Genomic DNA, 52,532 nt, shown 5'->3' on the forward strand with positions numbered 1-52,532 from the left:
ACATGAGCCGTATACGAGGCCCGTATGTACGGTTCTGTGAGAGGGATGAGGCGGTGACGCCTCACCCTACTCGATGTACCCAAATAATGGGGTCAGAGTACATTAGTACGGTTGTAGAGCCAGCGGTAAATAGCTAGAAAAGTACTCTGACCCCATTATTTTTATGCAGAGTTGTTGTTTGGTACTTATACTGAGTTATTAATCATTTAATAATACTTAGAAACCCTAATGCCAAAGCAGTACTCTACAAAGCCTGAATCATTTGGCGAAGTTACATCGGCCTTGCAAAAAGCTGGCTTCAAAATTCTGCTGGTTTTTTCTTTACTCATCTTAGCGGTAATCGTCATAGCACAACCCCAAAATGTGTATGTGGCAGTATTTTTCGGCCTGTCTTGGTGTGCAATTTCGGTAGCGGGAATTATCTTTTCTAACTACAAAGAACCTTTGGCGAAATTGTGGGCAATACTCACCATTCCCGTCGCGCCTTACCTTGTAATAAGCAATGGGCTCATGCCCGCAACCTTAGTTCCAATTGCTACTATTTTTCCCATTTTACTGCTTTCTAATGGTTGGCGAATAAGTGCAATGGTAGTACTCGCATGCTGTACTTTTCTTGTGCCGTTTTACGAAGGGGATTATGACAAGGGCCTTTGGCTAAGGCTTTGTGTGACCAACCTTGTTGTGTCCCTTCTTATCTATGCTCTAGCGAGCCAATTAGAGAAAGCCCTTGTAGAGAGTAAAAACAAAACTCTTGAGCTAAACAGGGCGCTTGCAAGCGAAAAGCAAGCGTCGGCTGCACAATCACGATTCCTCGCCACTATGTCACACGAGATTCGCACGCCATTAAACGGTATTTTGGGATTGACCGATGTAGTGCTTTCTCATGATATTTCGGAAAGTGCACGGCCTAACCTCGAGAAGATTCAGCGTTCAGGACTCTCGCTAAACCGTATTTTGAACGACATATTAGATCTCTCCAAACTGAATGCGGGAAAACTTGCGCTGGAGATCATTCCCTTTGACCTAAAAAGTACTGCCAAAGATTGCGTGGCGTTTTATGCACAATTGGCGCAGAACAAAGGTATCTCACTGAGAATAGAAGTAGATAAAACATTAAATACTTGTGTTGTAGGGGACGCAACGCGCCTTTCTCAAGTGTTAAACAACCTAGTGAGCAACGCGATAAAGTTTACGCATCAGGGCAGTGTCACTTTAGGGCTATCGAAAGGTGAAGCGTCAAAGACCCATCAATTTGTCAGATTTTCAGTTAAGGATACGGGGGACGGGATTGATGCTTCTGAACAAGAGCGCGTATTCGATGCATTTACACAAGCCAACAGCAGCATTAATCGAATGCACGGGGGAACGGGACTTGGTTTACAGATAGTAAAAAGCTTGGTTGAAGCTATGGGCGGCACGGTTTATCTAAAAAGCGCGGTAGGTCAGGGGAGTGAATTTTATTTCGAGCTACCGTTTGAAATTGCAGATAGTGTAATTGGCGCTAAAGAACAGGAAAGCACACCGTCGTTCCCAAACCTTACTGTTTTGGTTGCAGAAGATAACGACATTAACCAGGTCGTAGCAAAATCATTGTTAGAAGACACAGGATTGAAAGTTGCGCTTGCTAATAACGGTAACGAAGCAGTAGAGATTGCACTAAAGCAGCATTTCGACCTTATATTGATGGACTTACACATGCCTGAAATGAACGGCTCTGAAGCCGCTTTAGCGTTGCGAAAAGCTAACATCACTATTCCTATTATCGCGTTCACTGCTGCGGTGGTTGCCGAAGAAATAGATAAAGCGTTAGCATCCGGGATGAATGGATATCTCACAAAACCAGTCAATAAAACGGAACTACACGCTGTGCTAACTAAATACTTGGGCGGAGAAATGTCTACAGAAAGTTCCTGTATTGCTAAAGGGGAATATACAGAGTAATGTGGCTATGAAATTGTCATTAATCCGAATAAACCCCTGTTATACAATAGATAATAATAAAAGTTCGCTTGGCCCAATCAAGTAAATAGTATTACTGCGAAAAGCAAAGCGTCTTATAAAAGGATTTAAGTTTGAAGTCACAAATACATATTATAATTGCCCTGCTATTTCTTGCTTTCACAAGCCTTCCGGCTGACAGCGAAACAGGCAGCGACAGCCAGCGTTACGAATTGAAGGTAGAGAAACTCCAATCTAAAGTGCTAAACGAGCAACGAGAAGTGGTTGTTCAGCTTCCAAAAGGCTACGCCGAAAACCCCGACAAGAAATACCCCGTTATTTATCGTCTAGATGGTGCGGGAAATCTTACTATGATGAATGCAGTGCTAGAATCGCTGCAATCTCAGAATGCTGCACCGGAAGTCATTATAGTCGCCATTGAAAATACCGACCGACTTCGCGATCTATATCCCACAGCAAATGAAGATCCAAATGGGCCTGTAGGCTATGGCGGTGGCGGTGCAAACTTTCTTTCCTTTATAACCACTGAGCTTATGCCGATAGTAGAGAAGAAATATCGCGTGCATGACTTTCGAGTGATAGAGGGGGCATCAGCCGGAGGTGTATTCGCGTTGTACGCGCTTTCCCAGAAGCCTGAGCTTTTTAACGCCGCGCTGACTTACAGTGCTGCGGTGTGGTGGAACTATGGCGCATCTGCAAAAAGTACGGTTGCATTCTTAAAATCAGCCAATCATTTAGACCACTTCATTTACACGTCTATCGGCAATGAAGGCGCGCCCATGCGCCCGTATTATAACGATATGATTTCTGGAATGCGGGCAAATCAACCTGCCGGGTTAAGATGGGAGAACGAAGCCTACGAGGGGGTTACCCACAATTTGGTCTCAGCTGCGTCAACTTTCAGCGCTTACCATCATTTGTTCTTATCAGCTTATTTAAGGCCACAGCAGTTCAGTGGAGATATTAAAAGTATTAAAGACTATTACGCCCGTGTTTCAAAGCAGCGAGGCGAGAAACTCGACGCGCCGGAATGGGTTATTCGCGAGTTAGGTTATCACTATGTGGGTAAACAAAACTACGACAAAGCCATCGCCTTGTTTAAATACGATATTGCTGAGTATCCTCAAACGCCTGACGCATATAATGGCTTAGCTTATGGTTATGAGCAGATGGGCGAGTACAAAAAAGCGCTGGAAAGCGTGAACCAAGCTTTAGCACTTTCCACGTCTGAGCACGATGGCCATCAGGTTTATGTTAATAGACAAAAACGCTTGCAGTCTTTATTGAAGGATTAAGTTATCTTGAACCATAAAAGCACAGTTAAACACGTAAACTGGATCGCCACTGCGGTTTGTATGGTCGGAATCACCTTGGGAACGAGCGGGTGCAGTACCGTCACGACGGGACAAACCGATCGCTGTATTGAGCAAGCTAATAACGCGGATGTTCATGGGGTTTACACCGCCGACGAGCAGCTAAATGCTTGCTTGGAAACTTACAAACTGCGACGTGATAAAGAAAGAACGGCAGGTGAAGCGTTTGCTGAAGACGTGCTGATCTCAGTTATTGATATTATTACCGACTAGATCAGCTTCGATTAAGCGAAAAAACCTTCCTACGTACAGTTATAAAAGCAAAGAAGGCAGAGTAATTTACTCTGCCTTCTTTGTTTTTGCTTCTTTATTAAAAGCATAAAAGCAAGCAAAGGTTAACACGTTATAGGAAGAGCCGATGCGAAATTTTTTGACTGCTGTATATGTACTTTCAATCACCGCCATAGCTAACGTTAATGCTAATCACATGCTCGATACTGTCGAAGGGCTGCAGCTTGCTAAGCAATACGATCAAAGTCGCACTGATATTAACGTAGCTGACTATTGGGTTAGTGAGAAGCTAGACGGTATTCGCGCAAGATGGAACGGTACTGAACTACTTACCCGTAATGGGAACAAGATATTCGCGCCAACATGGTTCACCGCCAACTGGCCAGAAACCACTATTGACGGCGAACTTTGGATAGGAAGAGGGGAGTTTGAACGTACAGCTTCTATTGTGCTTTCAACGATGACAAACATCGAGCTGCATTCTGTCGCTAACGCTTCATCTAGCACAGTGTCTTCAGCAGACACTATAGCCGCAGCAAATTCTCTATCTGCAAAACGCTGGGCCAAAGTTAGATTTATGGCCTTTGACATGCCTATGATGGGTGAGCCATTTGGTCGGCGACTCAACAGGCTTAACAGCCTAAGTAAATCTACACCTAACCCAACGTTTGCAGTTATCCCTCAATTTAAGCTTACGTCTATTGCTTCACTTGATGAAAAGCTGAAGCAAGTAACCCAGGAAGGCGGAGAAGGGTTAATGCTTCATCATGAACAAGCGCTGTACACATCCGGGCGAAGTGACAAGTTACTCAAAGTAAAACGCTTTGAAGATGCAGAAGGGAAAGTACTGGCATTGCTTCCGGGAAAAGGACGATTTAAGGGAATGATGGGCTCGCTTCTTGTAGAAACGCGAGAAGGCATTCAATTTAAATTAGGAACGGGCTTTTCAGAAAATGAGCGCCAAGCTCCGCCCGCTATCGGTAGCTGGGTAACCTTTAAGTACTACGGCTTAACCAAAAATGGAAAGCCAAAGTTTGCAAGCTATCTTCGCACCAGACCTCAGACAGACTTGCCCAATTAACACTTACTTACTGCCAGTATAGTCACAATGAACTGCCTCTCACTTACTGTTGTTATACCAATCCGCATGGATAAGTGCCCACTCAGAAGGCGCTGGCAAGTTTCCTAGCAAAGCGTGGGAATGCAGGAATGGTTGTTCCCTTTCAAATTCCCAGAATGAAGCTAGGAAGCTTGCCAGACCTTCCCGAAGGGCGAGTTTTAAATGTCCGTACTCTTTATTGTGTCACCTTGATGTAGAACCACTATACCTGCGGTAACACGCCGCGATTACGAACATTTTAACTCTCGCTGAGTGGGTAATTATCTATGCGGACTGGTGTTAATCGTTTACGGTTTGCTTCAATTGAAGAAGCATCGTGTACAGCTAACCCCTTGTCTTTAAGTCATAAAGCCCTATAACTTTACTACATGTTAATTGCTAAAATGACTTTGCTTATTTCTTTTTAATCGCTTTTGTCGTTTAAAAGTAATGGTATGAATAGCGATTATAAGTGAATTAAAAGGGCGCTAAATTTAAAAAATGAGCCCGTGAAGTTATACTGTTGATGATTTATTAAACACACCTTGCGTCAAGTGCGTACAAGACCGTTTACTCCCATTGCGCAAGCTAACTTAGAGGAAGAGACTGTGTTACAAGACTATCGCAATCACGTTGAAGAACGTGCCGCTCAAAATATTCCACCTAAACCGCTTAACGCTGAACAGGTAGCTGGCCTGGTTGATTTATTAAAGAACCCGCCAGCAGGCGAAGGGGAGTTTCTTTTAGAACTGCTGTCAGAACGTGTACCGCCTGGGGTTGATGAGGCAGCTTACGTTAAAGCTGGGTTTTTAAGTGCAATCGCAAAAGGTGAAGACAGTTGTGAGCTTATCTCTAAAGAGAAAGCCGTTGAACTGCTAGGAAATATGCACGGTGGCTACAACATTGCCACTTTAGTGGAGCTACTTGATGATAAAGCGCTTGCGCCGTTGGCAGCGAAAGAGCTGAAACATACTCTTTTAATGTTTGACGCTTATCACGATGTGGAAGAAAAGCACAAAGCGGGTAACGAGCATGCCACTGACATCATTAAATCTTGGGCTGAAGGTGAGTGGTTCACGTCGCGCAAGTTAATGGACGATAAAATCACTTACACCGTGTTTAAAGTAACAGGTGAAACGAATACTGATGATTTGTCGCCAGCCCCTGACGCATGGTCTCGCCCAGATATTCCTCTGCACGCCCTGGCAGCTTACAAGATGCCCCGCGAAGGTTTAGAGCCAGAAGAACCTGGTGTTAAAGGCCCAATGGCGCAAATAGAAGAAGTCAAAAGTAAGGGGTATCCCGTAGCGTTTGTCGGTGATGTAGTTGGAACCGGCTCGTCACGCAAGTCGGCAACTAACTCTGTATTGTGGTTCTTTGGTGAAGACTTACCGGGTGTGCCTAATAAACGAGGCGGCGGTGTGTGCATTGGTTCAAAAGTCGCGCCTATCTTCTTTAACACCATGGAAGATGCCGGTGCATTGGTGTTTGAAGCCGATGTGGAAAAAATGAACATGGGTGATGTGATAGACATCTATCCGTTTGAAGGCAAAATCACCAACCATGAAACCGGTGAACTTCTTGCAGAATACAGCTATAAGTCGAAGGTGATTCTGGATGAAGTGCGCGCAGGTGGACGTATCAACCTGATTATTGGCCGTGGCCTTACCGAGAAGGCGCGTGAGACACTAGGTTTAGGCCCAACGGATTTATTCCGTACGCCTGAACAGCCAAAAGACAGCGGCGCGGGTTTCTCGTTAGCGCAGAAAATGGTGGGTAAGGCGTGCGGTGTCGACGGTATTCGCCCAGGCACCTACTGCGAACCTAAAATGACAACCGTGGGCTCGCAAGATACCACAGGGCCAATGACCCGCGATGAGCTTAAAGACCTAGCCTGTCTTGGCTTTACTGCCGATTTAACCATGCAGTCATTCTGTCACACCGCCGCTTACCCAAAGCCGGTGGATATAGAAACGCAGCACACGCTGCCTGATTTTATAATGAACCGCGGTGGCGTATCGCTTCGTCCTGGTGACGGCATTATACACAGCTGGTTAAACCGCATGCTGCTGCCTGACACAGTAGGCACGGGTGGTGACTCGCATACTCGTTTCCCATTGGGTATTTCATTTCCTGCGGGTTCAGGTCTGGTCGCGTTCGCTGCGGCTACTGGCGTTATGCCGCTAGATATGCCCGAGTCGGTACTAGTGCGATTTAAGGGAGAAATGCAGCCGGGCATTACGCTACGCGACCTAGTACACGCCATTCCGCTGTACGCCATCAAACAAGGCCTATTAACGGTCGAGAAAAAAGGCAAGATCAACGCCTTCTCTGGCCGTATTTTAGAAATCGAAGGACTAGAGAACTTAACCGTAGAACAGGCGTTCGAGCTTTCTGACGCATCGGCGGAGCGTTCAGCAGCCGGTTGTACTATCAACTTATCTGAAACGTCGATTGCTGAATACCTGCGTTCAAACATTACCATGCTACGCTGGATGATTAACGAAGGTTATGGCGACCCACGTACCTTAGAGCGTCGCGCGCAGAAAATGGAAGAATGGTTAGCTAACCCAGAGTTGATGCGCGCCGATGCAGATGCTGAGTACGCTGAGGTAATCGAAATTGACCTTAACGATATTAAAGAGCCAATTGTGTGCTGCCCTAATGATCCTGACGATGCGAAAACCTTATCTGACGTTGCAGGCGATAAGGTAGACGAGGTCTTCATTGGTTCATGTATGACAAACATTGGTCACTTCCGCGCAGCCGGTAAGCTACTTGAGCAATACAACAAAACACTGCCAACCCGTTTATGGATGTCACCACCGACTAAGATGGACAAAGCCCAGTTAATGGAAGAGGGCTATTACAATATTTATGGTCGCGTAGGCGTACGTACAGAAATGCCCGGTTGCTCACTATGTATGGGTAACCAAGCACGGGTGGATGCGGGAGCAACCGTACTTTCAACGTCTACTCGTAACTTCCCTAACCGCCTGGGCGATGGGGCGAATGTATATTTGACCTCAGCAGAGCTTGCTGCAGTGGGGGCCATTGTTGGGCGCATTCCAACTGCTGAAGAGTACATGGAATACGCTAGCAAAATTAACGCAATGTCGGGTGAAGTATTCCGCTACTTAAACTTCGACAAAATGCCTAGCTTTAAAAAGGCTGAGGAAGAAGCAAAAGCGCGCATTATTCCAACATTGAATGTTGCTTAAAATAGTGTATAAACTACAAAGCCGGTGACCGTTAAGGTGACCGGCTTTTTTTATGGCGAAAAGGAATGTCTAATGGGAAAATCTTTCTTTATTGTTGCTGCACTTGTATTAACCTTAGGGTGTGCAAAAGCGCAGGTTGACCCTGTATCGTCGCTGAATTCAGTGGACTTTGAATCCATTACACTTGAGATTGGCGGCAAGCACTATGAAGTTGAGTATGCCAAAACCTTTGAACAACGCGCGCAGGGTCTTATGTTTCGTAAAGCCTTGTGTGAAGACTGCGGTATGTTTTTTAAGTTTTCTAGCCCAAAGTTTGCGGGCATGTGGATGAAAAATACCTTTGTTCCTCTAGACGTAGCATTTATCGACAGAAAAGGCGTAATAACGGATATAAAATCTCTCACTCCGCATAGTTTGGAGTCGGTCGGATCATCGAAAGAGGTACTTTACGCGTTGGAAATGAACCAAGGGTGGTTTGCCGAGAATAATATAAAAGTAGGCGACCAAATAACGATTGATTAACCGCGCAAAAGGCGCGGTTGCTGCTAGCGAAATGCTAGTTTTATTCTGGAGTTAAATATAGTGACAAATGCCTTATCGATAGCTAAGTTCGGTGGAACTAGCGTTGCGAATTACGAGGTAATGCAAAACTGCGCCCGAATTGTTGCCGGTAATGACAAAACGCGCATTGTGGTAGTGAGCGCTGCGGCAGGTGTAACCAATCACCTGGTAAGCTTAGCGCACACACCTATGACGCAACAGCAAATTGAAGAGACCTGTCAGGCCATTATCAATATTGAGCTTGCCATTCTTAACAAGTTGAAAGATAAAGACGCGGTTGAGCCAAAACTCAACGACTTGTTAGATGAAATGCGAAGCTTAGCGTTTCATGAAGAAATCCTTCACCGTGATGATTTAAAAGATCAGCTGCTTTCAATGGGGGAGCGGATGTCATCGCTGATGTTCTCTTCAGTGCTTGCAGAGCAGGGCGTAAAAACCATGAACTTTGATGTACGTAAGGTGTTACGTACGGACAGTGAGTTTGGAGAAGGTGCGCCGCAAATCGAAGAAATCGAAAAGCTGTCTAAACAATTGCTGGCACCTGAAATTAAAGACGCGATAGTGGTTACTCAAGGCTTTGTCGGAGCCGATGAGGAAGGCCGTACTACAACGCTAGGTCGTGGTGGTTCAGATTTTACGGCGGCGCTACTTGCTGAAGCGCTTGATGCCGAATCGTGTGAGATTTGGACTGATGTAACAGGGGTGTACACAACTGATCCGCGCATTACGCCAGCCGCTCATCCGTTACCAGAACTCAGCTTTGAAGAAGCGGCGGAAATGGCCACCTTTGGTGCCAAGGTACTACATCCTGCCACTATGGAGCCTGCGCTTCGCAAGGACATAAAGGTGTTTGTAGGCTCTAGTAAGGAGCCAGAAAAGGGCGGTACTTGGATTGTGCGTGATTGTGAGCACGAACCACCGTATCGCGCTATTACTCGCCGTAAAGAGCAGGTAATGGTGACAGTGAAAACACCGAAGATGATGTATGCGCAAGGCTTCCTACAGCAGGTATTTGCCATCATCGCTAAGCACAAGCTAAGTGTTGATTTGGTTACCACGTCAGAAATCTCGGTATCTTTTACCCTTGATAACCCTGCAAACTCTGTGGCTCAGCGACTAAACAAAGAAACCATTGCTGAACTTGAAACTATCTGTGATGTGAAAGTAGAAAAAGGTTACGACCTTGTCACGGTTGTAGGTAACAACATGCAAACAGCTGTTGGTGTTTCTAGCAAGATTTTAGCTGCGGTTTCAGATTTCAACCTGCGTATGATTTGCTTTGGCGCCAACCCGCACAACCTATCGTTCCTGGTTAACGAGACCGACAGTGACGACGTGGTTCGCAAGCTTCACACGGCGTTATTTGAATAAGCACCTAATGTGCTGAATGACCCCAAAAAACGGTCGCCTTAAAGGCGGCCGTTTTTATTTCACATCAGTTTGTAGATGATTTCAAAATGTCGACCGGTACAATGATTTCGTGACGTTTATTCCACGGTAGGGTGAAAGGCGAGTCGTAGCCCATATAGCTAGGTTCACCATCAAGCTCAATATTATTGTCCCTAAGGGCTTTAAGCAGTTTATTCGTATACTGCTTCTTATCGCTGTCCTTGTTGAAACCTGAATAACGAATAGCGGCTACCGTTCTCGCTGGTACAGTAACCAGCGATACATCTTTGTGCGTAGGCACAGGAGCGCTTTTAATGTCATATTTGCTGGGCAAGAAAAACATCATTGTTTCTGAAGATGAGACTTCGACAGGAGAGGTCATTGCAATTTCTTGAGAGCGCTTTCCAACTTCTACGGGGGACGTCATTGACACATTGCTACTGGATGTATTCTCACCAGAGATATAATTAAAGAGTAGCTGAAATGCTCCATTATCTTCATTCCCACTAGACATTACGCCTAACGCTTCATTGTAATGCCTCACTTCAATATCTTCATCAAGGGTCTCGATAATGGAATAGGGAAGGGTTTCTGTATCTTTGTAATATGATGGCTCAGCCTGGATCATTGTTGACACCAATAAAGTAGTAATGAAAAGAGGCAAGCGAAAACGGGAAAATATCATTCTTTTTTAGTGGTTTGTTACGAATAGTCCTTATACGAATTAAAGCCGATTAATGCTCAGTTAAACGCTTCTAAAGTAACTATCTATGCATTCCTAAAGTGTGCCAGATTAATTGTTAGACACAAAAAAGGGGCTAAAAGCCCCTTCTTAAAACAGGTTCGTAAAAAGCGTTACACTTTAAACTGTCTGATAGACTGTTGTAACTCTTCAGCAAGTCGAGCCACTTCATGGCTAGACTCAGACGTTTGCTGTGCTCCAGCTGTCGTCTCTTCAGCGATACCCACAATAGTTTCAAGCTTTTCGCTGATCTCTTGTGACACCGTATTCTGTTCACGGGCAGACTGCTCAATTTGAGAGCTCACGTCATGGGCTTTGTGAACGGCGTCAGAGATGATATCCAATGCCTGTGTAGCCTTTTCAGTTTGTGCCACACACGCCGCAGTTTGCTCTTTACCTTGATTCATCACCGATACCGCTTTTTCAGCACCCGCTTGAAGCACTTCAATCATTGCGTTGATTTCTTGTGTCGATTCTTGAGTTCGGCTGGCGAGGGTTCTTACTTCATCAGCAACAACCGCAAAGCCTCGACCTTGTTCACCAGCACGCGCTGCCTCAATAGCAGCATTCAAGGCGAGCAGGTTGGTTTGATCTGCAACACCACGGATAACGTCTAAGATGCCACCAATGCTTGCGCTGTCTTGATGAAGCTTATTGATGACGTCTGCCGCTTCTTGAACGTCACGAGATAAGATCTCAATGGTGTTCTTATTCTCTAGTGAGATTTGGCGCACGTTCTCAGCCTCAGCATCCGCATGGCGAATTTGACTTAGTGTATCTTCAGCGTTTTGCACAACCAGCTGCGACGTAGAGTGCATTTCTGTGGTTGCTGTTGCTACTTGGCCAATTTGTGATTTCTGATCCTGAATTGAATGCGTCGTTTGCGCCGTCACTGCAGACGTTTGTTCTGAGGCGGCTGCCAGCTGTTCAGCACGAACGTTAATGGCTGTAATGAGCTCCTTCAGGTTTCCAATTAGCGTATTGCAGTTTCGGGCTAAAAGACCAAATTCGTCTTGCGCCGAATCGTCTAGACGGTGAGTAAGGTCACCCGATGAAGCCACCGTCAGAAGTTCATTTACACGATAAAGCGGACGTGTGATTGCGCGAACGGTCACGTAGCCAATAAATGCTGCTACTGCAATCGAGATAATAACAACCACAATAACGAACGTGTTGCCCGTCGCAATGGCGCCGTTAACCTGACTTTCTACATGTGACGCTTTCTTGTCTGCAAGATTGAGCAGGTTTTCTAGAGCGACAACCGCTTGCGCGATATTTGAGTCTGAAGCGTTAAGCGCTTTTTCAGCATCATTTCTGCGCTCTAGACGATCAACATGAAGCTGAACCACGCCATCGTTAGCATTAATCGCATTGATTGCGTTGTTAACCAAGTCGTTAATATCATCAAGAGTACCAGAATCATCGCGGCCGCCCGCAGTTTGCATCATGTCGCTTAATTGCGTGACCACTTTCTCGACAACCAAATCAACTTCGTTGCCTAGCGTCTGTGAACGAACCAGTGTCTCTGTTTTAATGTACTCGTATGAAACCGTTAGCAAAGAAAGCAGCGACGTCTCAAGTTGACTGCCGATTTCTGCCGCACGTCGTAGGTTAGGGTCGCGCTGAACAGCATCTAAGTCTGAGAAGTCTAGAAGGTAGGTAGATGCATCGTCTGCGTTGTCTTCAGCGTCACCCAGTCTGTCTTGAATTGTGTTGCGTATATCAAGATACATTTGGTGATTTTTGTACATCGCTTCAACATTGGTGATATATGCTTCATATGACTCACGTACAGTATTCAGCGTGCTCTTTAGTTCAGGCTCGTTATTAACGGCCTGCGCCAGTTTCTTATATTCACTCTCAAAGGTGTCTTTGGCAGAGTTAAAAGACGCTCGTTTGTCTTTTAAGCCATTTAGATCTTCTTCGATGTAGCTCTCGAAGGTAAGTCGGCCCATATTGAGAAAGCTGGCTTTAAGTGCATTGCTGCCTGCTACTGTGGGTAATGCAACGTCATTTACTTCTTCCGTTGCTGAGCCTATTGAGTTGAGGTTATAAAGTGAAACAACACTAATGACGATCAGAAGTGCGCTAATCGCTACAAATCCCCCGATTACGCGTGTGGCTACCGTTATTTTCATCGGAACTCCTGGATGAGTGTTTTTTATTTTTATCCCTAACGATATTACCCGTCTCAGCAAACAAAATATAGCGATTAAAGAAGCTAGTTTGCTTAATTACTGAGTAGATAATGAGACATTATCGTTACTATCGTAAGTAAGTGTATCGGCTACAATAACTTAATGTTTATTTTATTTAGCACTTAAGTGTAGAAAGTTTAACTGGTAATACCAGTTGGTGGGTAAAATTATACACGTAAATATGTGCGAATTGGATAATTGCGGAGCCAGTAAACTCTGGTTTTAGGCAGAAACACTCACAAGCGAAGCGGAGTTCAGGTTTAGCAAAGTCATGCTTTGCCCCCAAACATAGCCTGTATCTAAGCCGATAAATTGATGACTGTTTGTTTGGCCCGACAGAGCTGCCCAATGCCCAAATACCACTCGTTGATCGTCACCGAGCTTTTTATTCTCTACTTCAAACCATGGTTTTAACGTGCTACTAGTGCTGTGGGATACTGCGCTGGGATGAGATTTGTTATCAAAATCGAGTGTGCCATCTGTATGAACAAAACGCATGCGCGTACACGCATTCACAATAAAACGCAGTCGCTCATCACCCTTAAGTTTATCTGACCAGTTGTTGGGTTTATTACCATACATTTCTGAAAGAAATGCAGCGTAATTGTCGGATTTTAGGATGTTGCTAACTTCGTCACTAAGTGAAACGCACTCATCGATAGACCATTTAGGATAGAGTCCAGCATGCACCATTACTGATTGCTCATCTAACTTCATTGCCAACGGGAACTGACGCAACCAGTCAATAAGTTCGGCCAAGTCTGAAGCATTAAGTAGAGGCTCTAATTTGTCGGATTTTTTTGCTTTGCGGATGCCGTTTACAACGGCAAGTAAGTGAAGGTCGTGGTTTCCTAAAACACTGCTAAACTGGCTGCCGAGAGACTTTAAAAAGCGCAATGTGCTCAAAGAATCTTCTCCTCGAGCAACTAAATCACCTACTGCGAGTAGCGTATCGTTTTCTTCGTCGAATTTTACTTTATCTAACGCGCGACGAAGACCATCGTAACAGCCTTGTATATCACCAATGACGTACGTGTTACCTTGCGACATAGAAACCTTAATGAAGAATACTTGGAATGGCTAATCGGAAAACGTCGATAGGAACGCGAAAACGCTCGCCGCTCTCTAATTCCATTACATAGTAGCCTTCCATATTCCCAACCGGTGTGTCAATGACAGCGCCACTGGTATAGTCAAAATGCTCGCCCGCTTTCATGATAGGTTGCTTGCCTACAACCCCATCACCTTCAACTTCTGATGTCTTGCCATTTGCATCGGTAATTTTCCAGTAGCGACTGAGTAGTTGCACCGTATGGTCGCTATTGTTCTCAATCGTAATGTGGTACGCGAAGGCAAATTGCTTTGAATCTGACGGAAGATGGTCGGGAAGGTGACGGGTTTTCACCCGCACCTTAATATCAAGTACATCCATAGAGAACTTACTGCTCTTGTTGGTGCTCTTTTGCCGACACAGCGTTTGCTATTGTGGCAAAATCGTTAAGTGATAATACTTCTGCGCGAGAGGTAGGATCGATACCTAGCTCACGGATCTCCTCTTCACTTAAACTGTCTTTCAGCGAGTTGCGAATGGTTTTTCGGCGCTGGTTGAACGCTTGTGCACAGACGCGCTCAAGCGTATTTACAGACTCAACGTCTACTGGCGGAGCCTGATGCGGCACTAGCTTCACTACTGCAGAATCAACCTTCGGGGGTGGCTTAAAGGCACCTGGCGGAACATTGAGTACCGGAATGACGTGGCAGTAATACTGCGCCATAACGGAAAGCCTGCCGTAATTCTTAGAACCTGGTCCTGCTGCCAAGCGGTTTACCACTTCTTTTTGAAGCATAAAATGCATATCTTCTATGCAGTGAGCATGATCAAAAAGGTGAAACATTAATGGTGTCGAAATGTTGTAGGGCAAGTTACCAAATACGCGAAGCTTTTTGTCTTTGACTGGCATTTCTTTAGAAAGGGCGCCAAAGTCCATGGTCATTGCATCTTGTTCAATAACCGTAAGCTTATTGCCGTTAAATGGATGGTGTCTCAATCGCTTAGCAAGATCTCTGTCTAGCTCAATGACTGTGAGTGCATCTACTTCTTCACAAACAGGATCTGTTAATGCGCCTAAACCGGGTCCAATTTCTACCAGGTTTTGTTCATTTTTTGGCGCGATGGCCGCAACAATCTTGCCTATCACGTAATCATCGTGAAGGAAGTTTTGTCCGAATCGCTTTCTGGCCGTATGGCCTAAGTGTGTTTTACTCATTGTTGATGATGTGCAAGCTCGATGGCTTTTTCCAATGCTTTTCTGAAACTACCGGCGTCGGCTTCACCTGTTCCTGCTAAGTCTAATGCAGTACCGTGATCTACCGATGTACGAACGAAAGGTAACCCTAGCGTGATATTCACTGAAGCCCCAAAACCCTTATATTTTAGCACGGGTAAGCCTTGGTCGTGATACATAGCCAGCACTACGTCAGCATTTTCCAGATATTTGGGTTGAAATATGGTGTCTGCAGGTAGAGGGCCTGTGATCTTTAAGCCTTCTTCTCTTAGTTCGTTAAGCGCCGGAATGATGGTATGAATTTCTTCAGTGCCAATGTGACCATCTTCACCCGCGTGAGGGTTCAAGCCACACACATAAATGTGAGGTTCTTTAACGCCAAACTTCAATTTAAGGTCGGTGTTGATGATATGAATGACCTTATGAAGACGCTCTCGGGTGATAGCTTTCGCTACATACTCAAGGGGAATATGCGTGGTGGCAAGCGCTACATTAAGACCTTCAGTTGCCAGAAGCATAACCACATCAATGGTATTGGACTGATACGCAAAAAACTCAGTATGACCGCTGAATGATACCCCTGCTTTGTTGATAATGCCTTTGTGTACGGGGCCGGTAACGACGGCGTCGAAGTCGCCATCCATATTTGCCTGACACGCCTGGCGCAGAGTTTCTACTACGTATAACCCGTTTTCGCTATCAAGTTCGCCTGGCGTAACGTCAACGGATTTATCTATTTGCTTTATAAACAACGAACCCGCATCTTGAATTTGCGGGTTAGTGGCATCGTAATCGATTAGCGTTAATGGCAGCCCCAAGGCGCTTGCTCGTGCTTTGAGCATTTCGCCATCGGCAAACACGACAAGCTGCGCTTGCCATGCTTCCTGGGCCAGTTTTATGATCAAATCTGGCCCGATACCTGCCGGTTCTCCCGGCGTTATTGCTATTTTAATTGGTGTACTCATGAATAACTTATTGTTACGAGTCGACAACTTCTACGTAAGCGGCATCACGCATCTCACGTAACCAGTTCTCGGTTTCCTCTGAAAATTTACGGTTGAAGATAAGCTGGTAAGCTTTATCTTCTTTGCGCTTATCGGTAGCGTCATCAATACGACGTTCAATAAGCTGAATTAAATGCCAGCCGTGCACGGTACGAACAGGTTCACTAAATTCTCCAGGCTCAAGCTGTGCAAGTGCGTCTTTAAACTCAGGCACGTAATTATTTGGATCCGACCAGCCAAGCTCGCCACCGCGAAGGGCTGAACCAGGATCTTCTGAATGCTCTTTAGCTAGCTCTGCAAAATCAGCTTCACCATTTTTCACCTCTTCCTTGAAGCGGTTTAGCATGGCTTTAGCTTTGTCTTCGCTAAGAATGATTGACGGCTTAACAAGAATGTGGCGAGAGTTTACTTCTTCCACCGTGACTTTCTCAATACCGCGCGTATCTAATACTTTTAGGATATGAAAGCCTGCACCGCTTCGAATAGGACCAACAAGAGCATCTTTGTCTTTGTTTTGAATAGCTTCAGCAAAAAGCGTCGGCATGGCGTTAATGTTAAGCCAGCCCATGTCACCGCCTTCGAGCGCTTCGTTACCTGATGATGACGCAATGGCGATTTTAGCAAAATCAGATCCTGACTCTAATAGTGAAATGACTTTGTCTGCACGCTCACGTGCCGATTGAATATCTTCATCTGTAGGCTCTGGCGGGAAACCAATAAGAATGTGACCTAAGCGATATTCAGCTTGAGTAGCGCCTTGCTGTTCCATCAGGTCAATCAAGGTTTCAATTTCTTGAGGTGTAATATAAACACGGCGACGTACGTTAGCACGGCGAACTTCACCCATGATAACTTCTTCGCGAATGTCTTCGCGGTAATCATCGTATGCAATACCTTCTGCCGCTAATTGGGCACGAAGTTCTTCAATCGTTGCATTTTGATTCGCTGCAATGTTGCTAATGGTTTGCTCTAACTGTGGATCGCTAATGCGAATACCCATACGCTCTGCCATTTGAAGCTGAAGGCTCTTAGTGATTAAACGCTCAATGGCCTGTGTACGAAGCGCACGATCTGACGGTAGCTGTTGATTATTAGCTTCTGCTTTGCGTTTAACGTCTTGTACAAGGGCATCAATTTCGCTTTCAAGCACAACACCTTGGTCAACAATTACGGCCACGCGGTCAAGCATGACCTCTTGCGCAACACTGTTAAACGAGAGTAGGGCACCTAACATCAATGCACGGATAATGAACTTCATACACACTCTTTTATTATTGGTTGATTGCATTTAAGCGCTGTAAGCGCTCAACTGCGGGTTAATTTAAACTATAAGGCTGACGATAGCCAAACATACCGTCTTGAAGCATGCTTCTTTGGGTACCAGATGACCCGATGCCTTTGAAAATAAATTGTAGCGATATTCCAGAATCAAAATCGTCTGTTGTCTGTTCGCCGCTAGCATTGTAACGGTTGTTCAGACTGCGCTGCGCAACTAATCGCACCGCCCAACAGCATGACTCATACTGGATACCTGCATAGGTTTCTACACTTCTATTGCGTTCAAGATCTCGGTAAGTACGGCCAACCCACTGCCAATTTTCAGAAATAGGCCAGCTTGCCGAAATACCAATTTGATCTATGGTTTCACCACTGAGATCGCGAACATAGCGATGACTTAATTGAATAAAGCGCGAATCATCTTTGCGGTATTCAATACCCACACTGCTTAAGTCAACTTTGTCTGTGTCAGTGGTCACTTGCACATCAGAATGGAAGAACCAGTTTTTATTAAAGCGCCAATCCACTTCAGCGGCGAGCGCTGAACGATCTTGATTCTTGGTTGCCGCAATGACTTTGTTATCTTCAAGGTAGAATATCTGACCCACACTAAGAACAAATTGTTCCCGATTGTTTTTATCCAACATGCGTGTGGTCGCGCCAAGGGTGATTTGGTTGTTATCGCTTATTCTATCAAGGCCAGTAAATTCCTGACCTCTAAACAATCCTTCAACGTCGGTTAACAGCGGCGTTGAGTCATAGAATCCAATCGCAGTTTGGTCTTCATACGATGTATAAAGATATTGAATCTTTGGCTCTAAAGTCATCGACATATCGTCGCTGAACCACGATTTATCCCTTTCAAAGTATAATGCGCCATAAAGGCGAGCTTGTCCTAATGTGCGTTCAACATCTTCTTTTAAGTCAGTTCCTTCAACATTGTCTTGTTGATAAACCGTTTGAAAAAGCGTGGTTTCTGCGACAAGTTCACCCCATGCTGCGCGAAGCGGCACCGCTAAAGTAGGTGCAACGTGAAAACGAGTAGCCGTTGGAGCGGTATCGAGAGTATTGTCAAAGTGTGCGACTTCTGAGTCTAGGTTGAACTCTAGATATTCACCTAACGCTTTGTTGTAATTGATTTTGATCTCAGGTACGGCGCGATAGCTATCTGCAGTATTACCCAGTACTTCAAAATCTTTTATCTGCATATTTACGGATAGATTTTGCGAGTAGTAACTTAATCCAACGCTACGATATAGGTGGGTGTCAGCGCGACTATAATAATCTGAACCAAGGTCAACTAAATAGTTGTCGTCACTTAATCCGTTGAAATCAACGTTTAGTAACCAGTTGTCAGCTATAAGCCCTTGATGCTCCAAGCGATAAAAATATCGGTCAGGGTTCCCACTAATATCTGAGTCGCTCGGCAAGTACTCCACGTACGCTTTGCCTTGGCTACGCTCCGTTAGATAACGGAACTCAGTATTCAGCTGAAGACCGCGAAGGGTCATCAATCGCGGTGAGATGGTCATGTCATAGTTGGGGGCAATGTTCCAGTAAAAAGGCTGCGTATAGTCGACGCCCGTTCTGCTTGAACTGGTTAACTCTGGAAACAATAAGCCCGTTTGGCGCTCGTTGCTAACAGGGAACGCAAAATACGGTAAATAAAACACTGGAACATCGGCAATGTAGAAGCGTGTGTGTTTGGCTTGGCCCCATACGGTCCCTTTTTCCAAACTAATTTCACTGGCGCGTATTAGCCAGTCTTCATCGCCTTCAGGACACGTAGTGAAGCTAACTTCTTTGAGCACAATTCCCGTGTCTGTATCTAATACTATATCTTTTGCGGCTCCCTGACCCACAAAACCCGTCAGCTGATAGCGGGTATTTTGCATTTCTAAGCGCTCTTCTTCAGAGCGAAGGGTCACGGCATCACTTTCTACTTTTAACTGCGAGTCTTGATACGTTACGTCGCCTTTCGCAATAAGGTCTCTGCCACTTCCGTTAATTTGTGCTTGAGATGCACTAATTACCGCAGTATCTGACGTGATATCAACATTACCAGAAAACAGCGCTACGGTATCTTGGATAATTTCAGTACGGTTAGCTTCAACTTTAACGTGGCCTTTGGGCATTAATGCCTGGCTACTGAAAGTAACAGGTTCGACTGAGCAGAATGCAAGAGGGGCTGCATCTGACGTTGGTTTAGAATTTGAAGCTGTCGTTTCCTGTGCAAACGCGACTGTAGGCAAAAGAGTCGCGGAAACAAGCATGGCGCAGGTGTTTTTCATGCGTTAATGGGCGGCCTGTTTTGTTGTATGTTGCTTTTAAACCCAAGTAAGACGACGTCCGTCTCGGTTAGTTCGACATAACGTTTAAAAAAACAGTGATAATGCACATTACTTCTTGGCAAAGAGTTAATGTAGCTTTCACTCGCTATTACTATTCATATAAGCGCTCAATTCTAAGCACTTCTGTCGTAATTACCAACCATTCAGACAAAAAAATGCACTTTTATATGCACAACACATCAAAGACGGAGGCAATTAGTGGCAGTAAGCTTGATTTCAAGCTGCACAAGCCCTAGTTAATTAACTTATGTATTTGATATGATGATTGGTATAACGCGCTCTGCACGGCGTGATTTCACTACAGTAACATCAACTTTCTAAACAGTGCACCAACGGAGTATGACGCGATGTCAATTTGGGGAAAAATCCTCGGCGCCTTGTTCGGCTTTATGTTTCTTAAAATACCTGGGGCGATCTTAGGGCTGTTAGTCGGGCACTTTTTTGATAAAGCCTATCGCCAAGACTTCAATCAGCTAGGCGGCTTTGGGCGCTTTTTTACCGATCAGGACAATCTGAAGCAGCAAGCTATTTTCTTTCATAGTTTGTTTAGTGCGTTAGGCCATCTTGCTAAGTCTGACGGCAAAGTAACGGACAGAGAAATTCAAATCGCCACAGCATTAATGGACGAGATGCGTTTAACTGGGGATGCCCGTCGTGAAGCTCAGGATGCATTTAGAGAAGGCAAAGCGCGAGACTTTCCTTTAGTCGATACGTTGAAAGGTTTTTACGACGCCAGCCACGGTAGACGGGATATTCTTCAAGTATTCTTAGAGATTCTTATTCAAGCCGCTTTCGCCGACGGTCAGCTTTCACAGGAAGAATACAACGTACTTGAAAAAGTAGCGAAGCCACTAGGCTTTAGGCGTCGTGATTTAGATTATCTAATTTCAATGTATGAAGCTGAAATACGCTTTAGGCAGCGGTCTAACTCTGGCTCAGGACAACGCACTCATTCAGGTCAACGTCAGCACAGCCAATCAGCCTATTCAGAACAGCAAAGTTTAGATGATGCCTATCACATATTAGGTGTGGCGGCATCCGACGATGAAAAGACAATAAAGCGTGCCTACAGGAAGCGCATGTCTGAGCATCACCCAGATAAGCTGGTGTCTAAAGGGCTACCTGAACAGGCAATGGAAATTGCGAAAAAGAAAGCGCAAGATATTCAATCAGCCTACGAGCTGATTAAGCAAAAGCGTGGCTTTTAGATGGCAAAAACTCAACGTGAGTTAACTTATGTGCCTGCAGCGAGTCAGGCGCATATCGATGGTTTTATCGAGATGCTTTGGCTTGAGAAAGGACTGTCCGATCATACTCAGCAGAGCTATCGCACCGACCTTACTAAGCTTGCTATCTTCAGCAACAATCAAGGCGTAAAAGATATCGCTGTGCTGACCACTGAGCAGCTTCAGGACTATTTAGCCTATCGTCACGACAAGGGGCTGTCCACACGCAGCACCCAACGTGCGCTTAGCGCTATCCGGGCGTTTTTCGTATTCCTAATTAGTAAGCAGGTTCGCGTTGATAGCCCAGTTTCCGCGCTGTCTAATCCGAAAACACCCAAAGCTTTGCCTTCTTCACTCAGTGAGCAACAAGTTGAAGATTTGCTAAATGCCCCCCTTACCGACGACCCTATTGAATGTCGGGACAAGAGCATGCTTGAAGTGCTTTACGCAACCGGCCTTCGTGTAAGTGAACTTATTGGGTTAACAATGGATCAAATAAGCCTTCAGCAAGGCGTAGTTAGGGTTGTGGGTAAAGGGAATAAAGAGCGCTTAGTGCCCCTTGGTGAAGATGCAATAGAATGGCTGCTGACCTATATTAAAACAGCAAGACCGATACTCGCCAGTAAAGCTTCTGATGTGGTATTTCTGAGCAAGCGTGGACAGAAAATGACGCGCCAAACATTTTGGCATCGCATTAAATACTATGCGGTGAAAGCGGGAATTGAGCAGCACCTTTCTCCCCACACGTTGCGTCATGCCTTTGCGACACACCTTTTGAATCACGGTGCTGATTTACGTGTGGTACAAATGCTATTGGGGCACAGCGATTTGTCAACGACTCAAATATACACCCATGTTGCGACAGAGCGACTTCAAACTTTAATCCACAGTCATCACCCACGTGGCTAAATTGGCTAAATATACAAATAAAGAATGCTATAAATTGGGGGCTGTATACGACGAGGCTCAGTGACGACGTATATAAAATAAAAAGGTCTATGGTAGGATACGAGCCATGCAAAGCGTTTAGAAAATACATTTTCCGTTAGTGCTTTAACGCGGCTGAGTTTAAATGTTGACGTTAAATGTACTGAGGTTAAAAGAAAATTAGCGTTTAACGTGCAATTTTTTGCTAAGTTTAACGGTCTGAACGTTATGAATGTAAAAGTTTTTAGCAATTGCTTTAAATGGAAAGATACCGATTCAAGCAGTTGCATGTTAAGCCAGTAAGTACAAGCGAACTTAAATGGCAAAATGGAGAGTATTTAGTGAAAGCAGTAAAGAAAGTATTGTTAGCCAGTGTAGTTGCGGCAGGTTCTCTATTAGGGCTTAGTGCGCAAGCGGCTGATGAAGCGGCTATCCGTGATAAATTAACCTCAATGCTAGGGTTAGATGTAGAAACTATTGCTGACTCTCCAGTATCAGGGCTGGTTCAGGTATCAACAAACCGCGGTTTATTTTACGTAAGTGAAAACGGGCAGTATCTGCTTCAGGCTCGTGTTTTTAACATTGATGAAGAGATGCGTAACGAAACAGAGCTGGCACTTTCTGGGCTGCGCAAAGAAGGCGTAAAAGAGATGGAATCATCGTCTATTACGTTTAAGGCCAAAAACGAAAAGCATGAAATAAGCGTATTTACTGATATTACGTGTGGTTACTGCCGTAAATTTCACAAAGAGATTGATGAACTAAACGATGCGGGCATCACCGTACACTACCTTGCGTTTCCACGTTCTGGGTTAAACAGTGAAAACTACAACGATATGGTGTCGGTGTGGTGTGCGAAAGACCCGCAAAAAGCGTTAACTAAAGCTAAAGCGGGTAATGACGTAGCTAGCGCAAGCTGTAAAAATAAAGTGGCAGAGCAGTACATGTTAGGTCAAAAATTAGGCGTGAATGGCACGCCAAATATCGTACTGCCAGACGGTTCATTGATTCCTGGTTATCAGCCAGCTGCGTTGCTTGCTAAAGCATTGGAGGAAGCTGAATAGCCATTCAGTCCTTAACCTTATATATGATAAAAACGCACGCTTTGTGCGTTTTTTTGTTTTCTGCGGTATGATTCGTCCTCATATTTTCTAGCGTTTTTTCGTACAGTTTTGCTTTGCAGTTCACTCGGGCGTTTACTTGGAATCTGCACTAATTATCAAGTGTCCCGACTCCAGTCTTTTTATTTAAAGCCTATTTGAACTGGCATCGACAACTGCATTTACAGTATTGGTTAGTGGTATTTCATGATTTTGCCTATTGTTCGCCGTGAGGTTACCGGCGCCTCGCTTAGTTCCGACTTACATCCTGTTATCGATAGAATTTATCGCGGTCGTAATATTGCGAATTTAGATGACTTGGAGAATGGTCTAAAAGGGCTAACACACTTCAATGTTTTGAAGGGCATGCCGCAGGCCGCGCAAATTCTCGCCAATGCTGTTGTGCAAAATAAACGTATTATTATTGTGGGCGATTTTGATGCCGACGGAGCAACCAGTACATCGGTATGTATATTGGCGCTTCGAGCCATGGGCTATCACAACGTTGATTTTCTTGTACCTAACCGCTTTGACTTTGGTTACGGACTTAGCGTGCCTATTGTGGATGAAGCTGCCAAACAGGGCGCAGAGGTTATTGTCACAGTGGACAATGGCATTTCCTGTATTGACGGTGTGACCCATGCAAAGTCGTTGGGAATGCAGGTTGTTGTTACCGATCACCATTTGCCAGGCGATGTTCTACCTCCTGCTGATGCGATAGTAAATCCTAACCAACCTGGCTGTGAATTCCCGTCTAAAAATTTGGCTGGCGTTGGCGTTGCCTTTTACATCATGCTAGCACTTAAAGCCGAGTTACAGCAGCAAGGGCATTTTGAAAGAGCGGGGTTAGCGCCACCAAACCTAGCGTCGCTACTTGATATTGTTGCGGTTGGCACCGTGGCCGATGTAGTAGTGCTGGATAAAAACAACCGAATTTTAGTTCATCAAGGCCTTCAGCGGATTCGGGCGGGTAAGTGTCGACCTGGCATTAAAGCATTGGTCGAAGTAGCGAATCGCGATTGCGCTCACTTAACCTCAACTGACTTAGGCTTTGTGGTTGGGCCAAGGCTTAATGCCGCGGGTCGATTAGACGACATGTCGCAAGGCATTGCGTGCTTATTAGAAGATGAAACCATTCAAGCGCGAATGATCGCTGCGGAACTCGATGCGCTTAATAAAGAACGCCGTGAAATTGAGACCGGCATGAAAGCACAAGCGGAAACCGTACTAGAGCAAATGGCGCTGGATGAAGGCGATATGCCAAGCGCACTGGTGGTTTATCGCGAAGACTTTCACCAAGGGGTTATTGGTATTGTGGCAGGGCGTTTGAAAGAGAAATATCTTAAGCCTGTTATCGCTTTTGCCCATCAAGACGACGAGATTATTAAAGGTTCGGCACGCTCAATTCCTGGCGTGCACATTCGCGATGTACTTGATGAAGTTAATACGCGCTACCCTGGCGTTATCGAAAAATTTGGCGGGCATGCCATGGCTGCTGGATTAAGCTTGCCCGTAGCTAAGCTTCAAGACTTCGAGCAGGCTTTTGTTGATATTGCGCGAGCGCACATGGCAAAGCTTGATGGAAATCATGCTTTACTTTCCGACGGTGACTTGTCATCGAAAGAGCTGTGTTTACCCTTTGCGCATTTACTGCGTCAAGCAGGTCCGTTTGGACAGGGCTTTGAATCACCGCTATTCGATGGTGAATTTGCACTACTTGACCAGCGCTTAGTTGGCCAAAAGCACTTAAAAATGGTGTTGAAAAGTGACGGTGCTAACGAGGTCGATGCTATTGCGTTCAACGTTGATTTAAAATCATGGCCGAATGCCATGGTCAAACGCGTGCATATTGCCTATCGACTTGATATCAACGTATTTCGCGGTCAGGAAACCGTGCAACTTATTGTCGAGCAAATAGAAGCGCGTTAGCAGAAGTAAGCTCACACGCAGAAAAAAGCCAATAACCCTAACAGACGATAAGCGCAAAGTAGGAAAGAAGAGGCAAAGGTGAAAAGCGAAAGACAAAAGCTGGTGGAAAAGCATAGTCAGCTGAATCAAACCGACAATGCTAAAGTGATTTCCCACGTTCAGCGGGAAGAGAAAGACAGCGACTGGGTACGCCACACCATTATGCTAGAAGGTATTGATGTCCCTTTTATCTATCGGCGTAAACAGCAATACCAAAGCTTAAAAGGCGCGCGAGTGAACGTAACCTACTATCGCCACGTTGAAGAGGTGGCTGGCATTGAGTTTGAAACCATGAAAGTGGTACGAATTAAGCGCAGCTGATATTAACGTTGCCAGCGGTAACACTTTGGCCACAATCAAAACACAGTGAGCAACAATGAATAATGAATGGTTAAATGCCTATGTACTGCATAGACGCCCTTACAGGGAGACCAGCTATATTGTTGACTTTTTTACCCTAGAAGAAGGGCGTGTTAGTGCGGTAGCGAAAGGGGTGAAGAATAGTAAATCTGACAAGAAAAGCCTGCTTCAACCTTTTCAGCATCTTCGTTTACAGTTAAGCGGTAAGTCAGAGTTAAAAAACTTACGTCACGTTGAAAGCGTTTCGCCTTCTATCAACCTAGTGGGCACGGCGTTATTTTGCGCCATGTACGTTAACGAGCTAACTAATCGCATTATGCCGGCAGGGCTTGCCAGCGATGGCGTTCACAACGCTTATGAAAATGCGCTGCTGTCTCTTCGAGATGAAAGCGACATAGAAGTGACCTTACGTCAGTTCGAATTTGCACTACTTGATGAAATGGGGTTGTTGCCCGACTTCACCACCGACGTCGAGTACGAATTGCCCATAGAAGAAACCGGTAGTTATCATTTTCAGATAGACGCAGGGTTCGTGCGACTGCCTGACGATATGGCTGGTCCCCGCGGTATGCGAGGCTTTCCTGGACTAGCGCTGCTTAGTTTATCACAGGGGGAATTTACGCCGCTTAGTAAAAAAGTGGCTAAGGTGCTTTGCCGGGACTTGCTGAAGCCGCTAATTGGTGAAAAGCCACTTAAAAGCCGCGAGCTTTTTATGCCCAAACCGCGGTAATAGCATTAAATTATTTTCTCTTAACTCAAACGCTTAATAAGCACGTTCTACAAAAAAATTTGCTACAATTGCGACTTTCCTTAAAAGGGTATTTTTACCCTTAAAGCAACGTATTAAACAGGAAGAGCAGGCCTCTTCTATCGCTCTTACAGGTTAGGTGGTGAAATGAGCACGATTTTATTAGGCGTTAACATCGACCATATTGCAACGCTGCGCAATGCGCGCGGTACGCATTACCCAGATCCAGTGCACGCAGCGGATATTGCCGAGCGTGCAGGTGCAGACGGCATTACTGTTCATTTACGTGAAGACCGCCGTCACATTAAAGACCGCGATGTACGCATTTTAGCGCAGACCATTAATACCCGACTTAATTTGGAAATGGCGGTAACCGATGAAATGCTGGCAATTGCCGAAGAAGTGAAGCCTGTTTTTTGTTGCTTAGTACCAGAAAAGCGCGAAGAGCTGACTACCGAAGGTGGTCTTGATGTAGCAGGGAATTTTGAAAACATCAAAGCGGCGTGCGAGCGACTCGCTAATGCTAACATTTTGGTGTCGTTATTTATTGATGCAGACAAAGCGCAAATTGACGCGGCCGCAGCATGTAACGCCCCTTACATCGAAATTCATACAGGCCAATATGCAGAAGCCACCAGCGAAGAAGAACAGCATAAAGAGCTAGCGCGTTTAGTTGAAGGTATCGAGTATGCCAATAGCTTAGGGCTTAAAGTGAATGCAGGTCACGGCTTGCACTATCACAATGTTAAGCCTATTGCGGCTATCCCTCAGTTAATCGAACTTAATATTGGCCACGCTATCATTGCTCGCGCCGCGTTTGATGGCCTTCATACGGCTGTAGCTGATATGCGTAAACTTATGCTAGAAGCACGAGCGGGCATTTAACCTTAGATTCAAAAGGGTGTAGATAACGTGGCGATTGCAGGGCTAGGTACTGACATTGTAGAGATAGCGCGACTTGGTAAAGGCGATGGCGCTAATGAACGCTTAGCCAAGCGAGTACTTACGCCTGCCGAGTGGCAGCAGTTCAGCGAACACGGTACACCAGTTCGCTTCTTAGCCAAACGTTTTGCCGCCAAGGAAGCGGCAGTGAAGGCCCTTGGTACAGGGATTGGAAACGGGATCAGCTGGCAGCATATAGAAGTGCGCAATAACGATTTAGGTGCGCCAGAGCTTCATTTTTCTGGCGAGTTTGCCGCAATGTGCAAAAACCGAGGTATCACGCGAAGCGTGGTCAGTATTTCAGATGAGCAGCATTATGCTGTCGCCACCGTTATACTAGAGACTGAATAGAGCAACTGCCCCTAACCCACTTAGGCAACTTCTATTTGGTGAGCGCGCGCAAAAACCTCTACTAACATCAAACGACGTAAAGCAAGTAACCGGAGTCACACTTGGCAAACCTTTTTAAACAATCTCGTAGCAAGCAAAAAGGCAAAACGTCGCTTACTGAGCGTGGCGCTTCAAAAAAAGGGAATGCCAGAGCCAACGCGCAGGTCGCAGGACTTCGATTTGGGAAAAGCAAAAAAGCAGCGGATACCAGTGAATGTCAAAAGCCTAACACGGTCACCATTGAAGATTTGGACTGGATGGGCAATGGCGTAGTGCGCGGCAATCCGATGGTATTTGTTGAAGGTGCCCTTGTCGGGGAAACCTGCGACATAGAGGTGCTATCTAGCAAAAAGAAAGTCATTAACGCCAGGGCGACAAACATTCACTCGCCAAGTGATGCAAGACAAGCGCCTTTTTGCCCTGTGTTTGATGCATGTGGTGGGTGTCAGCTACAGCACATAAAGCCTGACGCTGCCCTTGAGCAACGTGACCGTGCTCTTAAAGTGATGATGGAACGCCAGCTTTCAATGAAGCCAAATGTTTGGCAAGCACCTTTAGCAGGGCCTCGCCCTCAATATCGCAGGAAAGCAAGACTGGCTATAGATGCCCGCAACCCCAATCAAATTAAGTTGGGCTTTCGTGAAGCAAATAGCAGTAACGTTATCAATGTAGAAACCTGCCCAATACTGGTCGACCCGCTATCTAAACTTATTGGCCCTTTACGAGATGCGCTTACAGGGTTCGAGTCAGCGCGTCATATTGGGCATATCAGCCTTATTGCAGGCGACAACACCTCACATCTTGTTATTAAACACACCAAAGCCCTTGAAGCTGAGCTTATTGATGCAGTGAGCGAATTGATGAACACGAGTTCATCAGTTGGTGTCTGCGGTATTGAATTAAAGCTTGAAAATAAGCAGGGGCAAATTCGCAGTGTGGGCCGTGGTATTGATATGGTGATGAACACGGTAAATGGCTGCTCAATTTCACCTAGTGCTAACGACTTTATTCAAATTAATAAAGTGGTTAACGAAAAAATGGTTAATCAGGCAATAGGTTGGCTAAACCCAAAGCCCAGCGAACGTATCGCTGATTGGTTTAGCGGGCTGGGCAATTTTACTTTACCTATTGCTAAGTTAGGTGCAAAGGTTCAGGCGGTAGAAGGTGTGGCAGAGATGGTGCGCCGCGCCAAAGACAATGCACAGCAACAGGGCATTGAAAATGTAGAGTGGCTGCATTTAGATTTGGCTGATAAGACCAACGTCGAGGCTTCATTACAGCTGGGCTTTGATAAGGTACTACTCGACCCCTCAAGAGAAGGGGCGTTGACCGTTTGTCATGCGCTTGTAAAAGCACTACCAAAAACGATAGTGTATGTTTCTTGCAACCCAAGTACGTTTTCTAGAGACGCGAAGGTGTTGATAGAGGGAGGTTATGAAATGGAAAAAGCGGGCGTAGCAGAAATGTTCCCCTTCACCCATCACATGGAAATGATGGCCTTGTTTACGCGAAAGCAGCAGTAACGAGTAAAGGATATGGTATCGACAAGAAAGGTCCACCAAGCCGACCGACCACCCTTTGAAGCGTGGTTAGATAGCCTTGAGTTAAGTGCAGAAACAAAAGAAAAACTAAGTGCAGTGTCATCTATTCCCGAGCGACTGTTGGTTGGTCAGGAAATGGTTGAGATTTTGTGTCAGCTCAATATGGATGACGCAACGCTTCAGGCAGCCTTGGTTTTTCCATATTGCGAACAGCACGCCTTAAGTGAAGACGATATTTATGAAGAATTCGGCGGGGAAATACGCGACCTGATCGTTGGCGTGCGCCGAATGGATGCCATCAAGTCGTTACATGCGCGTAAAGTAAAAGGCTCTGGCTTTGCAGAAAAGTCGGACGAACAGCACATAGACAGTATTCGTCGTATGCTGCTGGCGATGGTAGAAGACGTGCGTGCCGTTGTGATCAAAATGGCAGAACGCATTTGTGCATTGCAACAAGTTAAAAAAGCCGACGAAGAAACCCGCGTTATGGTGGCCCGCGAATGCGCTAGCATCTATGCGCCATTGGCAAACCGTTTGGGCATTGGTCAATTAAAGTGGGAGCTTGAAGACCTTGCGTTTCGCTATCTACACCCCATCACCTACAAGCAAATAGCTCATCAGCTTGACGGCAAGCGCCGAGAGCGTGCCGAGTACATAGAAACCATAGTAGGCGACTTGCAAGGCTTGCTTGATAGCGAAGAAATTCGCGCAGAGGTTTACGGCCGTCCTAAGCATATATTCAGCATTTGGAAAAAAATGCAGAAAAAGCGCCTTACGTTTGAGCAGCTTTTTGATATTCGTGCGGTGCGTATTATTGCCGAGCGACTTCAAGACTGTTACGCCGCGCTTGGTACGGTTCACGCCAGCTATAAGCACCTACCGAACGAATTCGACGACTACATTGCAACCCCAAAACCTAATGGTTACCAGTCTATTCACACGGTTATCGTGGGGCCTGAAGGGAAGTCGGTAGAGATTCAAATTCGCACGCAGAAAATGCATCAGGATGCAGAATTGGGTGTGGCTGCTCACTGGAAATATAAAGAGGGCAGTACGGGCAAGCAGTCAGGCTATGACGAGCGTATAAACTGGCTTCGTCGCATATTAGCGTGGCAAGAGGAAGTGGCCGAATCTGGCGATTTAGTTGAAGAACTTCGCAGCCAGGTGTTTGACGATAGGGTGTATGTGTTCACACCAAAAGGCGATGTTATTGACCTTCCCCAAGGCGCTACGCCGCTTGATTTTGCTTACTATATTCACAGTAATGTGGGACATCGCTGTATTGGCGCAAAAGTGAATGGGCGAATAGTCCCTTTCACTTATTTACTGCAAAGTGGCGACCAGATAGAAGTACTTACCGGAAAAGAGCCAAACCCAAGTCGCGACTGGATGCACCCAGGTCTTGGCTATGTGCATTCATCACGGGCGCGTGCCACTATCCATTCCTTCTTTAAAAAGCAGGACAGAGACAAAAACCTTGCTGCCGGTAAAGAGCTGCTAGAACGCGAACTTCAGCGTGCCCACTTACCTGCCAAAGTACCTAATGAAGCATTTGAGAAGTTTAACTTACAAACCCTCGATGACTTGTACACTGCGGTAGGTGCCGGTGATGTACGCGTTATGCAGGTGATTAACTTTATTCATCACTTGCAGGAGCCCCCAGCCCCAGAACCCGAAATTAGTCCTAAGGTTAAAACGCGCAAAACTGCGGCCGGGACGGGCAAAAAAGATGCAGTGGTGGTGCAGGGCGTGGGTCACTTAATGAGCCAGCTGGCGAACTGCTGTAAGCCGGTTCCCGGCGAAGCGATTTTAGGCTATATCACACAAGGCCGTGGTGTAAGCGTTCATAAAGAAAACTGCGACCAGCTGCAACACTTGTTGTCACAGCACCCTGAGCGTCAGATAGAAGTGAATTGGTCACAAGAGCTTAAAGTAGGTTTTGAGACGGGTATTGATATATTTTGTCACGATAGAACTGGCCTGTTGCGCGATATTACTACGGTATTGGCGAATGAAAACGTGCCTCTTCTAGGCGTGAACAGCCTAAGTGATAAAAATAGACAGACGGCGCTTATCACTATTTCGATAGAGGTGCACGATCTCGATACGGTGTCTAAAGTGTTAACCCGATTGCGACAGCTTAAAGGCGTGACCGATGCAAAACGCAAACAAAGCTAAGCTTAGCGAAATGCAGCGGCTGCTTAAAATTATGGCGCAGCTGCGCGACCCGCAATCTGGGTGCCCGTGGGATGTAAAACAAACCATGGAAAGCCTAATTCGCTACACCATAGAAGAAGCCTACGAAGTGGCCGATGCTATTGCCAATGGTGATATGCACGACATTAAAGATGAGTTGGGTGATTTGCTGTTTCAAGTGGTGTTCTACGCACAGATAGCCAGTGAATCGCGTGCATTTTCTTTTGACGATGTGGCGAAAAGCATTAGTGATAAGCTTGTGCGTCGCCACCCTCATGTGTTTGCGAACGCGCTTGCATCTGAGGGCGTTGGTGACACAAATGAAAACGTCAAGGTCGAACGTACCCTATTGAGTGACAGTGCTTTAAACGCGCAGTGGGATGCTATCAAAGCCCAGGAAAAGCAGCTTAAAAAGCAGCGTTTAAAGCAAGACAACGAAGCAATAGAAAACAGTATTCTAGATAATGTGCCTAAAGGTATGCCGGCACTTATGTACGCGCAAAAGCTGCAGAAAGCCTGTGCAAAGGTAGGATTTGATTGGCCTGATGCCGTACCTGTCATAGATAAAGTGCGTGAGGAAGTGGAAGAGATTCAGCAAGAGCTGGATTTCAAACAGCGAGCACAGGGGGCTTTGAATACTGGTGTTTCGCCTTTAAACAGTGGCGTGCCCGACAACCAACAAGCCATTGAAGAAGAGATTGGCGATGCGCTTTTTGCCATGGTTAATCTGGCAAGACATTGCAAGGTAGATGCTGAAACCGCACTTAGAAACGCCAGTAACAAGTTTGCCAACCGTTTTAAAGGCGTAGAGCGCTTAGCGGCTGAACAGGGCGACAAGCTCGACGCATTGACGCTTGATGAAATGGAAGCGCTGTGGCAGCAGGTCAAGCAGTCGTCTAACACTAAGTAATTATACGTCGCAGCATACTAAAAGCGCTGCTTAGACTGATAACGTGAATGCCGTGCTGGTGCTGAGGTATGTGAGTCTTCAGTTTGGACGAATTACAAATACCGCTGCAGCCAAAAGACAAAATAGACTAGTGCCAGAAGTAAGATGGGCAGCGTTCGCTTTTGTGTTTTGGTTAGAGCAGAGGATTTCGTACGCTTCCAAGTCATCATCACCCCCGTTGCAGAAAGCGTTGTTAAACCAACACCAAATACAAACCAAATTAACTTAGTCAAAAGCCCACCGAAGTATCCAAAGTGCAGTGGGTCTGCGTATTCATTGAGGTAGTTAGTCCAGGCCATACTTTTGGGCTCTTGTACGCCAACAATACGCTGATTGGTTATATCAATATCTACTTTATGCGCGCGCTCACGTAGTAAAGGGTTATTGCCTATACCTGTGAATCGCAGTGCTGCTGTTTCTGAGGTAGGAAATAGTACACCGGTGATCTGCCAGTCCTCAATGGCTTGCGAAGCCTTCTGAAACGCACTGGAAAACTGCGTGATTGATACAGGGTTAACTTGCTCATAATTTGAAATGACGGTGGCCTTAGGTGGGCGAGGTTCAAATCGATTACCTGCAACTGCAGCACCGAATTCAAATAAATACCACCAACTGGTTATAACAATGACAATGAAAAACCAGAGGCTCCACAGCCCAAGCAGTTTATGAAGGTCGCTCAGTAGTATTCTTGGGCCTTGGTTTAGGCGGAGACGGGTAATGGCGGTTTTCCAGTTTCGGGTTGTTTTTAGGCCCGTATACAGCGAGATAGCAAGAATGAATGCGAAAAAGGTAACCGTTGGTAAGCCAAGATAATTAGGCATAAACAGATAGCGGTGAAAGTCTCGAAAGAACCGCTGAATCGTTAAAATAGGAATATCACCTGTCACTTCATAGGTGTACTGATCCACGTGGATAAAGCGGTCATGACCATCGGGGAATTCTGCTCTGACACGGTAAGTGAAATTATCATGTCCCATGGTCGAGATGGATTTTATCTTTGCTTGTTCTGCATAGTTAAGCGTAGCCTCATAGATACTGTTCCACTTAACAATTTCATCATCGACGCTGTCTAGGCTGCTAGGAGGCGTATTAAACGTGCGCATTTCCTCAAACACAAGCCAATCAATTTCATTGGATACCGTAGCAATAGTGCCCGTTGGAACAATAATAAAAAGCACAAGTGAGAGCTGAAAACCTACCCACGCGTGCAAGTTGTATAACTTCTTTAGGTACTTTCTTTGCGCGGTTTTATCGTTTGTCATGAAATACTTGTGTAAGGTAAAAGACAATCCCTGCATGGTGCAGGGAACATAGTAAAAAGCATGGCGTATAATTGAAAGAAAGAAGGGCTAAGCGCAAGAATTTAACTTAAAAGCGCTACTTATAAACAGAACTCTAAGCAGAATTCATGCGCATAGCCAATCCCGAATTTTAAAAAACGCAGTGTTTACCACTTGTAGGTGAATTCTACAAAACCGTTCCTTGGGTTTCCGGGGAAGTGACCTGTGCGCTCAATAAAGCCTGATTCGGCATACTCTTTATCAAATAGGTTATCTATTCTAAATAGTACGCTGTAGTTGTCTACTTCCCAAGTTATCGACGCATCTGCAATGAAATATGACTTCACGTTCTGACCAGACAGGCTCAGTTGGTCGTCAACATAGTTTCCACCAAAGGCAAAGGCAAGATCCCACTCAGGTATTTGGTAACGCGTCCAGAAACCAAATTGATTCTGAGGCGCATTAGCGAAGCGGTCGCCGACACTATTGCTAATACCGCCACCGCCATTATCTGCAGTGATTCTTGCGTCGTTGTAGCCGTAAGCTACGCTCAAGATCCAATTTGGCGTTATGTCAGTGATAACCTCAACTTCGAATCCGTCACTGGTCACCTCACCCACGGGCGCGACATTATCAATGCCATCGCCTTCAGGGTCTTCGCCAGTAGACTGAAGGAGGTTTTGCCTAGTGATTTGATACACGGCCAATCGCAGTAAGGTGGTTTCATCGAACAGCTCTGCATTCACACCACCTTCAATAATATCTCCGGTCGTTGGTTCAAACGGTCCACCCGCCTGAACTTGCTGATTACTTACCGACTGTGGTTCGTATGAATCTGCCCATTGACCATAAAGTGAAATATTAGCGCTAATTTTATAAATACCACCAACCCTGAAGCTTACGTTTGAATCGTCGAAAATGGCACTAGACGTTTCATCTTCAAACTGGTCGTAGCGCAAACCAGCAACAAAGGTAAACTGCTCCCAAGCGAGTTCATTCAGTACGTAGGCACCGTTTCGCGTTTGCTCGGTTGTGCTCAATGGTCTGAATTGTACATTGTAGTTTTCAGACTGCGTTATACCGTAGTTAGGGTTAGTAAGCGTTAGTGGAATGATATCTGATTCAAGTGAAGTCCCGCTTAGATAACGAAGAACGAAATCCTGCTGAAAAGCCGCAGCACCTAAAAGCGCGTCCTCTTTTCCTTTATAAAGGTCAATGCCGAACGCCGTTCTATGGTCTGCACCCAACCACTCACCTGAATATACAAAGTTGGCGCCAAAGCTAAGTTGCTCTTGTTCGCGTAACTGATCTCTAAATTCACGGCCGACAAGGTCTATGTTCCCATCCCCATCGCTATCAATAAGAGCACGTGGCTCATGGTAGTTCTGCTCTTGTTCATTATCTATGTAGCGCAAACGTGTATTGTAGCTTACTGCATCGTTAAGCTGTCCTTCTAGAGAGAGCTGAACAGAGTCAGAGCGCAAATTTAGGAAGTCACTGGCTTCATTATGATTCCAGTCTGGATTTGTGAGAAAGTTACCGCTGTCGTCGACGGGCACTCCGCGCAGTCGATTAGCGCCCAAATCCTGTGAGTAATGAGTGTACTGAAGCGTTAGTAGGTGGCCTTGAAGGTCGTATGTATAGCCAGAATCGAAGATAAATACTTCACTGTCGCTGTTGTCTCGATAAGTATCTTGCTGCTCATAAAAAACACCTGCACGGGCGTTTTGGTCGTCATTAATTGCCCCATTTATTTCTGCTGAGCCTCCAAAGCGAGCATGCGAACCAGCAATTATTCTAGCGTTGGCGTCGAATTCTGACGTAGGTTTTTTTGTGACGTAGTTGAACAAGCCACCTGGCGCTCCCGGCCCATAGAGCATTCCGGCAGGGCCCTTTAAAAAGTCTACGCGCTCGATATTAAATAGTTGAGGTACGTTAAAACCTACATAAGGGTCTCCGCGTAAGCCATCGAAGAAGATTTCCTCTTGTCTGAAACCCCTGGCGGTTACACCGGCATAGCTAAATTGGCTAACACCAGCAATGTTACGATAAATATCTTTTGCATTGCGCGCACCCTGATCGCGTATCAAGCTTTCGTTGATTGTAGTGATTTGTTGGGTCGAATTAAGTGGGTTAACACTTAACTTACCTGTAGATGAGTTACCATTGCGATATAGATTGATCGCTCTACTAGTCACTACCACACGCTCTACTTGGTCGGATTTCGCGGGTAATATTTCACGTGTATCCGAAGAGGTTTCAATGTCTTGTGATAAAGCAGGGGAGGTCAACGAAGCAGCTATTAACGCGGCTAAATATTTCATTGCAAAAAAATCCAAGTGTTGTGTGATAAAAGGAGCGTGATGAAAAGCCAATACTTTAGTATAAATGATAACAGTTTTTATTATCGTTTATCTATAGTTGTATGCCATTTGTCGTGTTGTAATCAATATCAGTAAGCGAGAGTTATGGTGTGCAGCAACGTAGATGGATAGGTGTCAATTCGCATCAAAGTAAATTAGACCAATGTAGATGGAAACTTCATTATTTTGGCGTATGGTTATAGAGTAGGTTTGATTTACGACAAAGCAATGTAGATCCACTTTATCTAATATCTGAGTATAAATTTGGCATATTGGAAGGGTGTGTCGCTGGTGTTAAGTCATGACACTTACCAAGGAGTTGGACTGGATTGGGCGTTACTATTTCATGAAAAAAGTACTGTATTTATCACTCGGGTTGTTTTTTACCCTTCTAGGTATTATTGGCGCATTCTTGCCGGTAATGCCAACAACTGTTTTTTTGATAGGTGCGCTTTTTTGTTTTACTCAATCTTCACCGCGCCTTGAAAACTGGTTACTTCAACACCCTAAATATGGCCCCAGTCTTGTTGCGTGGCGAAAACATGGTGCAATTTCGAAAAAAGTGAAATGCATAGCGTGCTGCAGTATGTTGGTGAGCTTTATTCTGGTTTGCCTGTTCGCATCAATGCCTATTCCAGCGTACATAGGCATAGGTCTATTCATGGGAATAGGCGCGTACTTTGTTGTTACGCGCCCCAACGTTCCTGCTGTTTAGCGCCTTTAACGGTTCCTACCTAGTCGCTCGTGACTGCTTACCCATTCATCCGCTACAACAGCAGAACCCAGAGACAGATCGCCACATAGCACCGTCGCGGCAACAATTTCCGCAAACTTGTTAACGCTACCTCTTTCTGTGCACCCAAGTACGCTTAAACATTCATTTTGTGTAGCCAGACCCGTTCCACCTCCATAGGTAGCAACGATGAGCGATGGAATAGTAACAGAGAAGTAATAGTCACCATTTGGCATAATTTCAGCGTAGGTAAACCCCGCCGACGACTCAGCCACATTAGCGACATCTTGCCCGCAAGCGATGAACATGGCGGTAATGCCGTTAGCGAAATGCGCACCATTGTTAACGCTGCCTGCCATCAATGCGCCCATATTTGAATATTGGCGCTGTTTAAACAAAGCCTCTGGCGGGCAATGCATAATCTCCGTCATAAGTTGTTTTGGCAAGGTGATTTCTGCTACAACGCGCTTTCCGCGGGTATGCAGCGAGTTTAAGTGCGAGTGCTTTTTATCGGTATCAAGGTTTGCTGCCAACACAAAGTGTTCAATAGGGCCCGAGTAGTTTGCCTGTATCCACTCGCAGCCTGCTTTGGTAGCTTTGCTTACCATGTTTTGCCCAGCTGCATCACCGCAGGTGAAGTTGAACCTAAGCCAACGAAGCTTAGAGGCAGCATATTGTTCAATATCCCTCAGCTTGCCCACGCTGGTGGTACTATCACAGGCTTGTTTAATGGCTTCAAAGTTTTGCTCGACCCACCTGCCAAATGCGAGTGCTTCACGTGCATCGGAAAACGCGAACATAGGCGCTCGCTGCATAGCATCGTCAATAACGGTGGTCGTTATACCGCCTGCTTCTCTTGTTAGACGCATGCCTCTGCTGTAGCTGGCTGTTAGTGTACCCTCTGTTGTGGCCATTGGAACGTAGAACTCGCCTTTGGCGTGCTCTCCGTTCACTAGCATCGGGCCTGCGAAGCCAATAGGTACCTGTGCAACACCGGCGAAGTTTTCTATGTTTCCCGACAATGTTTCAGGCGGGATAGAATAGTGTCCTAAGTGATTTAGCTGGGTGCCGGTTTCGCGCGCAATAAACTCGCGGCGTGTTCGGCTCATCTCTTGGGTATAGTCGTTGTCTGAGGAACGTGGGATTTTAGGCATTGGGCCACTCCTTTTTTCTTTCATAATAGGAGTGCTGATACCGAATGAGAACTGTTTACAATTTATACATGAGGATAAGTGCCACCTATGTATGCGCTTTTTATGTAGAAAGGCGTTAAATTCACCTTTCTACACGCAAAAAGCGGGGGGGTTGCTTATTTCGAACTCATAAGCGACGCGCAATAGCCCCGCATAAAGCAAATGATACTATGCTTTTTTATCCAATTTTGCCTGAAGTATAGCAATCTCTTCTCTACGTTTTTTATCGGCTAGAGGGCGGTTGGCTTTTTCAGGCGCGTTTTGAGCACGGATTAAGAACCCTTGGGCTTCTTCGTATTCACCATCGTCGAAAAGAAACTCAGCATAAAAGAAGTTTTGGTCCATACCTTCTGGGTTAATTTCTAATGCACGCTTAAATAATTGTTTTGCCTTCTTATCGCTTCCAAAGCTAACTGGCCAGCTTGGTACTTTATGATAAAGTGCCGCTAATACAGTGAGTGCCGTCCCCTCTAATACCGCTTCCTCTTTTTCAATGGCACGTTCTAAATTTTCCTTCGCACTTTCAGCAAAGTCCAGGGCACCTAAACCGCCTTTCGCACTTGCAGTACTTGATTGAGAGATAGCTAGCCAGGTCAGTGCTTCAGCGCTATTTTCTGATTGCTCGACTAACACTTTCGCCTGCGCAATCAGTGCAGAAAATGCCTCTAATTGGGCTTCACCTTCAAGCTCATAGTTCGTTTTTGCCCACGCGTGTTGTAACGGTAGTAAATCAGGGGTGCTTGCATGAACCCTAGATATCGACAACGTAGTAATAAGGATAAAGAGAAAAGGAGAGAAGAAATTCTTTTTCTGCATGAAAAGTCGCCTTTATAAGATAGAGGTAGTTAGGAATAAACGAGATAACTCGACGAAATTGTGAGTAATTTATGAATTATCGTTGAATCGGCGGCTAATCTAACGGTATTTGCAGCGAAAATCTAATACTTGTTGAAAATGGAAAGGCAATAGGAGCATTGCCTTTCCCTGTATACTTTTGGGGTGACTAACTTTTTCTCGCTATTTTCGCTTCCAATAAAGCGATCTCTCTTTTGCGACCTGAATCTGCAATAGGGCGATCTGCGCGCGCTGGGGCGTCGAGCGCTTTCTTGGCAAACTTGAGCGCTTGCTCGTATTTACCATTATCGAACAAGTACTCGGCGTAGAAATAGTTGGGGTCTATCCCGTCAGGGTTTATTTCAAGTGCATGCTTCAGCAATTTCTCAGCTTTTTTGTCGTTACCAAAGCTAATAGGCCAACCCGGAAGCTTATGGTACAGCACGCCTAGACTGGTCATCGCTGAGCCCGAGAGTGCATTTTCATCTAGTTGCATTGCATGTTCGAAGCTCTTACGCGCATCCTTTGCGTAGTCCAGAGCACCAAGTCCCCCCTTGGCACCGGCTGTACTGGATTGAATTATGCCTTGCCAAATCAATAGCTCAGGGTTATTGGGTTCTGCCTTTACGAAAGATTTAGCGGTATTAATAAGGGCGACGAATGCTTTTTCCTTTTCTGCATCATCAAGTTCATAGTTAATATGTGCCCACTGATGCTGAAGTGTCTTTAAAGGGCTGGTTGCTGTTTCGCTTAAGGCTGATGTCGGCGCTGTACTTTCTGTGACTTCGTTAGCTTGAGCCAAAGCAGTATTACTTAATGCCAAACCGAGTCCCAGAATTGCTGTGGCGCTAAGCGTGGTTAATTTCTTCATAATAATGTCCTCGTGTTAAACCAGCTTGTTACCCAGGCGGGTATCGTTTTGAGCGCTGGTCTGTTTGTCTTGTGATTTCGTTTTTTGAAAGGCATAGCGTTTAATTGTTGGAAGTTTCTTTGCCAACGCATTGTCAACAACACTGGGAACTAGCGCGTTAAGCTTGGCAAAAAAGCGTTCAGCATGTCCTAGCGCGACCCTTGGCAAATTGTTTTCTAACTGTTTAATGAATGCTTGTGCTACTGCATCAGGCTCGTCTGTCTGGTTGCCCAATGCCTCATTTAGCGCATTAGCGCGATCGTCATTTATATCGGTACGCGTTGCGCGTGGCGCTAGATAGTGAAATTTAATTTTGCTATCGCTGAATTCTCTGTGCATCGCTTCCGTCCAGCCTTTCAAAGCGAATTTAGTTGCGCAGTAGGTTCCGTGCGCAGCAAAACCTATGCTTCCAAAAGCTGAGCCTACATTCACGACATGCGCAGACGGTCTACGTTCGAGTAACGGCAGTAGGCGTTGGGTTAGTAGCATCGGAGCCAGCATATTTGTCGACACAATTGACTCGACTGGGGTGCCCTCAAACTCGCCCACATAGGTAATGCCAGCATTGTTAACCAGAATACTTAAAGGAAGTCGTTGGCAGGCACTTACTACTCTATCTTTGCCTTCATCTGACGTAATGTCAGCCACAATGGCAGTATGATGAAGGGTTAAATTTTGTTGCAGCTGTTCGAGCTTCGCCTTACTTCTGCCAGTTAGGATAATGTGCGCGCCTTTTTCATCAAGCGCCTTGGCTATTGCTTGACCAATACCGCCAGTTGCACCTGTAAGAAGTACCACTTGATTACGCCACTGAATATTCATTGTAGTTACCTTAACGTGTTATCAATTTACCTCGGGGGATAAGCACCAGAGGTAAACCCTTGAATTCAAGCAACCTGTTCCAGACCGTGTTCAGGTGTTAATTCGCGAAAGATATCTCCGTATAAGCGATAAAACATGTTCGCGCTGTGAATGATCATTTGCTGCTCTTTGGGGTCAGTAATTTTGTTCATAAGCCCTTCAAAGAAAACAATGTGCTCTTGGTCTAGCGCACCGTGAGAGGTAAGGTATTTAAACGCTGATTTAGGCAGAGATAACTTGTCTTTGATTTGTTTTGCAGCCGCGTCGGCAAGCGCAATACTTGTACCCTCTAAAACGAATACCATGCCGAAGAAATACAGTGGGCTTTTGCGTGCTATTGCATCAAAAGCATAGGCAACCATTAATTCGGTGGCGGGTGCAGGCTGACTTATCCTCGCCTGTTCTTTATCAACGCCACAGGCTGCAAGGTCGTTAAGGATCCACTCTTGGTGACCCATTTCTTCTTCAATGTATTCACCAATTGCTTCTCTTAGCCATTCCTTATCTTCGTTGAGTTTGGCACCTGTAGCCATAAGCAGGGGAACAGTAAACTTAACGTGATGATAAGCCTGTTGAAGAAAGGCAATATAGTCGTTCAGATTAAAATCACCGTTAAAGCAGCGTTGTATAATCGGCGCCTGTAAGAATGACTGTCTGGCATGTTCGGTGTTGCTTTGAAGTTGCTGATAGAAATTCATAAATTATTCCTTGATAACAAATTGAGAAGAAAATGCTGTTGTACTTTGAACGCTGTATTGGTGTTGGTCTTGGCTCTGGTAGAGCATGTCTAAGTCAGTCGCGTAGCGGGTAATTATTGCGTCACGTTTCAGTTTTCCCGTTGGGGTAAGCAGTTGGTTTTCTGGCGTGCAAAGACCGATGGTGGCGAAATTAACAACTTGCGCATAGTCAGGTAACTGCTTATTGATAAGCGCCACGGCGCTTTGAATCTGTGTATTAGAAAGAGTATTGGAAGCGGGTACGAGGAGCGCGACACAGTAGGGTTTAGCTTCGCAATACACCAAAGCCTGCCTAAACAGTCCTGTTCCCAGCAATAAAGATTCAATCCACTCTGGCGATACGTTTCTACCAAAGCTGTTCACCATTATGTTTTTTATACGCCCATTCAGCGTAAGTGTGTTGTCAGAAAAGGCGCCTAAATCGCCGGTTCTGACCTGGGTCGGATAAAATGAGGAAGGTTGATTCAGATAGCCCAGAAAGTGGTTGCCTGTAACTACGATTTCACCCTCTTCGATGTGCAGTTGATTATGACCAAGCGTTTTTCCGGCACTGCCGATCGTATTGCAATTGGGCGTGTTCAATGTTGATACTGATACCGCTTCAGATAAGCCATAACCTTCAAATACTGGTAATCCCTTCGCTTGGGCTTGCGCCAGCAAAGTGGGCGCTACATGTGCACCGCCAACAGCAATGAACATTAGTGATGAAGGTGGTGTCCAGCCCTTATTACATGCCTGTACTAGCACCATTAGCAAGTCGGGCACCAAAATCACAGACGATGGTTGAACGCGGTCTATCAGTGACAGCAGTGCGTTTGGATTAACGAGTTTGCTTCCTTGAAATCCGCGCTCAGATGCTGTGGCTAAATAAACTGTGCCGCCGTGGTACAGAGGGGCGTAAACACCTGCAATATTTTCAAGTAGGGTAGACAATGGCAGTAAACACAGGTGGTTCACTATTTCTGGTTGAACAGCGCGCTCAATAGAATGGGCAACTTTCCATTGCGATTCAGTTGACAGGCACACGCCTTTCGGTGAGCCCGTAGAGCCAGAAGTAAAGGTTATTTTGTTAGTACCTACAGGTGTGTATACACGAGAGTCATGTTTGAGTGGATGAGCGACAATGTCGTGTTCGCTATCAATAACAGTCGGTGACTCACTCCATTCACTTAGTTCACCACCGCGATTGGTCAATAAAAAGTGACACTGGCTCTCATTTAATACATGTTCTTGTTGGGAAGCGGTAAAAAATAGCGGAACGGGGATACAGCAGACGTTAGCCTGTTGGCAGGCTAAATCAGCAATCACCCATGCAAAGCTATTGTCGAAGGCAATGCCCACCCTCTCGGCATTGTGGTTTGTTATCCAGCTTGCGAGGTTCTCGACAGCGCTCAAAAGGGTGCGGTAAGTCATTGAACCGTCTTTGTATTTCAGCGCAACGTCATCGTCGTGCCCGTTTATATACTGATTAAGCAACATACGCTGTTTCCTTTTTTGTGCAGATATTTTGCGTTAACGCATCCACATTTGCGGAAATAAGCTCAATTGCACGTTGGTAATGAGCATTAAGTTCAGGGCAGCCAATAATGTGTTGGGTTACGTGATGTAGCGACAGGGCAGTAACCTGAGGAGCGGTGTCATAATAGGTGCCCCAGTCATCGCTATTCCCTTGAAGTTTTGACACATCGGCTTTAACAAGGGGGTGGAGTTGAATACCCGCGCCCATGAGTAAAGAGGTAAGCTGTGAGGTCGCACTGAAAACCAGATATTTGCTACCACATCGTTTTAAAACGAAGAACAGGGCAAATAACAAGGGGAGGGTATAGCGCGATGCACTGCTAAAAAGGTTACCAACTTCAGCAATATGCGCTCTGTTTACGGTTATCCCTTGTAAGGTGAGGGCAGTTTCTACCGAAGTGTTAAGGTATTGCTCTATAAAAAGAGAATTATACTGACCATCATAGGTGGCAAATCTTGCGCCTGCGGTGGCTTTAACTCCCTTAGCATCAAGAGCAAACAGCATAGGCATAAAGGAAGTCACTCGCGCGTTGTAGCGAGCTTTAAAACCACTCGCTATAAACGCTTCAATACGGCGGCGGGCATTATGTCCATGTTTTGCCGCGATAAAGGTTATAGCGGGCTTTTCCTTTGAGACAATCGCAGATTGCTGACTAGCAACCTGGGTTGGAACAGAAGCTAAAACGTGACTCATAAACATGCTCATTGGTTTTGCGATGTTATGAGTATTTACGCGAGACCTTAAGAGAACCTTAAGTGGGAAAAACTTTTATAAATGTCAGCCCAAAATGTTAAGAACGCCCAAGCTAATTAATCGCTTGAGCCGTCATAGCTATTAAAAACTGGGCCGTTAGCCGGTAAATCACAGGTAGCGTTCGCAGCAGTGGCAGGAAGCAATAACCATTCGTCACGGTGGGCTACACCCAGTGAAGTGGCTTGCGATAAGTCTACACATTGAAATTTGTAGTCACTTGGAACTAACAAAAAACGTTGACGTATTAGCGGTCTAACCCGCTGGCCTGAAATCTTTGTCTGCTCGCGGGAAGGCTCGGAAGTATCGGTCAACCAAGCCCACGCTGTACCGTTTTCTACTTCTTTAGGGGTATGGTAACCAAAATGAGCCATTTCAAAGGGTGAATAAAGCAAATACTGTTCTTTAAAGCTGACTATCCCTACCTCGAAGGCAGTTGAATCCTTCGTCAACATATTACTTATTTGGCTTTCTGCATTTTGAAGGACTATACGGGGAGTACGGTAGTCGTTTAGCAGCCATGCACCGAATGTGGAAGGAATTACAGTTAAAATGAAAAGCCATGCCAGTAATTGGCGGGCGAGTAATTCTCCATCCCCTGCGTTGCGCTTTTTATTGTAAACATAGTAGACAATATGAGTACAAAGCCCAGCGAATCCGAGTACAAGTAATACTATGCTTAAACGAACAAGGGTTTCGCTGTCGCTGTCAAAGCGCGTCATCAGCTTAGCAGCGGTGGGCTCGTGAAAAAGCAGTGCTAAGCCAGCAATCAATAAAACGGCAGATATTAACGAAGTAACTGCGCGCGCAAAAAGCACCAACCCTCTTGATACAGTCGAATTCGCAAGTACCAGACCAGCAACCATACTCAACGCAGGCAGTGCCGGTAAAACATAAACACCACGTTTACCTGGGCTGATACTAAAGAAAATGACAACCAATATTACCCATATCAACAAGGGTGAGTAAGCGGGGTTGTGAGTAAGTACATTTTTTAACGACTTAGCTTTTGATACAAGTATGGCAATTGGAGTTATCCAAAATACAGGAATAACTTCAACAATATAGTAATACCAGGGCTCTATGTGGTGCCAGGCATTGGCATATCGCTCAGCCGTTTGTTTAAACAAAATGTTCGACAAGTATTGTTGTATTTGAGGCTCTTGTTTTACCAAACCAAGATAAAGCAGAGGTGCAAGCCACATCGCCACAACTGATAGCATGATTAAGGGGCCAAACAACATGCGCAATGACCACTTGCCGCGATGTGAGCCGCTGGTAAATGCGAAAAATGCAATGGGGATAAATAAAAGAACAGGTAAAAAGCCAACGCCTTTGGTTATGATCCCAAGCCCCATAAAGAACCATGCTGCAAAGTACCACCGCCAATTAACATGCACATAAAAGTGCTGAATGAGTCCGTAGACGCCAATCCAAATAAAGCAGGCGACAAGGGCATCTATTTGAGCGAATTTGGCTTGAATAAGGAACTGAGGGCTCAGTAGAAGTACGAGCATACTCAACATTGCCGCTTTTTCATTGGCAAGTCTTAGCGATAGCTTGTAGGTTAACCCCAAAGTGACAAGGCTTGCGATAGCGTTAGGCAGGAGCATAGCCACCTTCAGGCTACCCGTAATAAGGTAAAAGAAGGCAATACACCACATAAACACAGGGGGCTTGTCTGGATAAATTTCGCCACCGCGCATGGGCACAAGCCACTGTCCGCTGTTCACCATCTCTTTTGCGACCAATGCGAATCGGGGCTCATCGGGGGGCCAAGCATCTCTGAAACCCAGACCAACAAATATCAGAGCACAGGCAATAAAGAACAGGGTAGATGCATGGCTATTTAAATTAAGCATAAGCCTCACGACGGCTCACTCCTACGAGCAATGCCTGATAAGGATAGAAGTAGAAGAAGGCTAATGATTAAGCCACCAATTTGTAAAGGCTGTTCAAGGGAACTGACAAATCGAGAACCGCTTCCAAGCAAGGTAAACAAAAAAGTTTGAGGCGCAAAGCCGATTGCACTTGCAGCAATAAACGGGAAAAACGGAACGCTTAGCACACCTGCGACGGCGTTTGTGATTAGGTTGGAGCCAACAGGGAATAAACGAACAATTAGCACATTGCGAAAACTTCGCTTGGCCAGTTTGTTTTCAACAGGCTTTAATTTTGTACCTAAAAGACGGACGGCAAGTGAGCGCAGAGGGCCATTTGCTAATGCATAGGCTATGCATGCAGACAATACCGTTAGCAACAAAGCAATTAATCCTCCCTGCAATGCGCCAAAGCCCACTCCGCAAAAAAAACTGACAGCCTGACGGGGAAAACCCATGGTTAAAAGTACAACACAACCACTCAGTATCATGCACAGCGATTGCCAATTTAAATTTGAAATATAGGCATTCAACCAATCTGTATCATCACCGTGCTTCCATAGTTCACCAGTGACCTCAAGCGACACATAGCAGACAAGCGCGATGCTTGCTGCCCCGATGAAAAACTTTATGAATTTTTTGAGGCGGCGAAGATTAGTCTTCATGACCAATTCCGCTGGCAATGTGATTAAGCTTATTTCTGTACATTAGCCATCTGACGCCAAGCATATCGATGATTCCTGCCCAGCCACGATTCCACGCTGTGTAATTTGATTTACCTTCTAAGCGGGCGCGATGATTGACCGATACACATACCACTTCTCCTCCAAGCCTTTTAGTTAAAGCGGGAATATATCGGTGCATATGGTCGAAGTAGGGCAAAAGTAAAAAGGTACTTCTTGGGAGGAGTTTCAAGCCACAGCCCGTGTCTGGTGTGTCGTCCTGTAGGATCCACTGGCGAACACGATTGGCAACTTTAGACTGAAATCGCTTCCACGGGGTATCTTTTCGCTTTTGACGATGCCCGATAACGCAGAAGTGCGCTGCATTAGTCTCTTTAGCTGCGCGAATAAGTCGCGGTATATCAGCAGGATCGTTTTGCCCATCAGCATCAAGGGTGATGATCCACTTTCCTTTTGCCTGTAAAACGCCGTGAAAAACCGAAGTGCTTTGACCGCAGCTCATAGGGTGGACGATGACACGACAACTTACCGGCAAGGTGCTTGAAAGGTTATGCAGCAAGGCTAGGGAGTCGTCGCTGCTACCGTCATCAACAACAATAATTTCTGTCGTTGTACTTGGAACCACTTCTGCAATTTCTCGTAACAAAGCAGAAAGGTTTTTGGCTTCATTTTTAGCAGGTAAAACAACACTGACGTCAAACTGGTGCATAAGAATATTTGGTAAATCATCGAATGACGTGCACTTTAAATGTTGAACCTTAAGGAAAGCTTAAGTTAGGCGCTAAAGTACAAACTTGCATTAAAATTCGTATTCCAAGGACATGCGAAGTGTGTGATCTTTACTGTCACCATTTAGTCCAGCAATAAAGCCCAGTTCCCATTTTAACTGCTTCTGTCGGTCAAAGCGTTTTATACCCATGAATGCTGGACCAACCCCGATAAAATCCTCTGCTACATACACTTCCAATCCAGGTTGTACTTCAGGGATCCAGCGATACCTAAACTTGGCTTTAAATTCGCTTTCCCATTCATTCTCAACAGTTTGACCCCACTCGTACACCAAGCTAACGTTAGTTGTTAAACTGAATTGGCCAAATTCTTTTTCTGTTAGTATCCCCGCTTTAACTTCCCAGTCATCGGTATTGTGCTGCTTTTCCAGCTCAAACAGCGTTGCCCAGTCAGCCCAGTATCGCCCTTGTTCAGTCATCATCCAGCGTAACTCTACTTCGTAGCTTTCTAAGCCAAAATCTTCATTTTCATCCCGCGCACCGACAAGGTATGTCTCGAGGATCATAAACTCTGAAAGTGCATGGCCGAATGAGAAGCGTTGCATTAAAACATTGCCATCGTCATTTTGTCTTGAGGTAAGTCGCCACTCAAACTCACGTTCAAAGGGTAATACATAAGGGTGATAAACCTTATCTACGGTAAAATTATCTGCATAACCGTTACTTGAAAACACGGCGCATAATGCGATAGCAGTAAGGAGAAAACGTCTCACTGTGCGACCTCCTGAATTTCATCAGAGAATCTCTTTTTTGAAGAAAAGAAAGCAATTAAATTAGGCACGATAAGTGCGAAGAAAAACACCAATAAATAGCTCATCGAGGGCGTAGCCTCATAGCCAACAAGAGAATTCAGAAGATGACCATATTCGCTATTGTCACTAATTATTGTGCTGCTATCCCATAGCTGCCTTGGCGATGGGAAGGTGTCAGTTTGTTCCAATAGTAATGCGATATTAGCGGTTTGAGCTGCCACAAATGTGGTTGCAAAAAAGTATGTTGCTCGCTTGCTAACAAAATGGGTGAGCAAAATATTAAGTAGAATCGCGATGCTAATACTTATACCCAGACCAATGATAGTGCCCAAGAGCAATAACGTACTATCACTATTACGTGATAACTCGGAAACAAAATAAACTAAAAAGTGCAGCGAATTGGGTAAGCCAATACCTATTACTAGCAGGGTGAGGCCTAGACTGAACCTATTCGACATGCGTGACGGCAAAAGGACAACAAGGCACATACCCAACCACGCAATAAAAAACAGTATTGATTTGAGATACTCAAATCCGGCACCTTCTGATAGCTGCGATACCAGTCCTAGCTGGGGGTAGGTAAATACAGCGAGCAATACCAGCAGCAACACCCGCCACGCAACGGCAAGCGTAGACACACGCGGCAGCGCCAGCAATACACTAATGAGCAGGAATATGGGCAAGGTGTCACGCAAGAAGAGAACGACAGTATTAATTAGCATCCAGCGTGTCCTCTTTGCTTTTAACTACTACCTTTCCTACGGCGCTATTAGGATGAAACTCGCCAAAAAAAGGATACTCACCGGCTTTTAATGGGCCAATAAAGATGGTCCCTCGGCTTTTCGCAAATATCACTTTTTCTCTGTTCAAAGAAAAGCTATCTATTTCTTCGGGAGTATCATCGAAATTGACAAAGGTTAGCTTTACTTTTTGCCCTGCAGGCACAATCACTTCCTGAGGAAAGAATAAGTGCTCTTTAATTTCCACCACCACTTCAGGTAAGGCGAACGCAAGGGGCGTATAAAAAGCACAAAGGGCTGAAAAGCAGAATAAAGAAATCTTAGAGTATGTAGTCATTGGAAAATGCCACCCTAACTTCTAATCCCCCGAGCGAACTTTCATCTAAAGAGAGCTCAGCCCCGTGTAATACAACGATTTGTTCTACAATGGCTAGCCCCAAGCCGCTTCCCGAATGAGGCGAGCTGTTAGATGCTCTTTTGAACCGGTTTAGCACGACAGCGCGCTGGTCAGCAGGGATGCCTGGCCCAGAATCGCAGACGCTTAAAATAAGCTCGTCTTTCCGTCGTTCAATCTTAATAATTATTTGTGCACCGCTAGGAGAGTATTTACTCGCATTGCTCACTAAGTTCTGAAGCAAGGTGTAAAGGACAAATTGAGAACTTAGCAACCAAGCTTCTTCTCCTTCCAGTGCTATCTCTTGGTTTTTATTTTCAATAGCGCCGTATAGGTCACTAATCACCTCTTGCGCGACCACGTGCACATTTACAGGTTCTCGCTGTTCTGCAAACGTTTCTGGGCTGGTGCGAGTAAGCAAAAGGAATTGATTTACCGCGTGGATCATTCTATCAGTGTCTGCTTTGAGCGGAGCCAACACGTGACCTTTTTCACCTAACTCGTTCGCTATATTGTGAATGTTTATTTTCATCACGCTGAGCGGAGTTCTAAGCTCATGCGCCGCGTTTGATGCGAATTGCTGCTCTCGTTCGAATGCTGAATTCAGTCGCGTGAACATGGTGTTTAACGTAGTAACAACAGGGCTAAGTTCACTGGGCTCACGGGATAACGCAATGGTAGAAAAATCATTACCCTGTCGGCTGGCAAGGAGTTTTGATAGGTGTTTTAACGGCGATAGTCCCCAAGTAATGCCAAAAAAGAGAATGAATGCAAGAATAGGCACACTAATTATAAAAGGGGTGATGGCGGCTACAGTTAGCGAGTCAGTTAAAGTGAAGCGACTACTTACGGGTTGAGCTACCATATACCAGCTATCATTATTCGGGTTAAACCGGGTATGTACCCGCCAGCGTGTACCCAGTGCGTTTACTTCAGAAAAACCCTCGGAGAAGCTGGTTAATGGCGTGCTTAGCGCGTCAGTAGATGAGCTGGCCAGCTTACCTTGTTTCCATACCTGGAAGAAAAGTGTCTGTTGCTGTGTGCGGGTGCCGCTATCTACGTATGAGATTGCCCGGGATAGCTCAACTAACTCGTTATCTAACAAGGTATTCGATATACCCAGTGTTGCGCGGTAGCCTTTAAGTGCTGCACTAAATATCACTAAAACAAGCGCGCTGATCAGTGTAAGAATTAGAAAGCGGCGAATTGAAGACAATTCACTCCCCCGATTTTGAAATACAATAACCGACGCCTCGAATAGTCTTAATAAACTCAGGAGGCATTTTCTTACGCAAATTACTCACGTGTACTTCTATTGTGTTGCTTGCCACTTCCTCTCCCCACTCATAAAGTTTATTTTCCAGCTGATCTTTACTCAGTATGCGCCCTGCGTTTTCAATAAGCGCTTTTAGTAGCATGAGTTCACGTCGAGGTAAGTGAACGTTTTGATTGTCGATAGTAAGCGTATGATGGGCAGTATCAAGGCTGACATTCTTAACACTAACAATGGTGTGAGATGCTGTGCTCAGACGACGCTCAAGTACTCTAATCCTAGCTAACAGTTCTTCTATTTCAAACGGTTTAGGTAAGTAGTCGTCGGCGCCTGCATCTAAGCCAGAGATTTTGTCTAGTGTTTTATCCCGTGCAGTTAATATCAACACAGGAAGCGTTGCGTTTTTCTTTCGAATAGATTTTAGTACGTCGAGGCCATCAGTGTCGGGTAAACCCAAGTCAAGAATGACAATGTCACTTTGGCCCGCTCTAAGTGTTGCAAGAGCATCTGCGCCTGAATAAACACAGTCTACCGTGAAGTTGGCATTCTTTAGTGAAAGGGCGAGGGCGTCAGACAACGGCCTATCGTCCTCTACAAGCAGTACACGCATAAAAAACTCATTGATAAAAAAACAAATCAAAACACTAAACGAGAGACCTTAAGAAAACCTTAAGTGCTTGGTGTTTTACTCTGACATCTCTTTTTCGAGCGCGCGTATTGCTAAATCTTTGTATTTGTCCCACCGCGCGTAATCTAGTTTGTAAGGTATTGTTGGGTTGCCGAGCTCGTGAATTTTTCTACTTTCAGCATCGGCAAGCATTTCTGCTTTTCTGTGCCCTTCGAAGCTATCGAAGATACGTTCGAGTTCTCCATCATCTAGAATCCTGACAAGACCTAATCTCAATCTATTCGCGAGGGCAAGGTTATCCGGGCTAACAAAAAAGTACTCATAGTTGGGGTATTTTAATAGGTGGAACTGCTCTAAAGAGACATGCTTATCTTTGTGGCGTTCTAAATCGCGGTGTACTTCTATGATATTTCTGGGGAAAGCGTCAACTAGCCCCTTATCTACCATAGAGTACATAGAATGGAACCAAAGGCTCCAATCTTCACCACTTACGTTATAGCCATTTGCTTTAAGTACACTTAAATCTGGCCAGTCTGCGCCTTGAACCATGGTTGATTGCTTTAATGCTTCGCCGGTTTGTTGGGCAAAACTGGACTGCTCAGAAGGGTTAATCACCAATACGCGATAACCTGAATAACCTTTCAGCAGTGGTAACTTAATGGGCAGAAGACGCTGCTCTCGGTTACTGTTGGTGACACTCCACATTACATCCGCATCGCCTTTTAGCAAAGTAACAAGCTGACGACTCTGACTCATAGGATGGGGGTGAGGGGTTAAAGCAACATCACCGTATTCTGGTGTTGCTGCGATAACTGCACTGAGTACAGCTACGTGATAACTTCCATAATCATCATCGGCAAACGCACGTGTATATACTAACTCCTCAGCATTAACACTGGCCATAAGTAGCGTGTGTAGCATCATCATTGAAGCTACGAAGCGAGACATTTTCATTTTGTTTTTATAACGGTTCCAAATACAACGTTTTGACGTTACCTCAAATCGGTTTCTATGTCATCGGCAGATGATGGAATTTTATCCATATTTTTTGTTCTTAGGGGTTCGCATTTCCTTCAATTCCTGTATAATTCGCGCCCTGCCCAGTTACGCCCACCTTTGGGAAGGTGGAAGAATCAGCCGGCTCGAAGGGGTCATTGTGTTGATTTTAAGGTGATTTCTGGTGTTCAGAAATCAGTAACGACGATATTATTCGGGTGAATTTGAAAATGAAAACTTTTGTTGCTAAGCCAGAAACGGTACAACGTGACTGGTATGTGGTAGACGCCACAGACAAAACTCTAGGCCGTTTGGCTTCTGAAATCGCACTACGCCTTCGTGGTAAGCACAAGCCAGAGTACACACCTCACGTGGACACTGGTGATTACATCGTAGTAATCAATGCTGAGAAAGTTGCGGTAACAGGCCGTAAAGCGCAAGACAAAATGTACTATGCGCACTCTGGTTACCCAGGTGGTCTTAAAGAGACAAACTTTGAAAAACTAATTGCTCACAAGCCAGAAATGGTTATTGAAAAAGCAGTTAAAGGCATGTTGCCAAAAGGCCCTCTAGGTCGCGCAATGTTCCGTAAAATGAAAGTTTACGCAGGTGCAGAGCACAAGCACACCGCACAGCAACCACAAGTTTTGGACATTTAAGGAGCTATTAACATGGCAGATACTCAATACTACGGCACAGGCCGCCGCAAAAGTTCTACTGCTCGTGTGTTCCTACGTCCAGGCACAGGTAGCATTAAAGTAAACCAACGCGCTCTTGACGAGTACTTTGGTCGTGAAACAGAGTGCATGGTTGTTCGTCAGCCACTTGAACTTGTTGAAATGACTGAAAAGTTCGACGTATACATCACTGTTAAAGGTGGTGGTTCTAACGGTCAAGCGGGTGCAATCCGTCACGGTCTTACTCGTGCTCTTATGGAGTATGATGAAACACTACGTCCAGCACTTCGTAAAGCTGGCTTCGTTACTCGTGACGCACGTCGCGTTGAACGTAAGAAAGTTGGTCTACACAAAGCGCGTAAGCGTCCACAATTCTCAAAGCGTTAATTTTTACGTTTTTTGTATTTGCAAAAACCCGGCCTATGCCGGGTTCAGACTGTTGAAAAAGCCCTAGACGAAAGTCTGGGGCTTTGATCTAATAGGCATAGTGAAATTCGGAGTGT

General features: G+C 45.4%; 47 protein-coding genes. 21 read left to right on the top strand and 26 right to left on the bottom strand.

What is annotated here, in order from left to right; all coding sequences use genetic code 11:
- Nucleotides 1-228: 228 nt before the first annotated feature.
- From NO989_RS16265 to lysC, 7 genes are all read left to right on the top strand, one after another.
- Complete coding sequence (locus NO989_RS16265) at nucleotides 229-1,941, top strand: ATP-binding protein (protein WP_278343779.1); 1,713 nt, start codon at nucleotides 229-231, stop codon at nucleotides 1,939-1,941.
- A 131-nt stretch (nucleotides 1,942-2,072) separates the two neighbouring features.
- Nucleotides 2,073-3,254, top strand: a complete 1,182-nt coding sequence (locus NO989_RS16270; RefSeq protein WP_278343778.1) for an alpha/beta hydrolase-fold protein — start codon at nucleotides 2,073-2,075, stop codon at nucleotides 3,252-3,254.
- Nucleotides 3,255-3,260: 6 nt separating this feature from the next.
- The gene (locus tag NO989_RS16275) at nucleotides 3,261-3,545 is read left to right on the top strand and encodes a hypothetical protein (protein ID WP_039224537.1); all 285 of its coding nucleotides are present in this window, start codon (nucleotides 3,261-3,263) and stop codon (nucleotides 3,543-3,545) included.
- 145 nt (nucleotides 3,546-3,690) lie between these two features.
- Nucleotides 3,691-4,644, top strand: coding sequence for a DNA ligase (locus NO989_RS16280; RefSeq protein WP_061439570.1), 954 nt, complete (start codon nucleotides 3,691-3,693; stop codon nucleotides 4,642-4,644).
- 626 nt (nucleotides 4,645-5,270) lie between these two features.
- Nucleotides 5,271-7,883, top strand: a complete 2,613-nt coding sequence (gene acnB, locus NO989_RS16285; protein ID WP_371342890.1) for a bifunctional aconitate hydratase 2/2-methylisocitrate dehydratase — start codon at nucleotides 5,271-5,273, stop codon at nucleotides 7,881-7,883.
- Nucleotides 7,884-7,955: 72 nt separating this feature from the next.
- A complete protein-coding gene (locus tag NO989_RS16290) occupies nucleotides 7,956-8,405 on the top strand; it encodes a DUF192 domain-containing protein (RefSeq protein WP_278344606.1) in 450 nt (149 codons plus the stop codon).
- 60 nt (nucleotides 8,406-8,465) lie between these two features.
- Entirely contained in the window at nucleotides 8,466-9,815 is a 1,350-nt protein-coding gene (gene lysC, locus NO989_RS16295; protein ID WP_014948303.1) for a lysine-sensitive aspartokinase 3, read from the top strand.
- A 64-nt stretch (nucleotides 9,816-9,879) separates the two neighbouring features.
- Here the strand turns inward: lysC and NO989_RS16300 are convergent, their stop codons facing one another.
- The 8 genes from NO989_RS16300 to lptD all read right to left on the bottom strand — a co-directional run bounded on the left by NO989_RS16300 (nucleotide 9,880) and on the right by lptD (nucleotide 19,631).
- The gene (locus NO989_RS16300) at nucleotides 9,880-10,461 is read right to left on the bottom strand and encodes a heme-binding protein (protein WP_014975692.1); all 582 of its coding nucleotides are present in this window, start codon (nucleotides 10,459-10,461) and stop codon (nucleotides 9,880-9,882) included.
- Between the two features lie 227 nt (nucleotides 10,462-10,688).
- Nucleotides 10,689-12,713: a methyl-accepting chemotaxis protein gene (locus tag NO989_RS16305; RefSeq protein ID WP_278711974.1), complete on the bottom strand. Its 2,025-nt coding sequence runs from the start codon at nucleotides 12,711-12,713 to the stop codon at nucleotides 10,689-10,691.
- A gap of 282 nt (nucleotides 12,714-12,995) precedes the next feature.
- Nucleotides 12,996-13,823, bottom strand: coding sequence for a symmetrical bis(5'-nucleosyl)-tetraphosphatase (locus NO989_RS16310; protein ID WP_156085947.1), 828 nt, complete (start codon nucleotides 13,821-13,823; stop codon nucleotides 12,996-12,998).
- A gap of 7 nt (nucleotides 13,824-13,830) precedes the next feature.
- Nucleotides 13,831-14,205 (bottom strand): Co2+/Mg2+ efflux protein ApaG, encoded by a 375-nt coding sequence (gene apaG / locus NO989_RS16315; protein WP_014948307.1) that lies wholly within the window; start codon nucleotides 14,203-14,205, stop codon nucleotides 13,831-13,833.
- A 7-nt stretch (nucleotides 14,206-14,212) separates the two neighbouring features.
- Nucleotides 14,213-15,040 (bottom strand): 16S rRNA (adenine(1518)-N(6)/adenine(1519)-N(6))-dimethyltransferase RsmA, encoded by an 828-nt coding sequence (rsmA, locus tag NO989_RS16320; RefSeq protein ID WP_014948308.1) that lies wholly within the window; start codon nucleotides 15,038-15,040, stop codon nucleotides 14,213-14,215.
- Nucleotides 15,037-16,023 carry a 4-hydroxythreonine-4-phosphate dehydrogenase PdxA gene (pdxA, locus tag NO989_RS16325; RefSeq protein WP_014975694.1) on the bottom strand — a complete coding sequence of 329 codons (987 nt, stop codon included), beginning with the start codon at nucleotides 16,021-16,023 and terminating at the stop codon, nucleotides 15,037-15,039. Before pdxA ends, rsmA begins: the two co-directional genes overlap by 4 nt.
- A 13-nt stretch (nucleotides 16,024-16,036) precedes the next feature.
- The gene (gene surA, locus NO989_RS16330) at nucleotides 16,037-17,350 is read right to left on the bottom strand and encodes a peptidylprolyl isomerase SurA (RefSeq protein ID WP_269719571.1); all 1,314 of its coding nucleotides are present in this window, start codon (nucleotides 17,348-17,350) and stop codon (nucleotides 16,037-16,039) included.
- Between the two features lie 28 nt (nucleotides 17,351-17,378).
- Nucleotides 17,379-19,631, bottom strand: a complete 2,253-nt coding sequence (lptD, locus tag NO989_RS16335; protein WP_014975696.1) for an LPS assembly protein LptD — start codon at nucleotides 19,629-19,631, stop codon at nucleotides 17,379-17,381.
- 407 nt (nucleotides 19,632-20,038) lie between these two features.
- On the opposite strand from lptD, the gene djlA reads away from it, so the two are divergent.
- From djlA to mazG, 11 genes are all read left to right on the top strand, one after another.
- Nucleotides 20,039-20,899, top strand: a complete 861-nt coding sequence (djlA, locus tag NO989_RS16340) for a co-chaperone DjlA (RefSeq protein ID WP_014948312.1) — start codon at nucleotides 20,039-20,041, stop codon at nucleotides 20,897-20,899.
- A complete protein-coding gene (xerD, locus tag NO989_RS16345) occupies nucleotides 20,900-21,826 on the top strand; it encodes a site-specific tyrosine recombinase XerD (RefSeq protein WP_014975697.1) in 927 nt (308 codons plus the stop codon).
- Nucleotides 21,827-22,185: 359 nt separating this feature from the next.
- On the top strand, nucleotides 22,186-22,908 hold the full coding sequence (gene dsbC, locus NO989_RS16350; protein ID WP_171338363.1) for a bifunctional protein-disulfide isomerase/oxidoreductase DsbC: 723 nt from the start codon (nucleotides 22,186-22,188) through the stop codon (nucleotides 22,906-22,908).
- 243 nt (nucleotides 22,909-23,151) lie between these two features.
- On the top strand, nucleotides 23,152-24,873 hold the full coding sequence (gene recJ / locus NO989_RS16355; RefSeq protein ID WP_171338340.1) for a single-stranded-DNA-specific exonuclease RecJ: 1,722 nt from the start codon (nucleotides 23,152-23,154) through the stop codon (nucleotides 24,871-24,873).
- 78 nt (nucleotides 24,874-24,951) lie between these two features.
- On the top strand, nucleotides 24,952-25,233 hold the full coding sequence (locus NO989_RS16360; protein WP_014997360.1) for a hypothetical protein: 282 nt from the start codon (nucleotides 24,952-24,954) through the stop codon (nucleotides 25,231-25,233).
- A gap of 55 nt (nucleotides 25,234-25,288) precedes the next feature.
- Nucleotides 25,289-26,002 carry a DNA repair protein RecO gene (recO, locus tag NO989_RS16365; protein ID WP_342340344.1) on the top strand — a complete coding sequence of 238 codons (714 nt, stop codon included), beginning with the start codon at nucleotides 25,289-25,291 and terminating at the stop codon, nucleotides 26,000-26,002.
- Nucleotides 26,003-26,167: 165 nt separating this feature from the next.
- The gene (gene pdxJ, locus NO989_RS16370) at nucleotides 26,168-26,905 is read left to right on the top strand and encodes a pyridoxine 5'-phosphate synthase (protein WP_278711980.1); all 738 of its coding nucleotides are present in this window, start codon (nucleotides 26,168-26,170) and stop codon (nucleotides 26,903-26,905) included.
- A gap of 27 nt (nucleotides 26,906-26,932) precedes the next feature.
- Nucleotides 26,933-27,313, top strand: a complete 381-nt coding sequence (acpS, locus tag NO989_RS16375) for a holo-ACP synthase (RefSeq protein WP_168462894.1) — start codon at nucleotides 26,933-26,935, stop codon at nucleotides 27,311-27,313.
- Nucleotides 27,314-27,414: 101 nt separating this feature from the next.
- Complete coding sequence (gene rlmD / locus NO989_RS16380) at nucleotides 27,415-28,875, top strand: 23S rRNA (uracil(1939)-C(5))-methyltransferase RlmD (RefSeq protein ID WP_278711981.1); 1,461 nt, start codon at nucleotides 27,415-27,417, stop codon at nucleotides 28,873-28,875.
- A gap of 12 nt (nucleotides 28,876-28,887) precedes the next feature.
- A complete protein-coding gene (gene relA, locus NO989_RS16385; protein ID WP_069943772.1) occupies nucleotides 28,888-31,071 on the top strand; it encodes a GTP diphosphokinase in 2,184 nt (727 codons plus the stop codon).
- Nucleotides 31,049-31,999, top strand: coding sequence for a nucleoside triphosphate pyrophosphohydrolase (gene mazG, locus NO989_RS16390; protein ID WP_371342891.1), 951 nt, complete (start codon nucleotides 31,049-31,051; stop codon nucleotides 31,997-31,999). Before relA ends, mazG begins: the two co-directional genes overlap by 23 nt.
- Before the next feature lie 92 nt (nucleotides 32,000-32,091).
- On the opposite strand, the gene NO989_RS16395 is transcribed toward mazG, so the two are convergent.
- Both NO989_RS16395 and NO989_RS16400 read right to left on the bottom strand, forming a co-directional pair.
- Nucleotides 32,092-33,300: a PepSY-associated TM helix domain-containing protein gene (locus NO989_RS16395; protein WP_371342892.1), complete on the bottom strand. Its 1,209-nt coding sequence runs from the start codon at nucleotides 33,298-33,300 to the stop codon at nucleotides 32,092-32,094.
- A 185-nt stretch (nucleotides 33,301-33,485) separates the two neighbouring features.
- Nucleotides 33,486-35,642, bottom strand: coding sequence for a TonB-dependent siderophore receptor (locus tag NO989_RS16400; protein ID WP_168462897.1), 2,157 nt, complete (start codon nucleotides 35,640-35,642; stop codon nucleotides 33,486-33,488).
- 385 nt (nucleotides 35,643-36,027) lie between these two features.
- Here NO989_RS16400 and NO989_RS16405 point away from each other — a divergent pair, with 385 nt between their 5' ends.
- On the top strand, nucleotides 36,028-36,396 hold the full coding sequence (locus NO989_RS16405) for a YbaN family protein (protein ID WP_039224923.1): 369 nt from the start codon (nucleotides 36,028-36,030) through the stop codon (nucleotides 36,394-36,396).
- 5 nt (nucleotides 36,397-36,401) lie between these two features.
- Here the strand turns inward: NO989_RS16405 and NO989_RS16410 are convergent, their stop codons facing one another.
- From NO989_RS16410 to NO989_RS16485, 16 genes are all read right to left on the bottom strand, one after another.
- Nucleotides 36,402-37,568 (bottom strand): hydroxymethylglutaryl-CoA reductase, encoded by a 1,167-nt coding sequence (locus NO989_RS16410; protein WP_371342893.1) that lies wholly within the window; start codon nucleotides 37,566-37,568, stop codon nucleotides 36,402-36,404.
- 207 nt (nucleotides 37,569-37,775) lie between these two features.
- Nucleotides 37,776-38,423, bottom strand: a complete 648-nt coding sequence (locus NO989_RS16415; RefSeq protein WP_371342894.1) for a hypothetical protein — start codon at nucleotides 38,421-38,423, stop codon at nucleotides 37,776-37,778.
- A gap of 187 nt (nucleotides 38,424-38,610) precedes the next feature.
- Nucleotides 38,611-39,312, bottom strand: coding sequence for a tetratricopeptide repeat protein (locus NO989_RS16420; protein ID WP_371342895.1), 702 nt, complete (start codon nucleotides 39,310-39,312; stop codon nucleotides 38,611-38,613).
- Between the two features lie 15 nt (nucleotides 39,313-39,327).
- Nucleotides 39,328-40,173, bottom strand: a complete 846-nt coding sequence (locus NO989_RS16425) for an SDR family oxidoreductase (protein ID WP_371342896.1) — start codon at nucleotides 40,171-40,173, stop codon at nucleotides 39,328-39,330.
- 65 nt (nucleotides 40,174-40,238) lie between these two features.
- Nucleotides 40,239-40,910 carry a TenA family transcriptional regulator gene (locus tag NO989_RS16430; RefSeq protein WP_014975712.1) on the bottom strand — a complete coding sequence of 224 codons (672 nt, stop codon included), beginning with the start codon at nucleotides 40,908-40,910 and terminating at the stop codon, nucleotides 40,239-40,241.
- Nucleotides 40,911-40,913: 3 nt separating this feature from the next.
- The gene (locus tag NO989_RS16435) at nucleotides 40,914-42,428 is read right to left on the bottom strand and encodes an AMP-binding protein (protein ID WP_061439588.1); all 1,515 of its coding nucleotides are present in this window, start codon (nucleotides 42,426-42,428) and stop codon (nucleotides 40,914-40,916) included.
- Nucleotides 42,418-43,161 (bottom strand): thermostable hemolysin, encoded by a 744-nt coding sequence (locus tag NO989_RS16440; RefSeq protein WP_061486929.1) that lies wholly within the window; start codon nucleotides 43,159-43,161, stop codon nucleotides 42,418-42,420. The genes NO989_RS16435 and NO989_RS16440 overlap by 11 nt, the downstream gene beginning before the upstream one ends.
- Nucleotides 43,162-43,277: 116 nt before the next feature.
- The gene (locus tag NO989_RS16445) at nucleotides 43,278-45,080 is read right to left on the bottom strand and encodes a glycosyltransferase family 39 protein (RefSeq protein WP_061486930.1); all 1,803 of its coding nucleotides are present in this window, start codon (nucleotides 45,078-45,080) and stop codon (nucleotides 43,278-43,280) included.
- A gap of 5 nt (nucleotides 45,081-45,085) precedes the next feature.
- Nucleotides 45,086-45,763, bottom strand: coding sequence for a TVP38/TMEM64 family protein (locus tag NO989_RS16450; protein WP_014975715.1), 678 nt, complete (start codon nucleotides 45,761-45,763; stop codon nucleotides 45,086-45,088).
- Nucleotides 45,753-46,490 carry a glycosyltransferase family 2 protein gene (locus tag NO989_RS16455; RefSeq protein WP_014975716.1) on the bottom strand — a complete coding sequence of 246 codons (738 nt, stop codon included), beginning with the start codon at nucleotides 46,488-46,490 and terminating at the stop codon, nucleotides 45,753-45,755. The genes NO989_RS16450 and NO989_RS16455 overlap by 11 nt, the downstream gene beginning before the upstream one ends.
- A 90-nt stretch (nucleotides 46,491-46,580) precedes the next feature.
- A complete protein-coding gene (locus NO989_RS16460; protein ID WP_014975717.1) occupies nucleotides 46,581-47,282 on the bottom strand; it encodes a hypothetical protein in 702 nt (233 codons plus the stop codon).
- Nucleotides 47,279-48,043: a hypothetical protein gene (locus NO989_RS16465; RefSeq protein ID WP_014975718.1), complete on the bottom strand. Its 765-nt coding sequence runs from the start codon at nucleotides 48,041-48,043 to the stop codon at nucleotides 47,279-47,281. Before NO989_RS16465 ends, NO989_RS16460 begins: the two co-directional genes overlap by 4 nt.
- Complete coding sequence (locus tag NO989_RS16470; RefSeq protein WP_014975719.1) at nucleotides 48,033-48,398, bottom strand: cupredoxin domain-containing protein; 366 nt, start codon at nucleotides 48,396-48,398, stop codon at nucleotides 48,033-48,035. Before NO989_RS16470 ends, NO989_RS16465 begins: the two co-directional genes overlap by 11 nt.
- The gene (locus NO989_RS16475) at nucleotides 48,382-49,671 is read right to left on the bottom strand and encodes a HAMP domain-containing sensor histidine kinase (RefSeq protein WP_014975720.1); all 1,290 of its coding nucleotides are present in this window, start codon (nucleotides 49,669-49,671) and stop codon (nucleotides 48,382-48,384) included. Before NO989_RS16475 ends, NO989_RS16470 begins: the two co-directional genes overlap by 17 nt.
- 1 nt (nucleotide 49,672) lies before the next feature.
- Complete coding sequence (locus tag NO989_RS16480) at nucleotides 49,673-50,338, bottom strand: response regulator transcription factor (protein WP_014975721.1); 666 nt, start codon at nucleotides 50,336-50,338, stop codon at nucleotides 49,673-49,675.
- 75 nt (nucleotides 50,339-50,413) lie between these two features.
- Nucleotides 50,414-51,310, bottom strand: coding sequence for a hypothetical protein (locus NO989_RS16485; RefSeq protein WP_014975722.1), 897 nt, complete (start codon nucleotides 51,308-51,310; stop codon nucleotides 50,414-50,416).
- A 272-nt stretch (nucleotides 51,311-51,582) separates the two neighbouring features.
- Here NO989_RS16485 and rplM point away from each other — a divergent pair, with 272 nt between their 5' ends.
- Both rplM and rpsI read left to right on the top strand, forming a co-directional pair.
- On the top strand, nucleotides 51,583-52,011 hold the full coding sequence (gene rplM / locus NO989_RS16490) for a 50S ribosomal protein L13 (protein ID WP_014948329.1): 429 nt from the start codon (nucleotides 51,583-51,585) through the stop codon (nucleotides 52,009-52,011).
- Between the two features lie 12 nt (nucleotides 52,012-52,023).
- A complete protein-coding gene (gene rpsI / locus NO989_RS16495) occupies nucleotides 52,024-52,416 on the top strand; it encodes a 30S ribosomal protein S9 (protein ID WP_014975723.1) in 393 nt (130 codons plus the stop codon).
- The last annotated feature ends 116 nt before the right edge of the window (nucleotides 52,417-52,532 follow it).

Origin of the sequence: Alteromonas sp. DY56-G5, assembly GCF_041414725.1 — a bacterium.
In the GTDB taxonomy this organism is placed as follows: domain Bacteria; phylum Pseudomonadota; class Gammaproteobacteria; order Enterobacterales; family Alteromonadaceae; genus Alteromonas; species Alteromonas macleodii.

Coding starts and splice junctions, on each gene's coding strand:
- NO989_RS16265 (WP_278343779.1), top strand. CDS start 229: ATGCCAAAGCAGTACTCTACAAAGCCTGAATCATTTGGCGAAGTTACA.
- NO989_RS16280 (WP_061439570.1), top strand. CDS start 3,691: ATGCGAAATTTTTTGACTGCTGTATATGTACTTTCAATCACCGCCATA.
- NO989_RS16290 (WP_278344606.1), top strand. CDS start 7,956: ATGGGAAAATCTTTCTTTATTGTTGCTGCACTTGTATTAACCTTAGGG.
- NO989_RS16300 (WP_014975692.1), bottom strand. CDS start 10,461: ATGATCCAGGCTGAGCCATCATATTACAAAGATACAGAAACCCTTCCC.
- NO989_RS16305 (WP_278711974.1), bottom strand. CDS start 12,713: ATGAAAATAACGGTAGCCACACGCGTAATCGGGGGATTTGTAGCGATT.
- NO989_RS16310 (WP_156085947.1), bottom strand. CDS start 13,823: ATGTCGCAAGGTAACACGTACGTCATTGGTGATATACAAGGCTGTTAC.
- apaG (WP_014948307.1), bottom strand. CDS start 14,205: ATGGATGTACTTGATATTAAGGTGCGGGTGAAAACCCGTCACCTTCCC.
- rsmA (WP_014948308.1), bottom strand. CDS start 15,040: ATGAGTAAAACACACTTAGGCCATACGGCCAGAAAGCGATTCGGACAA.
- pdxA (WP_014975694.1), bottom strand. CDS start 16,023: ATGAGTACACCAATTAAAATAGCAATAACGCCGGGAGAACCGGCAGGT.
- surA (WP_269719571.1), bottom strand. CDS start 17,350: ATGCAATCAACCAATAATAAAAGAGTGTGTATGAAGTTCATTATCCGT.
- lptD (WP_014975696.1), bottom strand. CDS start 19,631: ATGAAAAACACCTGCGCCATGCTTGTTTCCGCGACTCTTTTGCCTACA.
- djlA (WP_014948312.1), top strand. CDS start 20,039: ATGTCAATTTGGGGAAAAATCCTCGGCGCCTTGTTCGGCTTTATGTTT.
- xerD (WP_014975697.1), top strand. CDS start 20,900: ATGGCAAAAACTCAACGTGAGTTAACTTATGTGCCTGCAGCGAGTCAG.
- recJ (WP_171338340.1), top strand. CDS start 23,152: ATGATTTTGCCTATTGTTCGCCGTGAGGTTACCGGCGCCTCGCTTAGT.
- recO (WP_342340344.1), top strand. CDS start 25,289: ATGAATAATGAATGGTTAAATGCCTATGTACTGCATAGACGCCCTTAC.
- pdxJ (WP_278711980.1), top strand. CDS start 26,168: ATGAGCACGATTTTATTAGGCGTTAACATCGACCATATTGCAACGCTG.
- relA (WP_069943772.1), top strand. CDS start 28,888: ATGGTATCGACAAGAAAGGTCCACCAAGCCGACCGACCACCCTTTGAA.
- mazG (WP_371342891.1), top strand. CDS start 31,049: ATGCAAAACGCAAACAAAGCTAAGCTTAGCGAAATGCAGCGGCTGCTT.
- NO989_RS16395 (WP_371342892.1), bottom strand. CDS start 33,300: ATGACAAACGATAAAACCGCGCAAAGAAAGTACCTAAAGAAGTTATAC.
- NO989_RS16400 (WP_168462897.1), bottom strand. CDS start 35,642: ATGAAATATTTAGCCGCGTTAATAGCTGCTTCGTTGACCTCCCCTGCT.
- NO989_RS16405 (WP_039224923.1), top strand. CDS start 36,028: ATGAAAAAAGTACTGTATTTATCACTCGGGTTGTTTTTTACCCTTCTA.
- NO989_RS16410 (WP_371342893.1), bottom strand. CDS start 37,568: ATGCCTAAAATCCCACGTTCCTCAGACAACGACTATACCCAAGAGATG.
- NO989_RS16415 (WP_371342894.1), bottom strand. CDS start 38,423: ATGCAGAAAAAGAATTTCTTCTCTCCTTTTCTCTTTATCCTTATTACT.
- NO989_RS16420 (WP_371342895.1), bottom strand. CDS start 39,312: ATGAAGAAATTAACCACGCTTAGCGCCACAGCAATTCTGGGACTCGGT.
- NO989_RS16425 (WP_371342896.1), bottom strand. CDS start 40,173: ATGAATATTCAGTGGCGTAATCAAGTGGTACTTCTTACAGGTGCAACT.
- NO989_RS16430 (WP_014975712.1), bottom strand. CDS start 40,910: ATGAATTTCTATCAGCAACTTCAAAGCAACACCGAACATGCCAGACAG.
- NO989_RS16435 (WP_061439588.1), bottom strand. CDS start 42,428: ATGTTGCTTAATCAGTATATAAACGGGCACGACGATGACGTTGCGCTG.
- NO989_RS16440 (WP_061486929.1), bottom strand. CDS start 43,161: ATGAGTCACGTTTTAGCTTCTGTTCCAACCCAGGTTGCTAGTCAGCAA.
- NO989_RS16445 (WP_061486930.1), bottom strand. CDS start 45,080: ATGCTTAATTTAAATAGCCATGCATCTACCCTGTTCTTTATTGCCTGT.
- NO989_RS16450 (WP_014975715.1), bottom strand. CDS start 45,763: ATGAAGACTAATCTTCGCCGCCTCAAAAAATTCATAAAGTTTTTCATC.
- NO989_RS16455 (WP_014975716.1), bottom strand. CDS start 46,490: ATGCACCAGTTTGACGTCAGTGTTGTTTTACCTGCTAAAAATGAAGCC.
- NO989_RS16465 (WP_014975718.1), bottom strand. CDS start 48,043: ATGCTAATTAATACTGTCGTTCTCTTCTTGCGTGACACCTTGCCCATA.
- NO989_RS16470 (WP_014975719.1), bottom strand. CDS start 48,398: ATGACTACATACTCTAAGATTTCTTTATTCTGCTTTTCAGCCCTTTGT.
- NO989_RS16480 (WP_014975721.1), bottom strand. CDS start 50,338: ATGCGTGTACTGCTTGTAGAGGACGATAGGCCGTTGTCTGACGCCCTC.
- NO989_RS16485 (WP_014975722.1), bottom strand. CDS start 51,310: ATGAAAATGTCTCGCTTCGTAGCTTCAATGATGATGCTACACACGCTA.
- rplM (WP_014948329.1), top strand. CDS start 51,583: ATGAAAACTTTTGTTGCTAAGCCAGAAACGGTACAACGTGACTGGTAT.
- rpsI (WP_014975723.1), top strand. CDS start 52,024: ATGGCAGATACTCAATACTACGGCACAGGCCGCCGCAAAAGTTCTACT.